Here is a 57,127-nt window from a genome sequence, read left to right on the forward strand (position 1 = left end):
GCAAGAGAACAACGGCAGAGGGTCTCAAGGGAATAATGGGAATCAGCAAGAAAACAACGGCAGAGGGTCTCAGGGGAATAGTGGCCATCAGCAAGAAAACAACGGCAGAGGGTCTCAACAAGAAAATAGCGGTAATAATGGGCTGAAAAATGAGGAGAAAAACGTTCCTGCCGAACAACATCAAGGGAATGAAAAGAAGAATTCATAGAAAATTTAAGATGGGAATTCGTTTCATGTTAGGGTTGAAATCATTTCGTGTAGCATGTAGCAACCTCACTAAAGGGTGAAATCTGTCCAAAGTGGGATTGCATGCATTCGTAAGTTATTTGGAGTAGTCATTTGATCTCAAAGCTAACATGAAATTCCTATTAATATAGTTTGCACTTGTACTTAAAATAAGGAAAAAGGAGTATGTGAAAAATATAATGGAGAAAAACATTCAACAAGAGAAAGATAAATCAAAACCTGTTTTTTATGATCCTAAAGGGAGGAGAAACATAGCTTTTAGCTGGTTTCTATGTATCTCAATAGTTAGCGTAAGTATTGTATTTTATTTTTTCTTTCAAAGTATTTTTTCAACACCAGAAATTCCAAATATGAATCCTACTGTAAAACAAGATACTAAACTTGTACCAATTAATCAAAAGCTTAGTGACCAGCAGTTAAAGAAGGAAGAATTCAAACTAAATACCGAAATGAAGGATAATAAAAATTTGGTGAATTCGACGAACGATAGTAAACAAGCTAAAGAAGTGTATGGTTTTTATGTAAATTGGGATGAAAATAGTACAGCGTCTTTAAAGGAAAATATCGATTCATTAACCACGTTAGTACCAGAATGGTATCATTTAAAAGCAGATTTAACGATTAAAAGTGAGATAAAACCTGAGATTGTAAAACTAGCGAAAAAAAATCATGTGAAAATTATGCCGTTACTTACTAACTATACAGAAGAAGCTTCTGGACCTGATAGTGAGCTTATCCATAAGTTACTGAATTCTGCGAATGATGCGAAGACAAAGTTTATTAATGATTTAGTAAACCAAGTTGAAAAGAATCAGTTTTCAGGTATTAATATTGACTTTGAGGCCGTACCTGAAAGTGATAGAGAAAACTTAACAAATTTTATGAAAGAACTTACTACGGTCTTTCATAAACATGATTTGCTCGTTACACAAGATGTTCCAGCTAATGATAAGGCTTTTGATTATAGTGCATTAGCAAAAGTAATAGATCGAATGATTGTAATGATGTACGATGAGCACTATGGAGCGGGGGAACCAGGACCGATTGCTTCAAATAAATGGTTTCAACACACATTGAAAGAACTGAATATTCCGTCTAATAAACTTATAGTTGCTTTCGGTAACTATGGATATGATTGGGAAGTAAATAGTAAAGAACATGCGAAGTCTTTAACTTTTTCAGAAGTTATGACAATGGCTCATGATTCAAATATGAAAATTCAATGGGATAAGATTAGTGGAAATCCTTATTTTAGATATAAAACAGGAGAGAAAGAACATATTGCTTGGTTCTTAGATGGTATCACTCTCTATAATCAAGTGAAAGTCGCAATGGACAACAATGCAAAGGGATTTGCATTATGGAGACTAGGAGCAGAAGATCCTGCAATATGGAAAGTTTTAAAAAATCCTATTGAGATACAAAAAAATCCTAATGTATTACATAAAATTACTAGTTTAGATGAAGTGAATTATTCTGGAGAAGGTGAAATTTTACAGATTGAGAATGAAAGACAAAATGGATTGAGAGATTTTAAGGTGGGGAAAGATGGTTATCTTTCAGATGAAGTATATCAATCCTTATCGTCTGCATACGAAGTGCAACGATATGGAAAACCAAATGGGAAACAAGTAGTGTTAACATTTGATGATGGACCAGATCCGAAATATACGCCGGAAATTTTAGATATATTAAAAGAGAATCAAATAAAAGCTGCTTTTTTTGTACTGGGTGAAAACGCGCAACTAAATTCTAGTATTGTGAAAAGAATATACGATGAAGGGCATGAAATTGGTAATCATACTTTCAAGCATCCTAACGTCGCTGATACGTCTTTACTACGAACAAAAGTAGAGCTTAATACGACGCAACGTTTGATTCAAGAAATAACTGGACATTCTACGGTTTTATTTAGGCCACCATATGAAGCGGATGCTAACCCGGATTCATCAAATGAAATATTGCCTATTTTACGTGCACAAAATATGAACTATACAATGGTAGCAGAAAAAGTTGATCCTGAGGACTGGGCAACACCATCAACAAATGAATTAGTAAAGCGTGCTCTTAATCCCGTTTATAAGGGAGAGGGAAATATTATTCTTCTCCATGATGCGGGAGGGAATCGTACCCATACAGTAGAGGCGCTGCCAATCATTATTAAAGAACTTAAAAAGCATGGATATAGTTTTGTAACAATTTCTGATTTAATGAATAAAGAACGAGATGAAATTATGCCTCCTGTTTCTTCTGAGGGGAAGCAATATGTACTTTACAATAAAGCTGTATTTTCAGGAGCGGGATACTTTAAACATATATTAACAATTATTTTTTATATTGCTATTGGATTAGGTATTTTTCGATTCTTATTCTTAATTTATTTTGCATGGAAGCAGAAAAGAAAAACGCTATCTCGCTCTATTAATTCGTCCTATCAACCTTTTGTTAGTGTTGTCATAGCAGCATATAATGAAGAAAAGGTTATAGCCAAGACAATTCGCTCAATTTTGGATAGCAATTATAGAGAGTTTGAAGTTATTGTTGTGGATGACGGATCGACAGATGATACGTCAAAAGTAATGCAAGAAACATTTTATAAACACCCTAAAGTTCGTTTAATTCAGAAAGAAAACGGCGGGAAATCATCGGCAATGAACTTAGGGTTTCAACAATCTCGAGGAGAGATCATTGTCACTTTAGATGCGGATACTATTATTGCGCAAGACGCTATTTCTCTAATGGTTAGACACTTTGAAGATCAGAATGTAGCAGCAGTTTCAGGTAATGTCAAAGTGGGGAATAGGCGAAACTTTTTAACTACTTGGCAACATGTTGAGTATATTACAGGGTTTAATTTAGAACGTAGAGCTTTTGATGAGTTAAATTGTATTACAGTAGTTCCAGGAGCTATTGGGGCATGGCGTAAAAAGAATGTAGTTGAATGTGGCTATTTAAGCGAAGATACATTAGCAGAAGATACGGATCTTACTATTACATTTTTACGTCAAGGACATAGAATTGTATATGAAGAAAAGGCTTATGCTTTTACGGAATCACCTGAAGATGTGAAAAGTCTCATTAAACAGCGATATCGTTGGTCATATGGTACACTCCAATGTCTTTGGAAACATCGAAAAGCATTGTTTCATGCGAAACATAAAACGTTAGGATTTATTGCATTGCCTAATATGTGGTTATTCCAATATGTTCTACAATTCATTGCTCCTTTAGCAGATATATTAATGATTATGGGGCTATTTGGTAGCAATCCGCTAAAAGTTTTAGGATTTTATTTTGTATTCTTTTTATTGGATCTTCTGGCGTCTCTGTTTGCATTTAAATTAGAGAAAGAGGACCCTAAACCGTTAGTGTGGTTAATTTTACAACGCTTTATTTATCGTCAATTTATGACTTATGTTGTCATTAAATCTATATTCTCATCTATTCGAGGAGTAGCGGTAGGATGGAATAAATTAAAGAGAATGGGGAGTGTTAAGCATTCCTCGGAACATAAGGAGGCATCATAAGAGGGCAGGTTACCTGCTCTCTTTTTCATTGGTTTTATTAAGTTGAATCTAGAGTAGATGTAATATAAAACATTCTGTTTCCATAACGAAATTTCTATTCATTACTGATAGTGAGATATTATGTTAAGACACTCCTTTAGTTTCGGACTAAAGTTTTTAAAAATATTTTTTTTATGACGGACACAAAATCTTATATCCTTTCGAATTATATATATGAATATCATTAATATTTATATAAAAGGGGAGAAAACATATGAAAGAAATGTATGAAGAAATCACTGAGGTATTAAAGGTATTGGCGCATCCTGTCCGTTTATCTTTAGTAAAAATAATGATTACAAAAGGACCAATTAACGTAACAACAATGTATGAAACATTAGGAATGCCTCAAAGTACAATTAGTCAACATTTATCCAAACTAAAAGCTACGAAAGTTGTTACAGGTACTCGAAAAGGATTAGAAATTTATTATGAAGTAACGGATAGTCGCACAAAAGCGATATTATTAAGTTTGGGTTAAAGGGTGACTGTTTAGAATTTAAAATTAAGAAGAGGGTACGAAAGCAATTCAGCGCCTATAATTTTCTTATTAACAGTAGTCGTATGCGTTGTTGTTTTTAATTTGTTTAATATATTTCTTTATTTGGGTCTTGCCGTATCACTATCAAGCTAAAGTTTAAATGGACTATAAAAATGACAGTTTTCTTATTAGGGTCTTTTTGTTAGCTTGATAGTGATGTGCCGTTCCCACTAGTATGTAAAGAAGTTGGTAGTTTTTTTAGTCATGTAATCTTTTGATTTGATGATCTTTTCCCCATGCAAATAATTCATCCATAATTTGTATTAAAGATTTTCCATGTTCACTTATTGTGTATTCAACCTTTGGTGGTACTTCTTGATATACAGTACGATGGATAATCCCATCAGCTTCAAGTTGCCGAAGTTGTTGTGTGAGAACTTTTTGGGTAATGTTTGGAATTTCTCGCTTGATTTCATTTGTTCGCATTTTTCCATCTGCCAAAACACATAAAACATGAACTTTCCATTTTCCACCAATTACTTCGAGTGTCGTTGCAATTGGGCAATCATCATTTTGATTCATATAACACCTCCACAGGTACTTCAAGGTTCCTAAAGCACTTGAAAGTACGTACTTTTCAATTATATGTAACTCATACATACTCATACGTAAAGGATTGAATAATTTACAAAGGGGATGGAAAATGATGAGAACACTTGTAATTGTAGCACACCCTGAAATTGAAAAATCAAAAATTAATAAAAGATGGATAGAAGAACTTGAGAAATATTCGGATGAAATTGCGGTGCATGAATTATATAAAGCGGCACCAAATTGGGAGTTTAATATTGAAGAAGAGCAAAAGCTGTTAGTAGAACATGACAGATATATATTCCAATTTCCGCTTTACTGGTATAGCTCACCACCATTATTAAAAAAATGGTTCGATGATGTATTAACATATGGATTTGCTTACGGATCAAAAGGGGATAAAGTGAAGGGGAAAGAATTTGGTGTAGCTATTTCGATAGGTGGATTAGAAAAAGACTATGAAAATAGCGGAATCACAATGGATGAATTAACGAAACCATTTCAAGCTACGTGCTTATATACAGATATGAAATTTATACCTTCATTTTATTTATACGGTGCAGAATATAAACTGAGCGATGAAGAGATTGATAAAAGCGCACCTGAGTATGTGCGCTATGTGATGAATAAGGAGTATTCGAATATATAAAGAGAAGTATCCCTGAGAAGGGATACTTTTTTTATGTATTAAAATTACATTTTTTTCATTTAGTATACCAGATGATAACTTTGGAGGAATACTTGTTAATAATGGAAAGGTTAATGTTTTACTATATAATTTATATTGTGTAAGATGATATAGAATATTCAATTAACTAATAAGGGAAGAGATGTAAATGAAGCTGCCGTTATTAGAAATAGAGACAAAAAGACTCATGATTCGTCCGTTTCAAAAAGAGGATTATGAAAGTTGGTTAGATGGTTTTAATAAGAGGCTTACATCTCAGTATAAATATGATGATGGCTATCAAGCTATGCCGTCTTCAACAAAAGAATGGTTTACGGAATGGATAAGAGGTTTTGATGAAGCGGCACATCGAGATGAGATGTATGTATTAGGCATTTTCAGAAAAGAAGATGGGGCCAATATTGGAAAGTTAGAGCTTATAAAAATTTTGCGTATGGATTATCAATGGGCGATGATGGGATATTCAATTCATAATCAATATTGGAAAAATGGATACGGGATTGAAAGTGTAAAATCGGCGTTACCGTTGTTTTTTAATAGTCTTCAATTTCATAGAATCGAATTACATATACATGTTGATAATGAGCCATCCGTTCGTTTGGCAGAGAGATCGGGGTTTTCTTTTGAAGGTAAGAGAGAGGCGTTTTCTTTAGAAAATGGTAAGTGGGTGGATTTTCTTATTTATTACCAGAATAAGGAGATGAATGTATGAGAGTGTTTATTACAGGAGGAAACCGAGGGTTAGGACTGCAGTTAGTAAAAATATTTCATGAAAATGGGCATATCGTTTATCCGTTAGTTAGAACTGGGGTTGCGGTAACGCAATTACAGCAAACGTTTAGTTGTAGATGTTTTCCTATATTAGCAGATTTATCGTCTGATGAGAGTACCACGCAAATTAAGGATCAGCTCGCGGAACATACAGAGTATATTGACTTAGTTATAAATAACGCTGGGATACCTGGAAAGGAAACTGAGATTTTACATACGAATTCAGAAGAGTTAGCGGACTTATTTAATATTCATTGCTTAGGTGTAATTCGAGCTGTAAAAGGTACATATGTAGCTTTAGCTAAATCGGATCATCCGAGAATAATAAATGTGTCCTCTCGATTAGGTTCATTGCATAAGATGGCGAACAAAGAGTTTCCGCAAGGGCAGTTTTCATATTCTTATAGAATTGCTAAGGCTGCACAAAATATGTTGACACTCTGCTTACAGCAAGAGCTTGAGAATAAAGGAATTGGTGTAACTGCAATTCACCCTGGAAAACTAAAGACTGAAATTGGTGCTTTTGATGCGAATTTGACTCCGGCTGAAGGTGCCCAAAATATATATGAGTGGGTAATAGAGTTAAATGAGGGAAATTCAGGAAGGTTTATTGAGCCGGGTGTAGGGGAGCTGAAGTGGTGAGAAGTTTGAAATTTCAATATAAAAGAATAAAGCCCAGCACATAGCAGGGCCTTCATTATCTGTTCAATACTTCAATATACGAAGCATCTCCCGTTGTTCGTAAAGCGGAGCGGAAATTATGATTTTCTAACGTTTCAGCAACGTGTTTTAATTGCTGTGCATCATCATGGTGAATAAGTAAACTATCTGAACCGCTTTCTTCTATATGAATGTGTTCGACATTTCCAATGGCATCATGTATAGCTTTTAAAAATTCAGGCTTCATATTGTCCTCCTATATGTATGTAACGTCGTTATTAGTATTTCCTTATTTTTGAAATATAAAAGTGAAAGAAGGGAGAAATAAAAATGAATATAAAGCAGTTTAAAGAGCATATTACATCACTTTTTGAAGAGCATCTTCATAAATACGGTGATGACGAATATGGTTTTACTCATATTAGTAAAGAAGAATTTCACAAAATAGGTTACACAACAAATGTAACGTTAGAAACGATTGAAGAAGCGTATCGAAATGGAGTCGATATGATCGTTACACATCATGCACCTTGGAGTTTTTTATTTGGTATGGAAGAGGCTTGTATTGAGAAATTAAAACAATACGAAATGAATCATTTTTGGATTCATTTGCCGTTAGATTTTGTGGAATTTGGAACGTGTACGTCGCTATTTCATGAAATTGGGATAGATACAATTTTAGAATACTCTACGTATGAGGAAGAGGAATTACCTGGAATAGGTGAGTTTGAAGAAGCGATTCCCTTTTCAAACTTAGTTGGAAAACTGGAAGAAAGAATGGAAGAGAAAGTGAAGAGCTGGAGGAATCATGATAAACCAGTAAAACGAATTGCGATTTTAACTGGTGCAGGAAACAATACAAATTTGATTGAGCGAGCGTTAGAAAAAGGTTGTGATACGTACATAACAGGAGAAAAAACATTATATACGGTGCAACATGCGAAATTTAAAGGCATTAACTTAATTGTAGGTAGTCATACGTTTACAGAGGTGTTTGGTGTGGAGAGCTTGGCTCGTAAGTTAAAGGGAATAGATAAATCAATAGAAATTACTAGATTAAATGAAGATCATTTGGAGTGAGGGAAATGGTAACTATATACGCAAATTATGGGGAATCAAAAGTGAAGTTAACATGGAAAAAAGATTGTATATTGCCAGAATACGAAAGGATCACGAGTGTTCACGGTTTTTGTTTTCATAAAAATAAGGTTTTACTAATAAACCATGAACAGCGTGGTTGGGACTTTCCTGGTGGGCATATAGAAGAAGGAGAACTACCAGAAGAATGTTTTAAAAGAGAAGCATGGGAAGAAGGGTATGTAAAAGGAGAATGTGCTTTATTTGGATATATTATCGTTGATCATAGTGATAATCCTAATTGGAATGAAAATAGTCCGTATCCGAAAGTGGGATATCAGCCATTCTACCGGATGGAGATTAATGAAATACATGAGTTTGATGGGGAGTATGAATCTGATAACAGGATGTTTGTTAACGTAGAAGAAATTGCGTCGCATTATCATAAATGGAATGAATTCTATGAAGAAATATTGAAGGAAGCCGCTGCAATAAAATAATATTGTTTTTTGTTACATTAAGATGTCCCGAGAGGATTCTCCTTATTTTTATCAAATAGTAAAGTTGTCTTTTGAATTGAAGGAATATTCGGAATCGGGAGTGGAGAAATGGAAATTTCAATAATAGCTGAACAACTAGTTAATGAGAAAGTTATTTCACATTATCCAAATAGTATAAAAGCGTTGAATGGAGGAACGACAAGTACAGTATATTTGTTGGACGAAAAATATGTAGTAAAGCTGAATGAATCGGAAGTGATGCGTGAAGAAGCTAATTTTTTCTCATTTTATGAGGGGAATACTTTGTTTTCAAAGCTTTTGTATAAGGACCCTTTACATACATATATTGTGTATTCTTTCCTTGAAGGGAGTACGTCTTGCGAACGAGGACATAAACGAAGTGCACTACGTACACTTGTAAAAGAAGTTATCAATAAGTACAAAATTGTTCCAGGGGCAGAGGGGTGGGGGTGGAAAGAAAGTCCGGTTCAATGTTGGAATGAATTTTTAACGAAAAATGTGATGGAGGCTTATGGAAATGTAAGACGGTATATAAGTGATGAAGAGTATGAAACGGTTCTTAAACTAGCAAATAGTCCGAATAGGGGAACTGGAATAAATCAGCCATTTTTATTGCATGGTGATTTTGGATTTCATAACTTTATATTCAGGGAGAATAAGCTATATGGTGTAATTGACCCGTTACCAGTCCTGGGAGATCCTATATACGATTTAATTTATGCGTTCTGTTCAACCCCGGAAGATTTGACAAAAGAAACAATTAATTATGCGATGAAACAGTGTGTATTTCATAAAAAAGACTGTAATTTACATGAAGAAATAGTCATAGGATTATATTTGCGTATAGATACATGTGTAAGACACCATCCGAAAGATTTAGAAGATTATTTAGTAGCTTGGCGTTATTGGATGGCCGAAATTGAGCCGACTTTGGGGGGATAGTGAGATGAATGTTGCAGAAGCGAAAAAGGATTTAGCAATAAAAACGAAGAGAGGCTTACCAATTATATTAGCTGGCGTTTTATTTTGGATAGTTATGAGTATAACGGGCTTTGTTCTTCCAGAAAAACAAGTGGTGTGGGTATATTTAATCGGTATGGGATGTGTGTTTCCTTTCGGCTTAATGATAGCTGCTATATTGAAAATTGACATGTTTGCGAAAGGAAATCCGTTAGGGATTTTAGCAGGATTAATTGGTGGGATAAATGTATTAAATATTCCGCTTGTATTACTTGCCTATTTTCAATTTCCAGAATGGTTACCTTTTGTAGTAGCAATGTTAATAGGTGTTCATTTTATCCCGTACGTATGGATTTATGAAAGTAAAAGTTATGGTTTATTGTCAGTAGGGACTGTATTCGTAACGTCAGTTTGCGGGATTCTTTTTGCGGAAAAAGGATTTACTGTAATTCCATTATCGGTTACAGCTGTTTATTTACTTACTTTTATAAGTTTATTAATTGAAAATAAAAAAGCAGATCATTATCAACAAAAATCAGCTTAATAAAAATATAGGGATAGGGGAAATGATTATGAAAAATTACGTTTGTACAACGTGTGGCGTACAGTATGCGGCGAGTGTAGAAGAACCGGTGAGTTGTCATATTTGTGATGAAGAAAGGCAATATGTTAATCCAAAAGGACAATCTTGGACGACACTAGAAAGCTTACAAACGAGTGATACATACAAAAATGAAATAATCGAAGAGGAAAACGGGCTTTATAGTATTACGACAAAACCAGGGTTTGCGATCGGTCAAACGGCATTTGTAGTGAAAACAGAGTCATATCGTTTATTATGGGACTGTATTACTTATTTAGATGAAATGACAATTGAGAAGATAAAAGAGGGGGGCGGGTTAGATGCGATTGCACTATCTCATCCTCATTATTATTCAACGCAAGTAGAGTGGGCAGAAACGTTTGATGTACCAATTTATATACATGAAGACGATAAAGAGTGGGTGATGCGCCCGAGTAGTCGCATAATTTATTGGTCTGGGGAGAGTTTACAATTGGCCGATGGCTTAGTTATTCATCGTTTAGGAGGACATTTTAAAGGGGGATCTGTGTTACATTGGGAAGAAGGAAATGATGGAAAAGGAATTTTATTAACTGGTGATATTATTCAAGTTGTAGCGGATGAGCAGTGGGTAAGCTTTATGTACAGCTATCCGAACTTAATTCCATTACCAGCGAGAAAAGTGGAGGAAATGGCGAATCGAGTGAAGCCGTTACAGTTTAATCGTTTATACAACGCTTTTCATCGGGTAGTAAAAGAAAATGCAAATGAGGCAGTGGAACGGTCTGCTGAAAGATATATGAAGGCGGTAGAAGGAAAGTTGTTTCATACGTAAAAGGAGAGTTAGCTTCATGAAAACGTTAGTATGTTTTGGAGATAGTATTACAGCTGATGAAACGTTTTTTGATGGAACGCCGAGGTTAACACCGCGTTTGCAAGAGATGTTTCCGAAATGGAAAGTAGTGAATGCAGGTGTTCCAGGTGATAATACATTCGATGCGCTAAATAGGATTGAAGAGGATGTATTGTCATATGAACCGGAATTTGTAATAGTTTTTCTTGGTACGAACGATGCCGTTTCTTTTGCTCAAGTACCATTACAAATTTATAAAGAAAACTTAGAGAAAATTGTGAACCAGATTTCATCACATAAAGTATTGATTATTAGTCCTGCACCAGTTGATGAAGAAAGGCAGCATTATAGAACGAATAAAGTGCTCGGTCAGTATGCAGACGTGGTAGAGGAAGTGGCGAAAGAAACAGGAAGTCATTTTCTAAATTTGTATGCTGAAATGATTCAAGAAAAGGATTATAAGAGGTTTGTAGAAGATGAAGAGAAGGATGGATTACACTTTGGGCAAGTGGGTTATGAGTATTTAGCGGGGCTAATGGGTGAAAAGTTAAAAGGGATTCTGTAAAAAGCAAAGCGTGGGCGCTTTGCTTTTTTGTTCCATGTAGCTTTGGCAAGTAATTGTCTCAAGCTATTTATTTATGTCCACGAGGGAATCCATCCAGCATTTACCGGTTGATTAATAGAACTGTAAAGTTTAAATTTACAGTATGATTTTTGGAAGTGAATTTTCATCGTTTGGAAAATGAAGTGCCGATAATTTTATAGAAGTAGCATTTTTAAAAGAAACGAATAGTCTAAGATAACTTAAATATTCTCGAATAAATAACATTACGTGTATTTGATTCTAAACTGTAATTTTTTTTAATACATTTCAATAACACATATGTAAATGAATTGTACATTTGATGAAAAACAGTAAAGGAGTGTGTAAAATATGGTGATTCTATATACGACAGCAAGCTGTAGTTCATGCCGAAAAGCAAAAGCATGGCTTGAAGAGCATCAAATTGATTATACCGAAAAAAATATCGTAGCCAATTCTCTTACAGTCGATGAACTTAAATCCATTCTTCGTTTAACTGAAGAGGGGGCTACTGAAATTATTTCAACTAGATCTAAAACTTTTCAAGAGTTAAATATAAATATCGAGGCGCTTTCGCTTAATGAATTTTATAAGTTAATAATTGAGTATCCTCAAATGTTGCGTCGTCCAATTATGTTGGACGAAAAAAGATTACAAATTGGTTTTAATGAGGAAGAAATTCGTAAATTTTTACCGCGTAGCGTTCGAACAGTTTTGAATATTGAATTGCAAAAAATGGCTAATTAATAAGTAATATTTTTTAAGGGGAATTTTTTTGAAAGGAGGAAACAGGAGATGATTGAAGTATTAGTTACAGTCAATTATAACAATAGAAATTATCAAACAAATGTTATTGTGAGTAAAGATACGATCTGGACAAAAATTAAACAGTTGGCAGAAGAACAAGTTAAGAAACAGTGGAGTGTTTAAATGTATTTTTAACTTAAAAAGCTAAATGAAGTGATGAGATATAGGGGAGTTCGGATAGAATATAAAGGGATTTATTTTTATAGCAAGAATTATTTATATATATTTTAACGTTCGACTAACCTATCTGTAATATTTATGGCTACAGTATGTGAAGTAGCGAGAAATCATATTTTTTTATCGTAGGAGGAAAACAATGAACAGCGACTTTACCTTGGCCATTCACAGTTTAACTTATTTAGCTTTACAATCAGACCGGATGTCAACAAGTACTGCTATTTCAGAGAGTGCGGGTGTTCATCCAGTACGTATTCGCAAAGTGCTAAGTTTGTTGAAAAAACATAAGTTTATACAATCAAAAGAGGGGACTGGCGGAGGATTTATTTTTGCTCGCAATTTAAGTGAAGTTAATCTTTGGCATATTTATCAAATAACTTCAGAAGGTGCTTTGCAGCCTAAGTGTCCTGAATCAAATGGTCAGTGTATTGTAGGTTCGAATATGAGAAAAGTTCTTTTCACTATTTTCTTAGGTGCTGAAGAACATCTAGGTGAATATTTAAAGAATTATACAATGAAAGAAGTTGTTGATCTTATCAATCCAGAACGTTAAGTGGCTGAATTGTTATATAGCCGTGAGCTCTTAACATTTAAATGTAATGAAAAATAATACAGTTTAGTTTTTATATTTTGTTTATCGTCACGAAAAAATAAATTGTAAGAAGGTGAAAAGTATGATGTCAAATAATAACCATGTTTTAAAAGTTGGAGATTGGGTTCGTGGAATATCAAATGAAGGTGAATTCATACTTGGTTACATTGCATCACTTGATGACGTAGAAGGTGTAGTTACAGTTATTATTGTGAAACGTGACAACAAGTACACAAAAAATGAAGCAATTTTACTTCTTAGTAAACACGTTACGAAACTCCCTGAATCAAAAGCAATCAATAAGGAGCAAATCCTTTATCTTATAGACCTCGCATTATTAACAGGAGATGAAGAGTGGTTTATCGAGCTTTCTTCAAAATTAAACTCGATAAAAGAGCTAGTTAGTGGGGGATTTTAAAAAATTTATAATAAATATAATTTCTTTCAGAATCTTTAGCTGTAATACAATCAATTCTTTAATTTTAAAAGGCCCATTACATTAGGGAATCGGGAAGAAGCGTAATAATATGATTTATAAGTTTAAGTTAAGAGCATGCAGGATTTTATACAGATCTAGTAACAAACGAGAACACCAAAATGTATAAAATCTTGCATCTTTTTTATATCAAAAAATGAGATAATTCCCTCGGTATAGAATGATTACTGATGATATCCAACTGTTTATAATGAGGTGATATGTTAACTTTACATGAATAAGATATGTATATTTCTTTATTTATGGTAATTGTCGTACAATCAAGACAGTAGTATGAATTGTATGAAGGAGGGAGAAATGAAAAAATTTATAGTTAGTTATTTAGTATGTCTCCTGTTTTTTTCTATATTTACATCTAGCTTGCAATTTATAATAAATGACCCAGAAGGGATGGAAGGATGGGGTTCTCCCTGGTCGATGGCTCTGCTTTACATTATGTACGGCAGTATACCTGTACTTATAGGTAGTCTATTAGGAGAATTCTTTTATAGGAAAGTAAAAAGAAGTTACAAATTAAATATTGGAATTCCGCTGTTTATAGTATTAGGTTTTTCTTATGCATATTTAATGGGTATCGGGTTATTAGGAGGATATGTATCTTACTCTATAATGGATTTTATTAAATTTAGTCTTCCAATTACTTTGTCTTCCATAGTTTTCTATTTTATAAGACGTATCTAATTAATTGTCGATAACAAAGATATGTAAGTTGAAAATCTATACCTTCGATAAATGTATAGATGATAAAATAGATTAATTAGGGAAATTAGGAGGTCTTACACATGACCGTTATATATTTAGTAAGACACGGTGAAACGGATTGGAATTCTGTGGGGAGACTGCAAGGAAGAGAAGATATACCATTAAATGAAAAAGGCAAAAAGCAGGCTAATGATTGCGGTCTACATTTAAGTAAAAAAGATTGGGATGTTATTATTAGCAGTCCTTTAAAAAGGGCAAAAGAAACAGCAAGGATTATAAATGTATATACTAAAACATCGATTGAGATCGAAATGAAAGAGTTTGTGGAAAGAGATTTCGGTAAAGCTTCAGGATTAACTGTGGAAGAACGTACAAAACTTTATCCTAATCGAAAGTATGAAGACCAAGAAGAGAAAGAAATCTTTACTCAACGTATAATAAATGGGCTAGAAAAAATTCAACGATGTCATAAAGATAGAAATATAATTGTTGTAGCACATGGAGCTGTTATAAATGCCATCCTTGCTTACTTGTCAAAAGGGGAAATTGGCTCTGGAAAAACTGTACTAAGAAATGCCTGTATAAGTCATATTTATTACGAAGAAAATCAATGGAACATACATACATATAATCAAATTACTCACTTGTCTTAATGATTTATATAATGTTCACTCTCCATAATTATGCAAATAAGCTGTCCATATGGGCAGCTTATTATATTTTTTTGAAAAGTGTATATGAATTCAATATCAATAATATATATCCTAAAATTTGGTTTGTGTACGTTTGAATATATTTCTTTTTAGTCATATTAATTGTTTATTAGAATATCTTTTGTGTCTAAAAAAGATTTTATAATAAAAGAGGGATATAAATATCTTTATAATGAGTAACCTTGATAGGTAATGTGTTATTGTATTTTTTTACTAACTAATCCAACTTTAAACACTTGAAATAATTGCTACATACTAACTGTAAAATATTATCCATGTAAAATTATGGCCGTTAAATATTTCTGAAAATATAAAAATATTAATTTTATAAATATACACGTTATAATGAGGGCGTCGAGAGAAAAATTTATTATCTCTGGAGAAAATACAAAAAATGCAATTACTAGTAAGAAAGGTGTGTGATTAGAGGCGAAAGGTATTTAAAATGCTTTAGTGGCTTGTGTAAGCAATAGCATTTATGCTGACGAAGTTATTAAAGTAATGCACAGAGTCGAGAGACAAATGCCTCACAAATTAAGAGAGGCCGGTTTATCTGAAATTACTGTTAAAAGTAAAAAGAGAGAAACCATTAAGGTAATAAACAGTTAGTAGAAACGTTGTAACGCATTTAGGAAATCTATTCTATATTGTTCTCTTAGCGGGTCTTTATATAAAAGGTCAGTATTATGAGTAAACTATTTTGTGAACGCTAACAATTATATAATGAGGCCGACTAGCGAATGTTTCAATTTGGATTCATTTTGATGAAGGACATACATGTGGGGCAACTTGTAAGTCATTCATTTTTTCAAAAGGAAAATATTCGTTAGCGATAAAGAGAGACGTAAGAATAGGAGATAAGGGGGATTTATTATATGAACGGGAATACTGCAAAAAAAATAGAAGTTCAAGCTGAAAATACCGCAATCAAAAATGAGAACTATCTAGATCCAAAAAAGTGGCATAAGCAGGATACTACTTGGGCACTCAGTCTATTTGGAACTGCAATTGGAGCAGGGGTGCTCTTCTTACCAATTAATGCAGGTTCAGGTGGTTTATTATCATTATTACTCATTACATTACTTGCATACCCAGTTATGTATTATTCACATAGGGCGCTTGCTAAAATGATATATGCTTCTAATTCTGCTGATGAGGGGATCACAGGTACAATTAGAGAGTATTTCGGAAATAAAGCAGGTATCATTTTTAACATCGTATATTTCGTTTCAATTTATACAATCGTATTAATGTATTCGGTTGCGCTTACAAATACTGCAAGTAGTTTTATCGTGCATCAATTGCACATGCCGGAACCTCCAAGAGCCATTTTATCTCTTGTATTAGTGCTTGGTCTTATCGCTATACTAAATTTCGGTCAAGATATTACCGTGAAAATAATGAGTATGCTAGTGTATCCTTTCATAGCTTCTCTACTGTTTATTGCAATATCTTTAATTCCACAGTGGAATACGTCAATGCTTAGCTTTTCAGCTGTTTCTACTGCTTCAACAGGAACAGGATATTTTGGAACGATATTGATGATTCTACCAATCATCGTATTCTCATTTAATCATTCACCTATGATTTCATCATTTGTTGTGAAGCAGAGAGCTACGTATGGAATCGAAGCCACTGATGCGAAATGTGCGCAAATACAAAAAGTTTGTTATATCATGACATTCGTTGTTGTTATGTTCTTTGTTTGGAGTAGCACACTAAGTTTGACTCCAGAGGATCTAAAAATAGCGAAAGAACAGAACTTATCAATCCTTTCATATCTTGCTAATGAGCTTAATTCGCCTGTAATCACAATTGCAGCTCCTATCATTGCTTTTGTGGCTATAACAAAATCGTTCCTTGGCCATTATATAGGAGCATATGAGGTAATGCGTGACGTAATTATTAAATTCGGTAAAACACGCGGAAAAGATATCGAAGAAAAAACAGTTAAGACAATGGTTCTTACTTTTGTCGTATTAACATGCTGGTACGTTGCTTATGCAAATCCAAGTATTCTTGGAATTATTGATGCTCTTAGCGGTCCGTTAGTTGCTGCCATCTTATGTCTATTACCAATGTATGCGATTCGTAAAGTACCAGTACTGGCTAAATACAGAGGGAAAATGAGCAATGTATTTGTCGTTATTATAGGTATCCTTACGGTCTTAGCGAGTATTAAGTCATTATTCTAATCACTATTGTTAATTTTAATGTGATCTGAAAAAAGAAGAAGATTATAGATAAGATATAACGATTTTGGGACAAACTTCTCCGGTTGGAGAGTTTGTCCCTTTTTTTATGTTTTCTCTATGATATTCACTTAAAAGAAGTTCTTAATAAACCAATTAATAAAAGTACACAAAATGTTTAGTGTCGATAGCACTTTACAGTACATACATTTTTGTTGCGTTAAATATAATTCATAATAGCACCAGTAAGAAGAGAGCAAGCTTTACGCTAGTAGATCCAGAAGTATTGAAAGGTCGCACGATAGAGTCACATAATTTCAAAAATATCAATGTGGTAGAAAGCGATTAGGGAGGTTAAATGTATGAGTACTTCAAATTTGAATGAAATAAGTAAACAAATTTTAATAGAAGAGGAGACACTTCAGTTTTCTTCTTTTACAAATGAAGATGCGTTGCAATTAGGCTTATTTATCGTTGAAACAGCGAAGCAAGAGGGGAAAGTGATTGCTGTTGATATAGCCAAAAACGGTGTGCAATTATTTCATTTCAAGATGACAGGGACAACTGAGGAAAATACGAAATGGATTGAACGTAAAAAACGGGTCGTTTCCCTGCATAATCATAGCTCGTATTATATGCAGATACAAAGTGAAATAACTGGCGTCTCATATAATGAAAAATATCTTTTAGATACTTCGGAATATGCTGCGTTTGGTGGATGTTTTCCTGTTCAAATAAAAAACGTAGGGGTAATCGGAATGATAACAGTCTCCGGATTACCACCAGAAGAAGATCATGAATTGGTTATAAGGGCAGTTAAAAATCATTTACAGCAATAATAAAAAGGCAAAAATGAACATGTTTCTGTTCGTTTTTGCCTTTTTATTATTTGGCTACCAGCATTTAATAAACAGACAAAAGTGGAAAATCTTTAATTCGAGATATTTTATATTAATTTCAATAAGTAGGTAGGGTGTAGTAATGCTTTGAATTGCCACTATTAATGTTGGGGACAATTAGAAAGCGACAAATATAAAAAAATAGAAGCTAATAGCTTTTTGCATTGTATAAAACTGTGAATTAGCCTTCTGTACAGTTCATTTTTACCATATTGACAATGACTATACACCACGAGGGGGACTGAAATTGGAATCGATAACCTTTGTTTTATTTGGAGCAACAGGGGACTTAGCTAAAAGAAAAATTTACCCCGCATTATATAACTTATATATAGATCAAAAACTTCCAAAGCAAATATCCGTTATTGGGCTTGGAAGACGTGAAGTATCTCATGAAGATTTTCAAGGAAAAATAAAAGACTCAATAGAAACTTTTTCTCGGAGCAGAGAGGAAGGTGCTCCAAAAATAGAGGATTTTTTAGAGTATTTTCGTTATTGTCCGTTAGATGTGAATAAACCAGAAGATTATAAGAGGTTGTTGCAAGTCGTTCATGAAAGGGAAGAGGAACAAAATATAACAGGGAATAGAATGTTCTATCTTTCAGTTGCTCCTGACTTTTTCGAGACAATAGCATTAAATATTAAGGAAAGCGGACTTGCTAAAACAGATGGATGGAAACGCTTGATGATTGAGAAACCGTTTGGGCACGATCTGAAGTCTGCTCGTGAGCTTAATGATAAGCTTAGTCGAACGTTTGAAGAAGATGAAATATACCGTATTGATCATTATTTAGGTAAACCGATGATTCAAAACATTGAAGCGCTTGAATTTGCAAATCCAGTTCTCCAATCGATTTGGAATAAAGAACATATAGCGAATGTACAAATAACAGCTAGTGAAACGGTTGGGGTTGAAGAAAGAGCAGGATATTATGATCAGGTAGGAGCCATTCGTGATATGGTTCAAAATCATATGTTACAAATATTAATGATGACTGCTATGAACCTTCCGGAAAAGATTAACGCCTCTGAAATTCGAGAGGAAAAACGAAAGGTAATGGAGACTCTTCGTAGAGTGAAAAAAGAAGACGTTCAGAACCATATCGTTCGTGGTCAATACGCTTCAGGTGAGATAAAAGGCGGGCAAGTTGTTGCGTATAGAGAGGAACCAGGAGTAGATCCTTCTTCTAAAACAGATACGTTTGTTGCTGCTCGCTTATGGATCGATAATCCATTTTGGACTGGCGTTCCATTTTATATACGAACAGGCAAAAGAATGAAAGAAAAATCTACTCGTATTGTAATTGAATTTAAAAATACGTTAAAACAACAATATCAAGATACGAATCCAAAGGCAGAGCCTAATTTGTTAATGATTGAAATTAGCCCAAATGAAAATGTTTCACTGCAATTAAATAGTAAAAATCCGTTGAAAAATGGAGAGCTTGAACCGATACGTATTCATTTTACTTGTGAGCAAACAGGAGTGGGCATACCAGAAGCATATGAAAGACTCATTTATGATGCTGTATGTGGAGATTCTACATTCTTTGCCCATTGGAAAGAAGTTGAATTATCATGGGAATGGGTACAGCCAATTCTTGAAGCATTCGAGGAAAACGTATTGCCTCTTTACGAATATGAGTCTGGTTCATATGGACCAGATGAGGCGAATGCCTTATTGCAAGAAAGTGAATTTAAATGGTGGTTAGATGGGGAATTGAAAAAATAAGTACGTTCTTAAATGAAGGTATTTAGAGTGAAGTTTACTATTGAAACATGTGCAGGAGCTGAAGCTAAGGTCATGCATTTACGACAGAAAATGTTGTCTAATACGTAAAAGTTATATAAAAAAAGGTATTCATGATTTTAGTGATATGTATTTATGATAAAGGGTAATTTAAGTGGGAATTATATTATGAAAGTAGGATTAATTGGCTTAGGTAAAATGGGATTGAATTTAGGGAGATATTTAATTAATCATAAACATGAAGTAGCAGTTCTGCGCAATGAATTCGGCGGACATGCAGTCGAGAAGTAATAAAAACCCTAAAATTATAACTCGTTAACGTTTAAAAACTGGAGGGAATTGATCATGAAATTTTTTATTGATACTGCAAATCTTGAGGACATAAAAAAAGCATATAAACTAGGAGTTTTAGCTGGTGTTACAACGAATCCTTCTTTAGTAGCAAAAGAGGGCATTAAGTTTGAAGACCGTATTGCAGAAATTTGTCAGGCAGTACCTAAAGTTGAATCTGTTTCGGCAGAAGTAACGCCAGATGCTGTTACAGCTGAAGAAATGATTGCTCAAGCAGAAGAGCTTATTAAAATAAACGGTGGCGATAAAAACGTCACGATAAAACTTCCGATGACGCTAGCAGGGCTAGAGGCTTGCCGCTACCTTACTGAAAAAGGTGTTAAAACGAACGTTACACTTATTTTCACTGTGAACCAAGCACTTTTAGCTGCTCGAGCAGGTGCAACGTATGTTTCTCCATTTTTAGGTCGCTTAGATGATATTTCTGAAGATGGCGTACTATTAGTTGCTAAAATTGCTGAATTATTCGATATTCATCAATTAGATGCACAAATTATTGCTGCTTCTGTTAGGCACCCAGATCATGTAACTCGTGTAGCGATGGCAGGTGCTCACATTGCAACAATTCCTTATAAAGTAATTGAGCAACTTGCGATGCATCCATTAACAGACCAAGGTATTGAAAAGTTTGCTGCGGATTGGGCAAAAGCGCCTAAGTTATAATGAAGTGAGGCTGCCATTCTTCAAAAAAACACTATAGTTATGAAAAGGACCTCCTTATGAGAGTGAAGTTTGTTAAAACATATCCCTCATAAGAGAGAGTCTTTTTTCGTATATAGTAGGATAATATGGTAAGTTATAAAGAGGGACTCCGACTTTTTAGGATATTTTTTTAATATAAAATAGTTTAAAGCTTTAGTTACGAAGTAGGATGAACAAAAACGATAGGGAGAGAGTTATGAAAATGACTGATAACAAAAAATTTATTGGATATGTTGGAACGTACACGAAAGAAAAAAGCGAAGGAATATATACTTTTACTTTAGACACGGAAGCAAAAAAAATTAGTAATGTAGCACTTGCGGCCAAACTGGATAACCCTACATATGTAACCATTAACCGAAATAATCAATATCTCTATTCTGTTGTAAAAGAAGGAGAAACTGGCGGGATAGCTGCTTATTCGATTGATAGTCATACTGGAGAGCTTAAGGAGAAGAACAGACAAGTAGTAGAAGGTGCGTCTCCTTGTCATATTAGTGTTGATAGTGGAAATCACGTGGTAGTTACAGCAAATTATCATAAAGGAACGATTGAGTCTTTTGAAGTAAATGAAGAAAATGGAACGGTAAGTCCTGCTGCATCTATTATGGCACATGAAGGTTCAGGTCCGAATAAAGAAAGACAAGAAAAACCACATGCACATTACGCGGGATATACTCCTGACGAAAAATATGTGGTGGGTGTCGATTTAGGAATAGATAAATTAATTACATATGAAATGAAAGATAGTACATTAATAGAAGTGAATAGCTTGTCTGTGAATCCAGGAAGTGGTCCAAGACATATTACTTTTCACCCGAATGGAAAGTACGCGTATGTGATGACGGAACTTAGTTCAGAAGTCATTGTGTTAACGTATAATCCTGAAGGAGGATCCTTTACCGAATTGCAGTATATTTCTACCATTCCAGAACAATTCGATGAAAATAGTCAAGGAAGTGCGATTCATATTTCTTCTGACGGTCGCTTTGTATATGCAGCTAATCGAGGTCATAACAGTATTGCTGTATTCAGTGTAGATCAACATTCAGGTCAGCTTACATTTGTTGAACATACATATACAGAAGGAAATTGGCCGAGGGACTTCGTGTTAGATCCTACTGAAAAGTTTCTTGTTGCGACAAATGAAAAGTCGCATAATCTTGTACTATTTTCAAGAGATGAATCTACAGGGAAGTTAACGCTCATCCAATCTGATGTTGTTGTGCCGGAGCCTGTTTGTGTTAAGTTTTTAAATGTTTAAGTTGTGTTGAAGCTGAATGCGTATAGAGATGTCGTTATTTGTTGGTAAGTCGATATATTAAAAAAATCGTTGATATAATTTCATATACCTAGAAAACAATAAAAGCAAAGCGATATCGCTTTGCTTTTATTGTTTCTTTTTCGGTCTACGTACCAATTCGCCCCCGCAGTTTGGACAAACGTTTTTTCTTTCTTCTGTACATGGTGCACAAAATGTACATTCATACACGCAAATGTATGCTTCAGAATCTTGCCCCAGTGATTGATCGCAAATTTGACAGTTTGTTTTCATTTCTAGTGCCATTATAGTTCTCCTTTTAATTTGAATATTTACAATTTAATTATAATTCATCGAATAGAAGCTGTCTTTTTCAATTGAAAGGAAAATGACTGATAAAGTTATGAATTGAGATAAAAAATGCCTGTTTCTATTAAAATTGATTATTTATTGCAGTTAGAATATTATGAAATAGTCAAAAGACAACAGGGGGTATAGATTTTGACTATTCATAACGATCATTTAAAAGCGAACTGCGAAACATGTTTCGGTCTATGTTGTGTGGCGTTACCGTTCGCAGCATCGGTAGATTTTGCAGTGAATAAAGATGGGGGTAAACCGTGTTCCAACTTACAATCAGATTTTAAATGTAGCATACATAAAAATCTGAGAGGGAATGGTTATAAAGGTTGTACAGTATTTGAATGTTTTGGCGCTGGACAGAAAATTTCTCAAGTTACGTTTAAAGGGATTGATTGGCGGAAAGATGCTGAGCATGCAAGGAAAATGTATGATGCTTTTCCGGTTATGCATCAGCTCCATGAAATGCTTTGGTATTTGAATGAGGCTATTCTTTTAAAGGCGACGCAGTCAATTCATAAAAAACTAAGTAGAGCGATGGAAGAGACGGAGCGTCTTTCAAATTTAAATGCGGACGAGTTAATGAAAGTAAATATTCCATTACACCGTGCAGAAGTAAATGTTTTACTTTTAGAAACGAGTGAGCTAGTTTGGAAGGAAATGAATGCCGCGCGTAAGAAGCGAATTAGTCACCGCGGAGCAGACCTTATGGGAGCGAATCTGAAGAAGAAAGATTTGCAAGGAGCGAATTTAAGAGGCGCATATTTAATTGCGGCTAACTTAAATGGTGCAGACTTACGAGGAGCAGATCTCATCGGAGCAGATTTGCGGGATGCAGATATTCGCGGGGCGGACTTTACAAATAGTATTTTTCTTACGCAAGTTCAAATTAATGCAGCGAGAGGGGATACACATACGAAATTACCGAAATTGTTGTCCCGTCCCGCGCATTGGAGTGCGTAAAGAGTATGGAGTGAGCTAGTTTGGATATGTTTCAGTATTTAGAAGAGATGCAAGAGGATATCTTTTCGTTATCAGTAAAGCAAGTGGAAGTGAAGTATTATGGTATTTGCAGCACGTTAGCATCAGGTGCGCACGCCGAGCGAATTAAAATGATTCGATTAGATTCATACGAAAAGAGTGTGGGAAAAGGCTTGAGGGAAACATTAGAAATTGCTGAAAGTGAAGAAGTAAAGGCAATTTATTTTGAGTATGATCTCGATAATGAATGGAATAGTCAGTTTTATATTTGTGAGGAGTATGTTCCGCTTGAAGAAGAGGATGATGATTGGGCTTCTGAATGGACATATGATATTGAGGGACCGAAGGCTATAGAATTAGCGAATCTGTATGATGAGAACGGTTTTGATACAAGCGAAAAGGCAATGGGTATTACTTTATATTTAATTGCAAGAACGGTATGTAGTTTTATAAGTGCATGTAGTGAAGTGCGAAGTAATATACAAATTTGCATTGGTTTTCACGATCAAGACCCAATTATGCGAACAGGCAGAGATTAAAAATCTCTGCCTGTTTTTTTATTTCTTTTCAAGAGTGGTAATTAAAACGCTACATATAATAAGAATACCACCAATGAAAAAGTTGCTATTTAATGTCTCGTTTAAGAGAAACCAACCAAGTAACGATCCAACGATAGGTTGGAAGAAGAAAAATAATGAGCTGATGCTTGCGTCCATTAATTGTAATCCTTTATTCCAAAGGAAAAATGCACCTGCCGTTGAGATGATTCCTAAATAAAGCACACCTAATAATACGTACATGTTCATATGGCTAATAGGATTGGATTGGAATTCCAAAATCATAAAAGGTGTGATGAAAAAGAGTGAAAAGAATATTGCGTACGTTGTAATAACTAGTGATGAAAAGCGGACTGAAGCAATTTTTACATAAATGGATAGTAAAGCCCATGTGATAGCGGCTCCAACTAATATAATTGTACCGATAAAATAGGAGCCAATTTCAATATCCCATCCAATTACGATAATGACACCGATTGTCGCTATGATAGTAGATAGCATTCTACGGGCAGTTAGTTTTTCTTTTAAAATGAGCGCTGCAAATATAACCATAAATGCAGGTGTAGCTGATGTTACTAAAGAGCCTGTATGAGCGTCGGATAGTTTTGTTCCGATGAATTGACATGTGATCGAAATGAAATATCCGATAAATCCAATCCAAGCGAATAGGAGCCAGTCTTTTTTGCGAATGGTTGTTTTTTTCTTTTGTTTTTTCTCAGCTATTTTCAAAATTGCATATAAAACAACAAAAGCGATAATAAAGCGTAGCCAAACGAGTGTAAGCGGTGGGATAAAGTCGAGTACATATTTGCTAACAACATACATACCGCCCCATATACTTGCTGCTAGTGATAAACAGATAGCTCCTAAAATTGTTTGTTTCATTTTCATTACCTCCGTCTATGTTTAGGGTTAGGATACATTCCCTAAGACGAGGCATAGCGCACTTGTTATATGAATGCCCGTCTTAGATTATAGACGGCCTACAGGTTGATCGTTTTCGAATGAAGTGTTGTAGTACATGTATATATCCCCCTTTTAATTTTTATAATGATATTATAACTTAATTTTCAGTTTATTGGGGTATGTATTGTGTGGATCTGATTTTTGAAAATGGAGTAGTACGTTCTAAAAGTAAGGGGGGGTGAGAAGGGAAAAGGTTTCATTAATATATTTCGTTAATTTGATAATCTAATTATTTAGTTGAAATCATAGTTTATAAATGTAAGAGAAAATGTGGGAATTTGTATAAAATGTGAATGATAAACCATCACGTTTGACTGTACAGTTTGTGTGTTGTATGATGATAGTAATATAAACAAGGGGGGAAGATCGTTGGGAAGGTGTATCGAATCGGACAGTTGGCTCTCATGGCTCACGTGTCGAAACGAACGATTGATTATTATACGAATCTAGGTATCTTAAAAGCGGAGCGATCTCAATCTAATTATCGCTATTACGACGAAACAGCATTTGAGACATTACAATTTATTGAGAAGTGCAAAGAAATGCATATGCCGCTTTGTGAGATTAAAGAGAAAATCGAGGAGAAGAAGAAGCTGCTCGGTATCAATGAACACGTTTCGAAACAAGTGAATGAAGTGACAGACCATATTCATCGATTAGAAGCAGAGTTAACGGAGTTAAAGCCGCTTTTAGATGAGTTGACTGATTCACAACGTGAAAAAATATCGAAATCTTTATCTGGTCAAACGACAGCTTTAATACAGACACTTGCTCTATTATTATAGAAAAAGTGAAATCCGACCTCTTTAATTTTTGTATCGGGCTATGTTTTCTCATGAGCACATAAGAAAACATTATAGTATACAGGAGGTGGACACCTTAGTTTTTTAACTAAGGGGATTCATTGGGAATATTTAATTTAGTCATGGTTGCGATTTTAATCGCATTTACTGGATTTTTCGTAGCAGCAGAGTTTGCGATTGTAAAGGTGCGTTCAAGTCGCATTGATCAGCTTGTTGCGGAAGGGAAACGCGGTGCTTTAGCAGCGAAAAAAGTAACATCAAATTTAGATGAATATTTATCAGCTTGTCAATTAGGTATTACGGTTACAGCGATGGGACTAGGTTGGTTAGGTGAACCGACGATAGAAAAATTATTACATCCGTTATTTGAGAAATTGAATTTAAATCCTTCTATTTCATCAGTATTAACGTTTGGTCTTGCATTTATGACGATGACGTACTTGCACGTTGTAGTCGGGGAATTAGCTCCGAAAACGATGGCAATTCAAAAAGCTGAAAAAGTGACATTGTTATTTGCGGGTCCGTTAATGATGTTCTATAAAGTTATGTATCCGTTTATTTGGGTGTTGAATAATTCTGCTCGTGTAGTAACTGGTTTATTCGGTTTGAAGCCAGCTTCTGAACATGAAGTAGCTCATTCAGAAGAAGAGTTACGTCTTATTCTTTCAGAGAGTTACGAAAGTGGAGAAATTAATCAAGCTGAATACAAGTATGTAAATAACATCTTTGAATTTGATAATCGTATTGCGAAAGAAATCATGGTACCGCGTACGGAAATCGTTGGTTTCTATCTTGAAGATTCAGTAGAAGAGCACATGAAAGTAATCCAAAATGAACGATACACACGTTATCCGATTTTTGGAGAAGATAAAGATGATATTATCGGTATGGTCAATGTAAAAGATTTCTTTATTCGATATATGAACAATGATAAAGAAGATTTATCATCGATTCGCACGTATATGCGTCCGATTATTGAAGTGATGGAAACGACTCCGATTCATGATTTATTACTGCAAATGCAGAAGAAGCGAATTCCGATGGCTGTTTTATATGATGAGTACGGAGGAACAGCTGGAATTGTAACGCTTGAAGACATATTGGAGGAAATCGTCGGCGAAATTCGTGACGAATATGATGAAGATGAAGCACCACCAATTCAACATGTGAACGAGCAACATATCATTGTTGATGGGAAAGTACTTATTTCAGAAGTGACAGATTTATTTGGATTACACATTGAAGAAGATGATGTGGATACAATCGGTGGCTGGATTATGATGCAAAATCATGAAATTGAAGAAGGACAACACGTTGAGGCGGAAGGTTATGAATTTAAAGTGTTAGAAAAAGACGCTTACCAAATTAAACGTGTTGAAATTCGTAAAATGGAACAAGAACAAGAAGAAGAGAAAGCAGCAACTGTGTAAGTTGCTGCTTTTCTTCTGAAATATAAAAAATGTGAGATTAGGAGCGGATATTTTGATTCAAGCAGCCTTACGTGTATATCGATTACAATTGTATGTGATCTTTAGTGGTTTACTACTTATGTGGACGATTACTCCGTTTGGAAAACAAGTAACAGGATTTGGTATCGGATTAGCTGTAAGCGCATATTGCCTTTGGTTATTAGCTCGCAGAGTGGAGAAACTTGGGAAAAGTATCGTAATGAAAGAAAAGGCTCCTGGATTAGGAGTTTTAAACCGGTTTGCAGCTGCTATATTAGGGGCTATCATTATGTATGAAATTGAGCATGAAATGGAAATGTGGGCATTTGGTACAGGTATTTTAGGTGGTCACTTTTTAATGATTGTGAATTTAGCTTATGCAAATATGCAGTTAGTGAAAGAAGAAGAGAAGCGAAGAGAGAAGGCTTCGAAAAACATAGAGCTATGATAAAGGGGCCTAATGGAGGTTCCTTTTTTGATTTTAAGAAAGTAATCATAACTAAACGACAAATATAATACGCTTCTTTTTTTCGTTTTTCAATAGTATGAAAAATAATAAAAAAAAATTTAAAAACCCATCGATTTCTAAAGCTTATGTATGTTATTATGACAAAAGACTTTTGGAAAGAGGTGGATACCAATGTTACAAGCTCTACTTATTTTTGTGCTTCAAATTATTTATGTTCCTATATTAACAATCCGTACGATTTTGCTTGTAAAGAATCAAACAAGATCCGCTGCTGGTGTAGGATTGTTAGAAGGTGCTATTTACATTGTCAGTTTAGGTATTGTGTTTCAGGATTTATCAAATTGGATGAACATTGTCGCCTATGTCATCGGCTTTAGTGCGGGACTATTATTAGGCGGTTATATAGAGAATAAATTAGCGATTGGATATATTACGTATCAAGTTAGTTTACTAGACCGTTGTAATGAATTAGTAGATGAATTACGACATTCTGGATTTGGCGTTACAGTATTTGAAGGTGAAGGTATTAATTCTATTCGTTATCGTTTAGATATCGTCGCAAAACGCTCTAGAGAGAAAGAACTTTTAGAAATTATTAATGAAATTGCACCGAAAGCGTTTATGTCTTCGTATGAAATTCGTTCATTTAAAGGTGGATATTTAACGAAAGCGATGAAGAAGAGAGCGTTGTTGAAGAAGAAAGATCATCATGCATCGTAAGAAAAGGGAATGGTGCAGCTTTAAAATTCAGTTTAATCAAGGCGCACTATGATCTTATATTTAAATGTAAAAGAGAGGAATCTATTTTGAAAAAGATTCCTCTCTTTTTTATAAGAAGATCTCTCAGATAATCTGAGAAATCTTTAAAATATGTATAATTATTTTTTACTGGCAACATAAATAAAGGTTACTTTATTTTCATTAATGCCCTCGGTCTTCATTTCAAATTGATTAACTTTTGTTGTAATCGTTAGTGTTAATAATTTAATATTGCCGTTTCCAGTTTCTAAAGAATCTCCTGTGAAAAAAGTTGTAGTTCGTCAGATACAGAAATAGACATACAAAAAACGCCATCCTTTCCTATGATTCTACAGAAAGAATAACGTATTTTTTCATTTTGAGGATATTTCTTTTTATTAGTTTGATAGCGATGGGGTTCGTCCTCACAAGGCAAGCTAGCATTCTAGCTAAAATGCTAGCTCTAAATCAAAAAATAAGAATAAGACTAATAAATATTTAATTTATATTTTTTTAATCTCATTTTCATAATCATCAAGTTCCATATCTGTCATTACATATGAGGAGGAATCCTCTTTTATAAACCGTACCGCATTTAGTCCGATCATCTGAGCAGCGGCTGACGGCTGACCGTCCGGTAAAAGAGGCGAAATAGACAGGTCGGCAACCTTAAGATTTTGTGTACCAAACACATTAAGGAATCCATCGACAACCCCTTCTTGAATCGTCTGTCCCATCCGACACTGCCCGCCTATAGAGAAGTTCGTGTAAGCGGCTTTGACATAATTCTCAAGCTGACGTTGTTTGTTAGGATCGTTGTCAGGTAGCTGGAATATACTCTCGGGAGGATAAACAACTTTCCCGATGCCGTTATTTGGGTATTTCAGTGGATCTCTAGCTTCTACAATAATATTATAAATTCTCTTATATTGATCGACCATATACGTTAGGTCATTGGGATTTTCTAACGGATGAAAGTCAAGGGATGGATAAGCCTCTGGATCGCTATGCTCCACTAGCACTGTCCCTCTGCTTTTTGTATTCACGTCTATAATACCGAAACTCATGATACTTGGAGTGGTTTGGAAAGTTAAATCAAAACTCCAACCATTGCTGATTACATCTGAAGCAGGGAGAAAAAATGGGATAGGAGCCCCTATCAATTGGAGACGACGACTTTCTAGTAGATTCAGTGGATTCTCTGCTTGGAAAGCACCTAGGATTAGTGGATAGTTTGGATCAGCAAAAAATATCGGAAGAAGTTGAGGGGTATCTATCTCGACTCCCAATCCAACATAACCTTGAATTTGAAGATTGTGACCAACATGTGGACTCTCTATCAATGTTGATATACCTGCTTTAGCCAAATCATCCGATTTACCGATTCCTGAACGTTGTAGAATGAGTGAAGAAAAGAATCCTGCAGAGACGATAATGCCTTTTCTTGCAAACTTTCTATGTGAAACGCCATCCTTGACAAATTCAACACCAACCGCAATGTTCAATCCATCTTTTTTCTTAAATAAGATTTTGTTAACGGTTGTTTTAGTTAAAATAACCAACTTTCTTCCATCAACTCCAAATTCATCTGAATTGGACTGGTTTCCTTGGCTGACAACATGGTCATTTAAATACCCTGTTGCGGTTGAGGATCGGACAAATTCACCGGGGCTAACCTCTTTTTGAATAATTTGCGTTTGATGAAATGTACAATCCCTTATGCCGGTATTATAGTCCGTAGCAATCGGTGTTCCCAATACAGTGTTTGTTGCTTGAACTAGCGTATTGATCAATCCATTAGGGGGGATACTCTGTTGCCTAATAAAAATCGGCCCTTGTGTTCCCCGTTCACTAGGGTCTTGTGTTGATCCTGTATAGGTTTCATTTTTTATGAACAAGGAGCTAATATTATCATAACTCCATTGATTACCAATAAGGCTTGCCCAATGGTTATACAACTCTTTACTCCCACGTACGGCGTACATGTCACTAATTTCTGAGCTTCCCCCTATGGTGCGACCATTTGTTGCAATAAGTGTACGTGAAATAGTTGGCTCTAGTTCAGAAGTAACATTAAAACTAAACCTGTTACCACGGGTTGTATTAATGGCGGCAATAACGCTAGGGTTACTTAGCTCATTCGTCATATTTGTTCCTGCTTCAAGCACTAGTACAGAAGTACTTTTGTCATCCGTTAATTCTTTGGCAATTACCCCTCCAGCAGTTCCAGCACCAATCACGATATAATCAAATTTGGTAGGGTCAGGGGTTATCGGCTCTGGAATGGCGCAAGGAAATGCACAAGGAAATAATGAATAAGGAAATGCACAGGGATTGAAACAATCTCTATTTTTTGATGGCATAAATAATCAAGCTCCTTTTTTGGCATTTAGTATATTAAATGTAAAAAAGAAGTTGTCTCTTGTACCAGTGTCATTACTTTTAAAAATAATGTATGTTCTATACATGTAAGGTTATAGGGGGATTTTGATTCTTTAGGTTGGTGAGCATGGGATATCGCCAGCATTGCGAACAACCTAACAATAGAAACTATCCCATCACCATTAAGTTAACGGTGCTAAAAGGGGATATGTGAGAGTTGTTTTTTAAAACTTCTACGATTGTACTAAAGATGGGCATAACAAATAAACCTTAACGTAGGTTGTATATTAGTGAGTTAGCTACACTCCGTTAATTAATAAATAAAAATATGTAATTTTATTTATTAATTATAAACAAAGTGTTATTATTTTATTCTGAATATTAATCCTAATAAGAACTGTTATAAACACAAAAATAATTAAATCCACAAAAGGATAGTCTTAACATCGGAGGGATATTAAGTTGGTTTTTGAATTGTTTATCAAGGGAATAATCATTGGCATTAGTATAGCTGCTCCTGTCGGACCTATTGGAGTTTTATGCATAAGACGTACACTTGAGTACGGAAAATTTATTGGTTTTATTTCGGGTTTAGGCGCAGCAACAGCTGATGGTCTGTATGGAATGATTGCTGGACTCGGTTTAACAGTTGTAACTAATTTTTTAGTTGAACAACAAGGTTGGATTCATTTTATTGGTGGTGTGTTTTTACTATATCTAGGACTGAAAATTTTCATTTCAAAACCGTCAAAAACATCAGCTAAAGCCAATGGTAATACTGTTTTTGGAGCATATGCTTCTACCTTTTTTTTAACCATTACAAATCCGGTAACCATTTTATCTTTCTTAGCCATTTTTTCTGGGTTAGGAATTTCTAATCCAAATGATGATACTATGACTGAATTGTCTGTAGTATTAGGAGTTTTTTTAGGTTCTACATTATGGTGGTTAACTCTCAGTAGTGTAACTGGAATATTGAAGAATCGAATAAAAAACTTTCCTTTCAATATTGTAAATCGTGTTTCTGGATTAATTATATTAATGTTTGGTTTATGGTCTATGTACAATTTATCGAAAGGATTTTTTAGTTAAAATAGAGTAGATAAGCTAGAATGGTGCCAACGACGTTTATTAAGGTGAGAAAGTAATGTACTAAGAAGAAGCCAATTGCAAAAGCTGCGTAGTCAATCCATCTTATTTGATGAGTTGTTATTTTAGGGTATATTATAATAAAAGATGATTAATAGTTAGATAGGAAGTGTTTATTTGATAGTATACACAGTAAAACCTCTTCATATATATAGGAAAATGCGAGACGACGGTTTTTATAAGGGTAATGAAAAATATGTTTGGCCAGAATTTAAATCTTCGTATGCTTGGATGATGGGACAGATGAAGGAAAGGCTTCCTAATTATGATGGTTCAACTTATCCTGTATGGCTTTGGCATAAAAGACCAGATCAGAACCGACCAGGGATGCTACCTAAAGGTCAAAAAGGTGTTATCATTGCATTAGACATACCGGAAGAGGATATTCTTTGGTCATGTTTTGATTCTTGGCATTATGTTTTAAACAAATGGCTATTAACTCAAACAGAAGAAGAGTATAACCAATTAGAAGAAGTTTATTCTGAAGAAGAAATGATATCTTCATGGTCCAATATTTTTGATTTTGATTGGTTAAAAAACTCAGAAGAAGATTGGCTTAGATTTGATCCAGATTGGATTCAGGGCGTAACACCACGTATTGAAATGAAAAACGTAATTAAAGTAAATCGGTTTATTGCTAAATAGAGGAGAGGGTTGACACTACAGTGACCTCTTTAAAAGGGGCAACTAAGCAACCTGAGTTCTATATTCATATGGGCTCAGGTGATTTGCTTTCTTTTGAAACCTTTGATGATTATAAAAATGTCTATATTTGTGTACGGCAAGTTTAAATGTAGTGAGGATATTATAAAAGAATAGGAAACAAAAAAGACAAGGAAACAAAAAAGACAAGGAACGTCTTTATAGACACACCTTGCCTTTTTTGTTTTAAATAAATAGTGTTTTATCTTTTCGGTTGAAAAATATGCTGAAAGAAGTATTTGTGATGTAAGTTATCTACAACTTTATTTGCTTGATATGTGCGGTGTTGTTCGAGTCGAAGTCTTTGTTCCATCATTTTTATTGCGTGATCAGATAAACGTAACATAATGCATATCTCCTTTTCTATAAATATAGTCGTCTATTCGGTATCGATTCCATATTTATAATTAAGGAGGCAAAATGTGTAACATAGGCAAAGAGCACCTTCCTCTCCCATTACGCTTACGAGGTTAGCTGTCGGACTCGGGAAGTGAGAGTTTCCCTACTTAAAAAAGATTCGCCCCAAGTAGCATAGCTACAAAAATGGTTCCCCCGCTCCAAATTTTGGATTCAGCAAAAGGTTATATAAGGTAAAAAATAACATAAATAAACGAATGAGTCAAACTATTTTATTTTTTCTGTCTTTTTTTAAGTTGTGTAAGTACTAGACCATCAGGGAGTTCTGTATTTGTTACTTCAATGAAGCCGTGTTTTTTATATAATGCGATAGCGGGAGTATTTGCTTTTCCTGTTTGTACAATATATGTCATGGAAGAAGGGAACATGTTAAAAATATAAAGTAGTAGTTTCGTTGCGATTCCTTTTTGAAAAAAATCGGGCGATACAACGAGTCGGTGAATATCAATTAGATTTTCTTCGTGTATAAAAGAAATAAAGCCGACAAGTTTATTTTCAGAAAAATATCCATAGAATGTTTCACCGCAACTTTGAATATCGTTTACAGTATCATATAAACGAGGGATTGCGGTACTGTTTATATAGTCCGCTTCAATTGTATAAGCTGGTATTTGAACTTGTAAAATAGATGTTGCTACTTCATAAGAATGGGAAAGTAATTTATGAATCATAAAATATGAATCCTCCTTCAGAATAGTTATATCGATATAATTGATTGTTGGATAAGTTTGACAATGTTTTTCTGTTTTGCATATAATATATGTATCTCCATACGTAAAATAGTAGTAGGTATATTTCTATAGTGAAATATGATTAGTATTGATAAATACATATTTTTGTATTGAATCATACAACTATAATAGAAATGGAGGGCTAAAAATGGGATGGATTATCACATTAATAGTTGGTGCTATTATAGGTGCAATTGCTAGTTCTATAACGGGTAAAAATTTCCCAGGTGGTATGTTCGGCAATATTATCGCAGGCTTATTAGGTGCTTCGGTAGGCAGTAGATTATTTGGATCTTTTGGGCCATCATTTGGTGGGATTCATGTCGTGCCAGCATTATTAGGAGCAATCGTTTTAATTCTTATTGTATCATTTGTAGTGAAAGCTGCAAGGAAATAGAGATATAGATTATGATGAAAAGCCCTGATTAAGGGCTTTTCATCATTCAAAGAGGTGGTTTCATTGGATAAAGAAAATGTAAGAAAAAGAGATAAGTTGAAAAAGTTTTTTAGAGAACAAAATTATTTAGCGGTGTTACTTGGATTTGCATTATTGTTCATTAACATATTATTGCTAACAAAAATCTCCTTTGTATTTACCCCGTTTATTGTCTTTTTAAAAACAATTTTCTTCCCAGTATTATTGGCGGGCGTACTATTTTATATTTTACATCCATTCGTTTCACTTTTAGAAAAGAAAGGTGTTTCAAGAATCGTATCAATAGCTTCTATATATATAATAGTACTAGGATTATTTGTATTTTTAGTAGTAACAGTAATCCCGATTATTAAAGATCAAATTGATGCGTTAATACGTAACTTACCATATTTCGGTCATGAAATTGAACGTGCGGCACGTAGATTTGGGGAAAGTAATGTACTCGGTAAAATTCAAGAGAATTTAAATATAGATGTGGCAAACATGGTAAAAGACTACACAGTTGATTTTACAAAGTCATTATCATCAGTAACTGGGAATGTAACGGGATTTTTGAGTACTGTTACAGAGGTTGTGTTAACATTTGTAATGGTTCCGTTTATATTGTTCTATCTTTTAAAAGATGGTGAGCAATTACCGAATCACTTTTTGAAGTTTATTTCAGAACAAAGACGACCAGCAGCGAAGAACATACTAGATGATATGCATTATGCGATTAGCTCGTATATTAGAGGCCAAATTATCGTTAGCTTATTTATCGGTATTATGCTATTAATCGGTTACCTTATTATCGGTATTAAATATGCAGTACTACTTGCTATTTTAGCGATGATTGTAAATATCGTTCCGTACGTAGGGCCAGTTATTGCAATTACACCAGCTTTAATTATCGCATTTATTGACTCGCCAGCAATGGTTTTAAAAGTAATTATCGTTATGATGGTTGTACAATTAGCAGAAGGGAAATTTATTTCTCCGCAAGTTATGGGGAAAAAGCTAGATATTCACCCAATTACTATCATTTTTATTATTTTAACTGCCGGCAATTTATTTGGAATTATGGGGGTTATTTTAGCAATTCCAGGGTATGCGATATTAAAAGTTTTAGTTACGCATGGTTATAGATTTGTTAAGTTGAATACGTGAAAAAAAGAGCTAAAACAGTGGGAACTGTTTTAGCTCTTTTTTATTAACAATTCATTTGCATATTGGCGCGCCCATTGGTCCGCTTCTAATATAGCATCTAGTGAAGGATCTTTTACGTTATGATGAGCTTCAACTGTTTTGTAAATTGTTTTTTCAATATCGAAAAAGGCAATTTTATTTTTTAAGAATAGTGCATTCGCAATTTCATTTGCTGCATTTAATACAGCGGGAGTAGTACCACCGATTTTGCCACATTCATATGCGTATTGTAGACAAGGGAACTTCTCTAAATCTGGTTTTTCAAAATGTAAACTACCGATTTCTAATAAATTTAATTTTTCATAGGAAGAAGGTAGCCGAGTAGGATAGTGAAACGCATATTGAATCGGCATTCTCATATCAGGAGCACCGAGCTGTGCCATAACTGATCCATCAATAAATTCTACTAAAGAATGAATGATACTTTCTTTATGAATCATTACATCAATTTTTTCATATGGAATATCAAATAGCCATCTCGCTTCCATTACTTCAAAGCCTTTATTCATTAATGTGGCAGAATCAATCGTTAGTTTTGCACCCATTAACCAGTTTGGATGTTTTAAAGCGTCCTTAGCTTGTAATGTTTGCATTTCTTCACGTGTTTTATCACGAAAAGCACCACCGGAAGCTGTTACAATTAACTTCTCAATCTCTTTATTATTTTCGCCGTTTAAACATTGGAAAATAGCTGAATGCTCACTATCTACTGGAATTAAGCGACATCTGTTTTGTTTCGCTAGTTCAGTTACGATATGTCCAGCTGCAACCAAAGTTTCTTTATTAGCGATAGCGATATCTTTCTTCGCTTTTAATGCTTCAATTGTTGGGAGTAATCCTGAAACACCGACAACAGAGCTTAATACAAGATTTGAATCAGGGTGAGTAGCTACTGCAATTAAGCCATCAGTCCCGTGTATGATTTTTGTATTTGCTGAAATACGCGTACGAAGCTTGTCTGCTAAGTCTTTTGTCGCAACGCTTACAATACGAGGTTGAAACGTTTTGATTTGTTGCTCAAGAAGATCGATATTATAATTTGCGGTTAAACCGACGATTTTAAAATGTTCAGGATGAGCTGAAACGACATCTAATGCAGATGTGCCGATGGATCCTGTTGAACCTAAAATTGATATATATTTTACCATGAAAAAACCTCCAAAGTTGTTTCGAATATTTCTGCAAACCTATATAACATTAGACAATTGAAGTGGAAATTCCTGCTATATAAAATAGAAAATTAGGGTTTGTTTGGAAGTGAAATGTGATAAACTGTAAAAAATAACGAAAAAGCAATGAAAGAGAAGAGTACATATTCGGAACTTTTTAGAGAGCTGATGTGTGGTGGAAATCAGTAAGGGATGAATATGGAATGGGCTCCGGAGCTTCTAACTGAAATGAGTAGGTAAAGACGGTTACTTCACGTTAAGAAGTTGAAGTGAGCTATAATGATAGCTAATTAAGGTGGTACCGCGGGAGTTTCTCGTCCTTTTTAAGGATGAGAGGCTCTTTTTATTTTGAGAAAGGAGGAGTTAGTGTGAGTGAAAAAATAATGTTAACAGGAATTAAGCCGACAGGTTATCCACATTTAGGCAATTATATTGGTGCGATTAAACCTGCATTGCAAATGTCAAAGAATAATGAAGGAAAAGCATTGTATTTTATAGCGGATTATCATGCGTTAAATGCTGTGCATGATTCAGAAAAGTTCAGTAGTTATACGAAAGAGGTAGCAGCTACTTGGCTATCACTCGGGCTTGGAGAAGATGTTATTTTTTACCGCCAAACAGAAGTGCCGGAGATTCTAGAATTAGCTTGGATATTAGCTTGTCTAACTCCGAAAGGTCTTATGAATCGTGCTCATGCGTATAAAGCGAAGGTAGAGCAAAATAAAGAAGCGGGATTAGAGAACGATGCAGGAGTGAATATGGGGTTATATACGTACCCGATTTTAATGGCAGCTGACATTTTATTATTTCAAGCTACTCATGTACCGGTTGGAAAAGATCAAATTCAGCATATTGAAATTGCTCGTGATATTGCGACGTATTTTAATCATACGTTCGGCACGACATTTACGCTTCCAGAGTATGTCATACAAGAAGAAGGAGCAATATTACCAGGGCTTGATGGAAGAAAGATGAGTAAAAGTTACGGGAATGTGATCCCATTATTTGCTGAGCAAGAAAAACTGCGAAAATTGATATTTAAAATCAAAACAGATTCTTCACTTCCAAATGAACCGAAAGAACTAGAAACGTTATTTACAATATATAAAGAATTCGCGACAGAGGATGAAATACAGTCCATGCGTGAAAAATATGAGACTGGAATCGGATGGGGAGATGTGAAGAAAGAGTTATTCCGCGTTGTAGATCGTGAATTAGCAGGACCCCGTGAGAAATACGTTATGTATATGAATGAGCCAAATTTATTATATGAAGCGTTAGAAAAAGGTGCAGAGAGAGCGCGTACTATTGCGAAGGCAAATTTAGCAGAAATTAAAAAGCGGATTGGATTTGAGAGGGGACGCTGAGCGTTCCCTCATTTTTTCTATATAAATTATTCGTCATATCGATACGTAAAGTAAGGGGTTCACATTTCCTTTCGAAACTTATAAGTTGCATATATGAAAAAGTATGCTAATATAGGGGTACTTATTAAATGTATTTAATAAGTATAATCAAAGTCACTTATTAAAGTTGTTTAATAAGTGTAATTCATTCTATAACGAAGGAGATGATTGTATGAAAACAGAGAAAGGAAAGATGGTGGCAGGGGAAATGTATATGCCAGATGATGAAGGATTAGTAGCTGATAGGATTGAAGCAAAACGGTTAACGCGTCTTTATAACGAGGCTATGGAAACAGGAGATGAGTTGCGTTTTACTTTATTAAATCAGCTTTTAGGTTCTTCAGCTGACGGAATATCACATATTAAGCCTACTTTTCGTTGTGATTATGGTTACAATATCCATATTGGAAAGAACTTTTTCTCCAATTTCAATTGTGTGATTTTGGACGTTTGTGAAGTTCGAATTGGTGATAATTGTATGTTTGCACCTGGTGTTCACATTTATACTGCTACTCATCCGTTACAGGCAGCGGAACGGAACTCTGGCAAAGAATATGGAAAACCTGTAAAGATAGGTAACAACGTTTGGGTTGGCGGGGGAGCGATTATTAACCCTGGTATTTCAATTGGAGATAATGCTGTAATTGCTTCTGGAGCAGTTGTGACAAAAGATGTACCTAATAATGTAGTAGTTGGAGGTAACCCAGCTAAAGTGATTAAAACGATAGAAGAATAAAAAGTGTTTTCATTAGAGTGTAAATTATCGTATAGACAATTTGAAAGGTGTTTCATATGAAGAAATATTGTACCGATAATCATACAAAGACATTATTTGCCGCTAGAAATGCTCTATTTCTTTTATTTGCTTTGCCAGGTGTCGCGTTTGCTACATGGATTTCAAGAACAGCAGCGACGCGGGATATTTTAGCAGTGTTAAATGCAGAAATGGGCTGGATTTTGTTCGGACTATCTGTCGGCTCAATAATTGGTCTACTAAGTGCAAGTCATTTCATTGACTATAAGGGAGCTAGAGACGTTATTATAGGCAGTATGTTTTTGATGATTGTTGGATTACTATGTTTAGGTATTACTATTTATTTTGTTTCCAGCATGGGGGCTTTTAGTAGCTTACTAGTATTTGGAGTAGGATATGGATTGGCGGAAGTTTCATTGAATGTAGAAGGTTCTTCCATTGAGCAGAAACTAGGAACGACACTTCTTCCGAAATTCCACGGTTTTTTAGTATAGGAACTTTAGTAGGTGCGCTTAGCGGTTCTGTTGCTGCCTCGCTCCATATCCCTATTATATATCAATTTTTTGCAGTTTCTCTTGTGTCTTTATTACTTGTATGTATGTTGTATCGTTTTCTTCCGCATGGAATAGGAAAGAAGGAGATATCGCCGAACAAAAAGCGAGCGAAGCATACGTCCTTACGTATGGAAAAAAAGGTGCTTTTAATTGGTCTTTTTGTGCTTGGAATGGCATTTGTAGAAGGAAGTGCAAATGATTGGCTACCTATTATAATGGTAGACGGACATGGACAAAGTGTAGTGACAGGTTCTATTATGTACACTATTTTTGTATCGGCAATGACGTTAGCTCGTATGTGTAGCAGTTATTTCCTTGATCGGTTCGGTCGTGTGGCTGTCGTACGTGCTACGATTATGATGGCGATTATAGGAATTTCAATCGTCATATTTGGGAGTAACTCGTATTTTCTAGCATTTGGTGTCGTGCTGTGGGGGACTGGTGCGGCGCTAGGTTTCCCGATTGGTCTTTCAGCCGCTGGAGATGATAGTGAAAACGCGACTTCTAATGTTGCTGCAGTTTCTATAATCGGTTTTACAGCCTTTTTAGTCGGACCACCATTTTTAGGTATACTGGGGGAAGCATTCGGAATACGCAATGCCTTGCTAGCTGTTTTATTATTTGTTCTCTTGTCCGGAATCGTATCGTCTGTTACGAGAGAGAATACATCGAGCTAAATAAGGAGTACATGCTAGCGGAAATATAGCATCTCTATTGCTTTAGAAAATGATGTATGATATATTGTCAACGCAACTTATTAAAAGTGTTTAATAAGTATGTTGATTAAGGTGGTGAGCGATTTGAGTGAACAATTTGTTACTCAAAAATCGATTAAAGAGACGATCCTTCGCGGCATTCGTACAGCTCTTCTAGAGCGAGGTAGTGCAACGAAAGTTGAACTTAGTAATACATTAGAAATTAGTTTTCCAACGATAAGCAAATTTATAGAAAAAATGAAACAAGACGGTGAAGTCACTTTAGTCGGTTTAGATGATTCAAGTGGCGGAAGAAGAGCAAAACGATATGCATATAATCCGGAATATATGTTAGGAGTAGCGATATTTTTAGAAAAAAATGAGACGAACTATACAATTTTTAACTGTTTAGGGGAAGTGAAAGAACAAGGCAGTACGTCAAGTGTATTAATGGATACGGGCCTAAGTCTATTAACAGAACATATAGAAAGTCTAATAGCTACATTTCCGAAAATAAGTTCAATATCAATTGGTGTGCCTGGTGCAGTCGATAATGGGCGTATTTTCTACATTCCTGGATATGAAAAGTTTCAAAATTTTAATTTGAAAAATCACTTGGAAGAACGGTTTTCTATACCTGTAGTAATAGAAAACGATATGAATGCTGCAGTGCTCGGCTATCATAAAAACTCAGGAAGTAATGACAATTCATCTCTTGTATATTTGTATGCAGGTCAAAACGGTCCAGGTGCCGGGATTATGGTAAATGGAGATGTCGTACGAGGAAGTACCTTTTTCTCAGGAGAGATATCTTTCGTTCCGCAGTATGATAATAAAAATTTCTTGCAAGCTTTGAGAAGTGGGGACGAAGTGAAAAAATCCGATAATCCAGAGGAATATAATATAGATGCTATGACCCGTTTAATAGCTACATTTATAGCTATTATTAACCCTCATGCTTTTATTTTCTGCGATGATGAAGTGAACCAATTTGTAATAGATCAAATTATAAAAAATTGTCCGCAGTACATTCCAGCAGAGCATATTCCGAAAATAACAGTGAGTGATTGGAAAGAAGATTATTTATATGGATTAAAAAGCCTTGGACTTGATCTCATGATTACGAAAACAAACAAAGAAAGTTAAATGTACTGGCAATGAAGCATCCAATTGCCAGTTGAATAACATAAAAGAAAAGGTGTCGATTATGAAAATTGAACATGTAGCAATTTGGGTGAATGATTTAGAAAGAATGCGTGATTTTTATAAACAATACTTCGATGGTGAAGAAAATAGCTTATATCACAATCCGAAAAAGAAGTTTGAATCTTATTTCATAACTTTTGAAGGTGGTGCGCGTCTAGAACTTATGAAGCAGGTAGGGATAGATGATGCAATACAAACACAAACAATAGGATATGCACATATTGCTTTTTCTGTAGGTAGTAAAGAAAAGGTGAACGAATTAACGAATATATTAAGAGAAGCAGGATACCCTGTGTTAAATGGTCCACGCACTACAGGAGATGGTTACTATGAAAGTGTAGTAAGTGACCCTGAAGGAAATCAAATTGAGATAACAATCTAACATTTTATTACTAATTGATAAAAGTATAAAACTTTGTTGTTCCCCAAAATGTGTATGAGAAATCTATTATTTCTTTAGAAAGGGGGACATAACGGTGAGTGAGTCAATTTTGATTTTCTGTATATATCCATTGCTTATTTGTATTTTTTCAATAGCTGTGACATATAGAATAGGTACACTTTACGTGATGCCAATGGTCACATTTTTTATTTTTCTTACGTTAAATGTTACATTGCATGATCCATCATTTTTCTTTTGGGTTGGCATGTATACTATTTTTGCATTTCTTGTTTCCTATATAACTATACTTTTTGTAAAGGGATATAAAGTTGTAGAAAGAGAACGTTAATATCGTTTTGGGGGAAATAGGGATTTATGGTGAACGGTAACAACCTCATTTCGCGTTATCATGACGGGAAATGAGGTTGTTTTATTTCTATATAAAATTATGTAACGTTTGTTAATTGGAGTGCTGAAACTCCTTAATAATACGCTTAATAACTGGATGAAGAGTACTAGGCAATTCATCAAGTGGGAAAAAGCGTAATTCTTTTGACTCAGTTTGATCACATACAAGCTCACCTTGGAACTCTCGGCAAATATAAACAGCGAGTACACCGTGTACTTGATCGCCATTTGGATAGATTTGAAAGAAATCTGGTCCTGAGTATGTGCGGAACAGTTCTGGCTTTTCAATGATAAGCCCAGTTTCTTCAAATACTTCTCGTTTTAAAGCATCTTCTAACGTTTCGTTATATTCTAAGGCACCGCCAATAATGCCCCAGCGGTTAAAATCTGTCCGGAGCTGCAGTAATACTTCATCGTTTTCATTTAATATAATGGCGTGTGATCCTATTAGAATAAGTGGATGATTTCCTACTAGATTTCTCATATCTTCAATATAACCCATGTCATTGCTCCTTGTATTTAATAATAGTTAGGAAGTTCTTTTAACATTCTTTCTGTTTTACGTGCTGTAAAGGCTAAGTTATGATCATCTTTTGTTCTAAAAAATAATGTGCGTAAAAAGATTTTAATGTTCGCACATAAAATACAATACTCATTAAGTGAAAGGCGTTTTCTAATTTGAGGAAGCCTTTTTATTTTTTTATGAATAATTGAAATTAAAGTATCTTGCGGGAAGTCATGATACAGCATTGCTAGTAATGGAGTAACGATACGTTCATCTTCGTTATTATGAAAAAGATCAGACGGAATGAAAATTTTATTTAATAAACAATGAATTAATTCTTCATACCACTGAAAGGTCGTATAAGAATTGTGAACAATTTCAGTAATGGCATCAGATACGTGGGCGATACAATGAGCCCATCCTTTATTTTCAATATAGCCTCGAAAATCCATTTCCAAGTTTGTATATGTAATGAGTTTGTTTTTTATTTCCTCGATATCCTCCTCTGTAAAAAAGTAGTGCGAGTTAGCGAATTGGAGTATTAATGCAATTAACGAAACAGTGTAAGAACGTGTGAAAACCCCATCTGTTTGTGGGGAGTGAATGTCACAATATAAATACTCATCACTTAAACAAGTATGTAAAAGTAATTTCAGCTGATCGTCCATAAGGAATTCATGATGAATAAAATGAGCAAAACATTTATATATAAGTTGGTAACGAACATAACTGTCAGTCGTTCCGATATATTGAAGCATGTTTAAAGTTAACTCATTTATATCTATATGTTGCAGTTGCGTATAGTCATTTTGTTGTATAAGCTCTAACTGTTGTTGCAGCGCTGTAATATCCAATGGAGAACCTCCTTCGCACTTTAAAGATGCGATCTTTTCTAGTATTCTATATATTCAAGGACAATCCTGCACATGCAAAGAGAACGAGTAGAAATTCGAGTATGACATAGATGAGGGATGAATATGACGACTATAGAACTGTTAGAAAAACATTTTAAAATAAGAAGAAGTGCTTCTTTAATAATGATAAAAGAAAATAATGCAGAGGTTTTTACAGAAGAGCAATTGGAAGAGATGCTGCAGTATTGCGTTGCTGAGGCGGAGAAAGATGGAATAGAAATACATATTGAGATTTCTTCAAAAAGTCCAAATTATGATGTGTATAAGAAATGTTTCGAAACGTATTCAATTGAATATGTTACGGAAAACATCATTGTATATAAGGATATATACGAAGTAGAAGATGTGGAAAGTGAAATTGATTTTAAGCTTATTGAAGAAGTAGGAGAAGACGCTTTTTATTCTCTTTGGAAGGAAGTGACGGGAGAACAAGTCGCTTCGGATCAATTTGTAATTATGATGGAACAAGAAATTGGTGAGCAATGGAAAGAACATTGTTTAACAGCGGTTGTAGGTGAAAAGCAAATAGGAATTGTAATCCCGCACATTGAAAGAGGTACGTTAGAAGAAGGGAAACTTATGTATTTCGCAGTCACTCCAAATATGCGAAATAAAGGGTACGAAGCAGCATTCTTTACAGGGGCGATGTTCGTTTTAAAAGAAATAGGCGCATCTTATTATATTGGTGAAGCAAATGTGCAAAATGAGTGGATGAAGGATGTTTTTGAAAAGAACGGATGTCAGCTGCTGAGTTCAACTGAGAGATATGTGAGAAAGTTTTAGGAGGATGAATGATGTATACTCTCGAACTCGTATAGCGGGAGGGGACTATATATGTTAAAGCAATCCATGCATTCATTTGTTTTATTGTATCCAGAGGTATTGTTAGAAGGCTGGAAAGTTGAAAAAGTTTCAGAACGTTATGAAGGTGAAAAGTGGGAAACTTTTTGGTTTCAAGTTGTTACGCCAACTAGTATGTTTCGGGTAAAAGAGTTTTTTCTCGATATTATGGAACCAGTATTTCCGGATAGCTGTATTTCTCAAGCAAAAGGAGATTGTTTTCAATATAAAAGGCTTGTGTATTGGAAAGGTGTAAATTATAAGGGAAAAGAAAGTTATGTTACATCTAGATGGAAAACACAAATTGAAATTTCTATTGACCATGGATATGTAAACCAAGATGAAATGGAAAGATTTCTATTTGGGTTACAACCGGTAAATATGGAGTTTGTGAAAACGATACTACATACACCATTTCACTTATTAAGCTTTCAAGCGAAAAAAGGTGGAAGTGGTGAGATAGGAAGATGCAGAGAGTGGAATTCTCCAGATGACGTATCATATTCGAAATTACCACTTCATGAAAAGTTAAGCTGGAAACTTGAATCGGTCGGTTTCGGAAATGACGAAATGCAGTATGTATATTGGGACGAAGATAATAAACTATATGCGCTTTGGGTTTGTCGGCATAAAAACAAAGCGTATTATCCTGTTTCTTCATGGACAATGAATTATGGCGTGAAACAGATTATAAACGGGTTAGAGTTTTATTCGCACCCTAATCGCGGAACAGTTGTATATGAAAGCCTAGGTAATGAACAAATCGCATACGTATTTCGAGGGAATCCGTGTACAAGTTATGAACAAGTAAAAGAACTTTTCACATGTTTGTAAGATAAATAGAAGAATCGAAACGACAAAGTATGCTTTTCTATAATACAATAAAGAAGGATTAAACTATACTATACGAGGAAAGCGTTGGTGAAAGAATGGAGCAGCAAAGACATTGGCTACAAGCAACTGTAGAACGAAATGCAGATGATACGTTACATATAAAGTGGGAAAATAATATAGAAGAAGTTCGCATTTATTGGAGTACTTCACCAGATCATATTGAAGAGAATGGCGAATTACTTGCAACGGTAAATGGAGAATCATCATATACAATTGAAAACATAAGTGAAAATGAGCGTCCATATTTTAGATTAGTAGGAAGTAATGGACAAGCAGTTACAGTAGCGGAGCGCAGATTACCATTACAAGGAGCTTTTAACTTCCGTGATATGGGAGGATATGAAACACTTGAAGGCCGTAAAGTAAAATGGGGCAAATTGTACCGCTCTGAAGAACTAGCAGGACTAACAGAATGGGATATCGAGTATTTACAAAAGTCTGGACTAAAGTTAATTTGTGACTATCGCACAGACTTTGAAGTAAAGCATAAGCCAAACCCAAGTATTACAGGCGCTCGTCAAGTGTGCTTACCAGTTATGCAAGAGTTGGCGAAAGACTTAAATATAAATGAGTTTTTCCAAGTGGGTGACTTATCTATGTTAGGGAAACCAGGCGAATATCTTGTGAACATGAATCAAGATTTCGTCGATGGCAACGAGGCTTTCGTTAGCTTTTTAAAACTCGCGCAAAATCCGGAAAACTTACCGTTAGTAAACCACTGTACAGCTGGAAAAGATCGTACTGGATTTGGCTCAGCGTTATTATTACTGTTACTAGGTGTACCGGAAAAAACAGTAATGGAAGACTACTTACTAAGTAACGGCTTCCGTGAAAAATTAAACGAAAAAATGATGGCCTTTTTAGGTGCAAAATTACAAAACGATGAAAGTAGAGCAATATTAGGTGCAATGTTTGAAGCACGCGCCGAGTATTTACAAGCTGCGATTGATGAAATCCAAAAGCAATACGGATCAGTTGAAGAGTATGCTGAAAAGGCTCTTGGCTTTACGGAAGAGTCGTTAGAGGAAATGAAAGTGTTATTGCTCGAGGAGAAATAATGGGGAGGGAGGCTGATTGGATTAGCCTCCTTTTCTTATTGTTGCTATAATTTTGTTCCATAAAGTAATTGATAACCGGATTACGTTGTCCATATTATGAAATTTTTCGTTGCCTTATTATTCCTATGACAATTGGAATAGCTGTTCCGATTAATAATATCGGTAAAAATAATTTTCCAAAACCGCCGCTCCACTCTAAAGCTATTGAAATTGTTTCAAATTGGATAAAAGCAAAAATAAGTAAACAGATATTTTTTAATTGATTAAGCATTTTTCTACTATTTAAATAAAACTGCTCAGCATTCGATTCATTAAGTCTTTGTGGATAGTTATGAACTTCTGGAAACTTTTCTAAAGTCTGTATTAATAGGAGTATGAATGCTCCTACTCCTGGTAGCTGCAGAAGTTCCCACTTTGATCCCCAGCGATCTACAACCCCATATGCGTTATAATGTGCAGGTACTTCCTCGGGTAATTCTCCCCAAATGATGATCAAAAAAATGATTGACCCAAAGAACAATGAATATCCAATAATATTTCCAATCCATTCACTTTTTGTTTTTGGGATATTTATTTTTGGTCTTTTCCATGAATTTACTATATTTTCCCGCCCCTTTCTATAGTATCCATTATCCAAATTATCTCAAATTTATAGTATTTTCACAATTAATTATTTTTGAATAACATGACTCGTGTGTCTTAAGCAAGTGTAAAATTTCTGTACAGTAAAAACAAAAAGTTCGACTTAAGAGACAATTAATGAGAAACTACAAGTTGTAAATAACGTAATAATTGAGGAGAGAAAAATGAAATACAAAGTTATATTATTCGACGTAGATGACACATTATTAGATTTTCCTGAAACGGAGAGAAACGCATTACATAATGCGTTTGTACAGTTCGGTATGCCTACAGGCTATAATGATTATCTTGCAAGTTATAAAAAGATTAGTAATGGATTGTGGAGAGATTTAGAAAATAAAATGGTTACGTTAAGTGAATTAGCGGTAGATCGATTTAGACAATTATTTGCCCTTCATAATATAGAAGTAGATGCGCAGCAATTTAGTGATGCATATCTTGAAAACTTAGGAAAAGAAGTACATCTTATAGAAGGTGCAGTGCGATTATGTGAGAATCTTCAAGATTGCAAGTTAGGTATTATTACGAATGGATATACGAAGGTGCAACAATCTAGAATTGGAAATTCGCCTTTATGTAATTTCTTTGATCATATTATTATTTCAGAAGAAGTCGGCCATCAAAAGCCGGCACGTGAGATTTTTGATTATGCATTTGAGAAGTTTGGTATTACTGATAAATCAAGCGTACTAATGGTTGGAGATTCGCTAACTTCTGATATGAAGGGCGGAGAAGATTACGGCATTGATACGTGTTGGTATAATCCGAGTTTGAAAGAGAACACGACTGGTGTTAAGCCGACTTATGAAGTGGAGAGTTTGCTACAAATGTTAGAAATTGTGGAAGTGGCGGAAGAAAAGGTAGCCTCATTTTAATCATGGTGATATTTGACGAATCGTCAATATAATTTCATATACTAAGATATGGAACAAAAAAGATGGCACCAAGTCAAAACAATTTTACTGAAAGAAAACAGAAATAACGCTAAATAATAAGCTGTTTGTAATTTGTCATTACAAACAGCTTAAAAATAAAAAAAGATTGCCTCTTAGGATATGAGCAATCTTTTTTTATTTTTTTAGGAGATGAAATGTATATTTTTCTACCCTATCTCCATCAAGTAAAAAAATGTATTTAATTCTCATAAATAACTGTAAAGTGGTAAAAATTTCGTTTTGGGGGTAATTCAAAATCTTAAGTTAATGGGTATGGGGTGGAACCCTTTCTTTGTTTAGAACGGATATCCACCTGTTGGCGGTGGCCAAGCACTAAATAATCTGCGAATCAGCACAATTTCTCCTAAATGGTAGGAGTTGTGAGATGCAATATTGCGTAGAACACCGCCAGTGGTTTCACCAGGCCATTCCTCCAATGTTTTGTCCAATTGAACAGTTTGGGCAATCGTACATGCCTGTTCAATCCCTTGAAGAAAATACTGAATAATCTGTTGCCACTCTTCCTCACCGGCAGGCCCTTCTTCTTCAGGCCAGCTCTCTTTTACATGGGCAGGTAATGCAGGCTTCTTCCCCTGGGCGGATAATAAGAGAAAATCTTGCCAGTAGGTCATGTGTTTTACTAATTGATAAATAGAATAAGGCAGTTCCTCTCTGCGTTTTCCCGCAAGCGCCATGTCTATATCCGACAAAGCATTTTTGATGGGAAGATGTCCTCGTTCTCCTCTTAACGATTTTACTAATGCTTGGCTAAATGCTTTATTTGATTGATCCATAATAATTGACTCCCATCCTGTTTTATTTTCTAATTTGCTGATTTTAAGGTTCCGTCTCTTTTATCCCGCATTAACGGGCAGTAAGACCCCCACCTCAAAATTCACCGAAAGCGAAGAAGTTAGGTGGGGGTCTTACTGCCCCTAAAAGCCCGATTGGTTCAACTAATAATCAGTGGGGGATGGACAAAACCCCCACTGATTAAAGTTTCACTTTATATGTACTAAATAAATTATAGAAGATTTACGACTATTAAGAGAAAGTAAAATAAGGCAAAAATAATAAGAATCACTGACTTCTTAACGCACAGGAAATCGTTGGTTTTTATTTAAATAGTACCTTAATGTACAATTGTAGTAATAGATAAATCAAAGGTTAGAATGACAATATCCAGGTCTGCAATAATGTCAGCCACTTTTGATTTTAGCTTTTCCGATTCCTCCTGAATTTTATCCAATTGATTTTACTGTGAATGAACTATGAGTTGATTATAATGATTAGAGTGAACTCTAAGTCAAGAAAAAAATAATAAGAGGATAGTTATTCTATTATGAGGGAGTTCGCAAAGCAAAAATAGTATTTCTATACTAAGGTCATTTACGTGTTATAATACATGAATTAAATGTGTATATATACATAGTTTCTCAGAGTGATGCAATGTTAGGTATGAGCTGTGTAACAACTAGAGGTGAGTAAAGGATGTTAACGTTTTTATTTGAGTTAGACAAAAGTATTCCAGATAAGGATGACCCACGATATGCTGCTTATGCAAAAGGCTTTATTGAAGGTGATGTAACGATTTGCGCGAGTGACAAAGTATTTTTTCAGAAGTCATGCATGAAAGTTGCAGAGCTTGGCATTTATTTAGGACAGTGGATGGAGCAAGTGCAACACGGGCAGAACGAACAGATGAATTATGAAACGCCTGAACGTGATGAAGTCATTCTCAGATTCTTCTATGAAGAGGACGATCAGTGGAAGATTTATTCCAGTTGGCAACAATTTGAAATTCAGGAAAGTATCTCTACTACAACATTAGTAGAGAGCGTTCAACGCTATTTATATGAGCTAAATAAAGAACTGCGCGCGATAGAATATCCTGTGACGTTTGATCAGTATTTAAGAGGAGAGCGAATGATGCAGCTTTCTTACAAACGATTGTGTGATAGTAAAGCGGATACTACGCCTATCGAGGTTTACAATGAAAGCAAACAAGTAGGCGTAGTACGGGGCTATTATAAAAATACGTTGATGAAAGTACTAGATTTCATTCCAAAAGTTGGTAGTAATATCATTTATGAAATAAAGGATAGTAAGGACAATATTCGCGTCATTGCAAAGGATGTAAGTAGGCAGCGACAAAGAAAGATTTTAGTAACGTACATCGATAATTATGATGCAGAGCATGAAATACTTGTATGTGATGGAAAGTTATTAGATGCAAATTTCTTATTTACTTTTACATATAAGAGAGAAGAATATGTTGTTCAAAAAACTTCAATTGGGCTTGGAAAGTTATTACGAAAAGGCTATGTGACTGCAGATTGGAATATTCGTCTTGAGGAAGATATGTATTATATCGAGATGAATGTGTTTGATGATGATTATATAGAGGATCAATACTTACTGTTAGGTGTATTTCATGCGGTTTTGTATGGGTGATAAATGAGAAATACCTGTATTCTTCATAGGAAGGATACAGGTATTTTTTATGTCGTTCTGGTGACTTGGTGCCCTTTGTTAATCCTCAAAAATAAAAATCTCATCAATCGTACTATGAAGTGCCTTCGCTATATCATGAGCAAGCTGCAAGGAAGGATTATATTTTCCTTTTTCGAGATGGCTAATTGTTTCACGGCGTACACCAACTTGCTTCGCTAAATCTTCCTGTGTCATGTTCAATTTGGCGCGGTATTCTTTTATTTTCGTTACGAACGCCATGGTGCATCTTCCATTTCATCAACTGGTTTATCGTAAAAGAACATGGAGAATCCGAATGTAAGAATGAGTGTGCCGAAAATAAGAGCGATATCGATTTCTTGTAGCACCGGGTTTGGAAATAGCATTTCAATAAACATAATGATAGCGGTTGTTAATAATGTAACGATAAATGCATTGCGGCACGATTTATTGACGATTTGTTCAAAAAGCTCATCGTGTTGAACCGTTCTATACGAAGTGAAAAAGGAGAAGAAACAGAACATAGTAAACAATCCTTTTTCGTAAAAAAAGCCGAGGAAACCGAAGAAACCGAGAAATCCTAAATATTTGATCCAAGTTGTTTTCATGATAGGTCCTCCTTATAATGTTATAAATATATCACATTTGGAAATGTATAGTAATAATAGTTTTCCAATTCTTTTCATAATAATAGTAAAAAGAGGAAATATGCTGCGAAATAAAGAGGATAATATTGTAAAATGGTTGTAAGGAGGGGGAGGAAGAAATGTTAACTGGGATCATGATCGTCGTATTACTTGTAGTGATTACTGTAATTGCGACAGTGTTAATTGGGCGGAATGGTGATGCGAATTATAGTAAAGCGACAAAAGGGAATATTAAACGTCTTACGATGATTTATATTATACTAGCTGTCGTTTTAATCGTTGGATTAGGAGTTTACATTTATTTTAAAGGTTAAATAAACTGAAAAATACAAAAATCTAAAAATGAAAACATGCTATAATATCAATATAGTTATTTGGTAATTAAGGAAAGGATTGGATGTAATGATTGAAATTACGAATGTGTCAAAAAGTTATAATGGATCTACTTATGCAGTAAAAGATTTAAGTTTATCGGTACCTAGTGGAGAAATTTTTGGGTTTTTAGGACCGAATGGTGCGGGTAAATCAACGACAATTAAGATGATTACTGGTATTCACGGAGTGGACAAAGGGACGATTACGATCAACGGCAAAGATATTATGAAAAATCCAATGGAAGCGAAAAAGACGTTTGGTTATGTGCCAGATAGCCCAGATATGTTTTTGCGACTAAAAGGAATCGAATATTTAAATTTTATGGCAGATATGTATGAAGTGCCGAAAGAAGTACGACAAGAACGAATAGAGTCTTTAGCGAAGAAGTTTGATCTTTATAATGCGTTATCTGATCAAATTCAAAGTTACTCACACGGTATGAGACAAAAGATTGTCATTATCGGCGTGCTCGTACATGAACCAGATGTGTGGATTTTAGATGAACCATTAACAGGGCTTGATCCGAAATCTGCATATATTTTAAAAGAAATGATGAGAGAGCATGCAGATAAAGGAAAGATTGTATTTTTCTCGACGCACGTATTAGAAGTAGCGGAAAAAATATGTGACCGCGTTGCGATTATTAATAAGGGGAATTTGCAGTTTAAAGGGAATTTAAATGAAATGAGAGATCATTTTAAATCCAATGAATCACTTGAAAAAATGTTCTTGGAGATGACGGGCAATGAGTAAAATTTGGACGTTAACGAAAGTATTGTTGAAATTAAATTATGCAGATTTTATAGCAGATAAGAAGAAACGATGGGCGTATTTATTTTCATTTGCTGCAATATTATTTGTTGGCTTTTTAATGTTCGGTTCTTTAACGCACGCAATGTATGAGGGAATGATACATTTAGGGCAAGATCCAGGAATGATTATCGCAATGGGACTTGCGATTGCGAGTATATGGGTATTTTTAATGAGTATAACGAACATTTTAACTGTATTTTACTACAGCAATGATATTGAAATGTTACTGCCATTACCATTAAAACCAGCGCAAATTATTTCGGCAAAATTTTTAACGGTATTAATTACACAATACGTAATGAGTTCATTCATTTTACTACCTATCTTCATTACGTACGGTTTAAAAAGTGGCGCATTTATTACATATTACATATACATGATTTTTATTTACTTACTCTTCCCGATCGTGCCGCTAGTATTAGCTTCGTTACTGATGACAATTATTATGAGGTATACAAATATAGCGAAAAATAAAGATCGAGGAAATATATTTATTGGAATCGTAAGTATACTATTTATTGTAGGAATTAACGTATTTATGCAGTGGAGAAATAAAAGTTCGTTTTCTGAAGATGCAATTGCGGATTATCTTGCGAATAACCAATCCTCTCTTTTAGTACAAATGACAAATTATTTTCCAACTACATATTTTGGAGCGGTGGCATTAGTAGAAAATGCAAACTGGAAGGGTCCTTTATATGTAATGATCTTTGCCGTTATTTCATTTGTATTTTTTGTGTTGTTTTATTACATTGCAGAGCGTACATATTTAAAAGGGGTTATTGGACTTTCAACGAGTACTGCAAAAAAAGAGGTCATTTCAGCAGAAGGGTTACAGAAATCAACGGTACAAAGCTCACATTTGAAAGCGTATGTGAAAAAAGAATTTAAAACGTTATTCCGTACACCGCAATTTTTCTTAAATTGCATTGTACAAACTGTCGTTATGCCGATTATGCTGTTCTTTGTTTTATTTGCACAGGACGGAAATTTAAAATGGATTACAGGGTATATTGATAATCCAGAATCGGCAGGTCTTGCAATTGGCGTTGGTCTTTGTGCATCACTATTTTTAATGGGAAGTAACGTTATTGCAACAACGTCATTTTCACGAGATGGAAGCTCATGGTTTGTGAATCGATATTTACCAGTAAAAGCTTCGGATATCTTTTTTGCGAAAGCGATAACGGCTTGGTTAATTAATGTGACTATTTTAGCGATATTCGGTATCACGATGGCAGTTGTAGCGGGAGTTTCTCCAGTCTTCATGATACTTTGGTTCTTGCTAAGTGCGAACGGTTTATTGTTAATCAATTTAATCGGTACACGCTGGGATGCACAAACTGCAGATATTCATTGGGATACAGAGCAAAAATTATTTAAAAGCCGATATACAACTTTGTGGAATTTTTTAGCTAATATTTTAATAGCTTTAGTTATTGTGGCCGGAGTAAGTGTACTATACTTCTTCCTTCAAGTAGGACTGTGGATTATGTTTATTGTTTTATTTGTATTGTTTACCCTTGTTAATTATATTTTAATTAAAATATTAAAATTAGGCGCAGAACGTATATTGTCAAATATTCAATAAAAAGATAGATCCTCTGTATTTGTGCAGAGGATCTACGTATAGATGGAGGAGAAAAGGTGAAGAAAATAGCAATTGTAACAGGGGCCACTCGTCTGAATGGAATTGGTGCAGCTGTATGCAAGGTGCTTGCTCAAAAAGGGATAGACATTTTTTTCACGTACTGGTCTCAGTATGATAAAGCGATGCCGTGGGGAATGCATGACCAAGAACCCTTTTTGTTGAAAAAGGAAATTGAAAGTTACGGTGTCCGATGTGAAATGGCAGAAATTAATTTATCGCAGTCATATTCGCCAAATCGTTTGTTTTATATAGTGTCAGAGCGTTTAGGCGATCCATCTATATTAATTAATAATGCAGCGTATTCTACTCATACGAGAATTGAGGAATTAAATATAGAACAGTTAGATAAACATTATACCGTGAATGTCCGGGCTACTATGTTGTTAAGTTCATTGTTCATAAAACATTATGCACGGAAAACGAGTGGGAGTATTATTAACCTTACTTCAGGACAGTCGCTAGGGCCAATGCCTGATGAACTAGCATACGCAGCAACGAAAGGAGCAATTGAAGCATTTACAAAATCAGTAGCACCAGTTGCGATGGAGAAAGGGATTACAGTGAATGCTGTTGATCCAGGACCGACGAATACAGGATGGATTACAGAGGAGTTACAGCATCATTTAGTGTGGAAGTTCCCGCAAGGTAGAGTTGGAGAATCCATGGATGCTGCACGTTTAATAGCTTTTTTAGTAAGTGAAGAAGCGAAGTGGGTTACTGGGCAAGTCATACATTCGAATGGTGGTTATTCATAAAAATATTATGTTAACAGGTGTTGAGAAACAAAAAAAATTAGGAATTATTTTGTTTTTTTGTATAAATAAAATGTCAAGAAAGATAAAAATTTGATAGGGGAGTATATCGTCACATGAAGATAGTAATTCTTGATGTGACAATATACTCTTTTTCTTTTGCTACAGAGCAGGAAAATGAAGTAGAAGAAACTCGAATATTAAAATGAGTTTATCAGTTTTTGTACGTATTATTATGAAGATTACTGTCGGAAAGATGGTGATTCGTGTGAAAAGGGATTTTTTAAGGGGAAATCGAATCGTAAAGGGGAGGATAAATTAAAGTAAACATAGGGGGATTTATATGAAAATGAAAAAGGTCGCTATCGCATCGATAACAATTGGTACAATGCTTACTATGGCAGCTTGTAGTCCTTCAGCAGATAAAGAGACAGAAAAGAAGGAGCAAGTAACAGCGCAAAATGAAGGCGAAGCAAAAACGACAAGTACAGATGAAGCGTCAAAAACAACGAAAGATACTGAAAAAGAAACAAATACTTCTTCAAACGAAAAAACAGATAAAGATGCAAAAAATACGAAAGAATCATCAGGAACAGAAAGTAATGGCAAAACATCAACTCAAAACGAGAACGTGAAAACAAAAGAAAAAGAAACGACAGGTAAAACGAATGAGCAAACGACTAGCGGAAAAACAACAGATCAAAGTACAAGTACAAACTCAAATGGAAAAACAACGAAAGATCCGAAGAAAAGTGTAGCTGTGAAAACGAGTGTTAAAGAAGTTGCTGCATTAGTTGAGAGCTTAGACAAGCAATTAGCTGCGAATCCGAAATTAGAAACAGTAAATAAACTTGGAAAACAAATTAATGAAAAGTGGGATGTAATAGAGAAAGACTTAGAAGCATCGTACCCAACTGAATATAAAACAATCGGACAAAGTATGTATCCGTTAATTGTAGGGGCAGAGAAAGAAAAGATTGATATTGCTAAAATGAAGTCATTAACGACGAAAACGAAAAAAGATTTAAATCAGTTATTGACGAAGTTATCGTAGTGTGAAAAGAGCCTGCTCGTGGGAGTAGGCTTCTTTTCATTGGAGAGTTTATTTTAAAGGTAATGGGAAACCTACTTAAAAAGGATGGTGATAAAAATGACAATTGATCGAATTTGTACAATTGGGCCAGCAAGCAATAATAAAGAAACGTTAGCGCAGTTAATAAAGAACGGTATGAAAATCGTTCGGCTAAATTTATCACATGGCACGCATGAAAGTCATAAAGACATCATTCGTTTAGTGAAATCGTTAGATGATTCTATTAAATTTTTAGGTGATGTACAAGGTCCTAAAATAAGGTTAGGTGAAATAAAAGGAGAACAAATTACACTTCAGGCGGGAGATTCTTTTATTTTACATACGCAACCAGTTACAGGGAGTAGTACTAAAGCAAGTGTTGATTATGAAGGAATCTCGAATGATGTGAAAGTTGGAAGTAGAATTTTAATTAATGATGGGGAAGTTGAGTTAATCGTTGAGAAGGTAAGTACGGACAAAATAGATACAAAGATCAAAACAGGTGGTAATATCTCATCTCATAAAGGAGTGAACTTACCAGGGGCAATTGTTAGCTTACCCGCTATTACAGAGAAAGATAAAAACGACATTCAGTTTCTTTTAGAAGAGGATGTTGATTTTATCGCGTGTTCTTTCGTGCGAAAACCTAGTCACATAAAGGAAATACGGGATTTTATAAAGCGGCATAAAGAAACTTCTCCAAGTTTAATCGCTAAAATAGAAACGATGGAAGCGATCGAGAACTTTCAAGAGATATGTAAAGAAGCGGATGGAATTATGATTGCGAGGGGTGATTTAGGAGTAGAGTTACCGTTCCAATTTATTCCGCTCTTGCAGAAAATGATGATTCGGGAATGTAATCGAACGAATACATATGTTATTACAGCAACACAAATGCTTCAATCTATGGTAGAGCATTCTATACCTACAAGAGCTGAGGTGACTGATGTATTTCAAGCTGTACTGGACGGGACGAATGCAGTGATGCTTTCTGCTGAAAGCGCATCAGGTGAACATCCAATCGAAAGTGTAAGGACATTACGTCTCGTTTCTGAATTTGCCGAGCATGTAAAAAAAGATGGTTCTTTTGCGATGAAAGATGTACTGGAATTACTGCATAGATCGTTCGGTGAGTGATGAATAAAAAAGAGGGCGGATATGCATCCCCCTCGTGTTTTTAACTCATATTATTCTTGCTCTTGCTCGTCCAAAATCTTATCAAAGGCAGCAGATACTTTGTCAAACTCTTCGTCATTTTCAATGTAGGAAAACTCATTATCTTCTTCTACTTTTAAAAAGAAGATATCAATGTCTTCCTCAGTTTCTGTTTGAATGTCTTCTACGAAGGCAACTGCAATATATTCTGCACCTTCGACATCCATCGCTCCAAGCACTTCTACTTCCTGATCCTCATTATTCTCATCACTAAGTGTAAACACTTCGCCAACTTCAATATCA

The 57,127-nt window shown here is 34.8% G+C and carries 65 protein-coding genes, 2 pseudogenes, 1 riboswitch and 1 other annotated feature (1 of these 69 only partly in view); of the genes and pseudogenes, 51 read left to right on the plus strand and 16 right to left on the minus strand.

What is annotated here, in order from left to right; translation table 11 throughout:
* The 3 genes and pseudogenes from ACQKNI_RS00625 to ACQKNI_RS00635 form a co-directional block, all read left to right on the plus strand.
* A pseudogene (locus ACQKNI_RS00625) lies at positions 1–208 on the plus strand (hypothetical protein); the annotation flags it as partial.
* A 217-nt stretch (positions 209–425) separates the two neighbouring features.
* On the plus strand, positions 426–3,773 hold the full coding sequence (locus ACQKNI_RS00630) for a glycosyltransferase (protein ID WP_088229779.1): 3,348 nt from the start codon (positions 426–428) through the stop codon (positions 3,771–3,773).
* 253 nt (positions 3,774–4,026) lie between these two features.
* Positions 4,027–4,293 (plus strand): ArsR/SmtB family transcription factor, encoded by a 267-nt coding sequence (locus ACQKNI_RS00635; protein WP_088229778.1) that lies wholly within the window; start codon positions 4,027–4,029, stop codon positions 4,291–4,293.
* 258 nt (positions 4,294–4,551) lie between these two features.
* Here the strand turns inward: ACQKNI_RS00635 and ACQKNI_RS00640 are convergent, their stop codons facing one another.
* Positions 4,552–4,875, minus strand: coding sequence for a winged helix-turn-helix transcriptional regulator (locus tag ACQKNI_RS00640; protein WP_088229777.1), 324 nt, complete (start codon positions 4,873–4,875; stop codon positions 4,552–4,554).
* Positions 4,876–4,999: 124 nt separating this feature from the next.
* Here ACQKNI_RS00640 and ACQKNI_RS00645 point away from each other — a divergent pair, with 124 nt between their 5' ends.
* From ACQKNI_RS00645 to ACQKNI_RS00655, 3 genes are all read left to right on the plus strand, one after another.
* A complete protein-coding gene (locus ACQKNI_RS00645; RefSeq protein ID WP_140417302.1) occupies positions 5,000–5,533 on the plus strand; it encodes an NAD(P)H-dependent oxidoreductase in 534 nt (177 codons plus the stop codon).
* Between the two features lie 187 nt (positions 5,534–5,720).
* A complete protein-coding gene (locus tag ACQKNI_RS00650) occupies positions 5,721–6,284 on the plus strand; it encodes a GNAT family N-acetyltransferase (RefSeq protein WP_098253171.1) in 564 nt (187 codons plus the stop codon).
* Positions 6,281–6,985, plus strand: coding sequence for an SDR family NAD(P)-dependent oxidoreductase (locus tag ACQKNI_RS00655; protein ID WP_098883074.1), 705 nt, complete (start codon positions 6,281–6,283; stop codon positions 6,983–6,985). The genes ACQKNI_RS00650 and ACQKNI_RS00655 overlap by 4 nt, the downstream gene beginning before the upstream one ends.
* A 55-nt stretch (positions 6,986–7,040) precedes the next feature.
* Here the strand turns inward: ACQKNI_RS00655 and ACQKNI_RS00660 are convergent, their stop codons facing one another.
* Entirely contained in the window at positions 7,041–7,250 is a 210-nt protein-coding gene (locus tag ACQKNI_RS00660) for a hypothetical protein (RefSeq protein WP_088229773.1), read from the minus strand.
* 83 nt (positions 7,251–7,333) lie between these two features.
* Between ACQKNI_RS00660 and ACQKNI_RS00665 the strand changes: the two genes are divergently transcribed.
* From ACQKNI_RS00665 to ACQKNI_RS00750, 18 genes are all read left to right on the plus strand, one after another.
* Entirely contained in the window at positions 7,334–8,083 is a 750-nt protein-coding gene (locus tag ACQKNI_RS00665; RefSeq protein ID WP_098945793.1) for a Nif3-like dinuclear metal center hexameric protein, read from the plus strand.
* 5 nt (positions 8,084–8,088) lie between these two features.
* Positions 8,089–8,580, plus strand: a complete 492-nt coding sequence (locus ACQKNI_RS00670; protein ID WP_098356791.1) for an NUDIX hydrolase — start codon at positions 8,089–8,091, stop codon at positions 8,578–8,580.
* A gap of 108 nt (positions 8,581–8,688) precedes the next feature.
* Positions 8,689–9,543, plus strand: coding sequence for an aminoglycoside phosphotransferase (locus tag ACQKNI_RS00675; RefSeq protein WP_098883073.1), 855 nt, complete (start codon positions 8,689–8,691; stop codon positions 9,541–9,543).
* A gap of 4 nt (positions 9,544–9,547) precedes the next feature.
* Positions 9,548–10,105, plus strand: coding sequence for a DUF7010 family protein (locus tag ACQKNI_RS00680; RefSeq protein ID WP_088229769.1), 558 nt, complete (start codon positions 9,548–9,550; stop codon positions 10,103–10,105).
* Positions 10,106–10,133: 28 nt separating this feature from the next.
* Positions 10,134–10,958, plus strand: coding sequence for an MBL fold metallo-hydrolase (locus ACQKNI_RS00685; RefSeq protein WP_088229768.1), 825 nt, complete (start codon positions 10,134–10,136; stop codon positions 10,956–10,958).
* Between the two features lie 16 nt (positions 10,959–10,974).
* Positions 10,975–11,541, plus strand: a complete 567-nt coding sequence (locus ACQKNI_RS00690) for an SGNH/GDSL hydrolase family protein (protein WP_088229767.1) — start codon at positions 10,975–10,977, stop codon at positions 11,539–11,541.
* Between the two features lie 369 nt (positions 11,542–11,910).
* Positions 11,911–12,306, plus strand: coding sequence for a transcriptional regulator SpxA (gene spxA / locus ACQKNI_RS00695; protein ID WP_088229766.1), 396 nt, complete (start codon positions 11,911–11,913; stop codon positions 12,304–12,306).
* 48 nt (positions 12,307–12,354) lie between these two features.
* Positions 12,355–12,489 carry a BA3454 family stress response protein gene (locus tag ACQKNI_RS00700; protein ID WP_088229765.1) on the plus strand — a complete coding sequence of 45 codons (135 nt, stop codon included), beginning with the start codon at positions 12,355–12,357 and terminating at the stop codon, positions 12,487–12,489.
* Between the two features lie 193 nt (positions 12,490–12,682).
* Positions 12,683–13,096: an Rrf2-family transcriptional regulator SaiR gene (saiR, locus tag ACQKNI_RS00705; protein WP_088229764.1), complete on the plus strand. Its 414-nt coding sequence runs from the start codon at positions 12,683–12,685 to the stop codon at positions 13,094–13,096.
* 121 nt (positions 13,097–13,217) lie between these two features.
* The gene (locus ACQKNI_RS00710) at positions 13,218–13,553 is read left to right on the plus strand and encodes an IDEAL domain-containing protein (protein ID WP_088229763.1); all 336 of its coding nucleotides are present in this window, start codon (positions 13,218–13,220) and stop codon (positions 13,551–13,553) included.
* A 375-nt stretch (positions 13,554–13,928) separates the two neighbouring features.
* On the plus strand, positions 13,929–14,312 hold the full coding sequence (locus ACQKNI_RS00715; RefSeq protein ID WP_088229762.1) for a hypothetical protein: 384 nt from the start codon (positions 13,929–13,931) through the stop codon (positions 14,310–14,312).
* A gap of 101 nt (positions 14,313–14,413) precedes the next feature.
* Complete coding sequence (locus ACQKNI_RS00720; RefSeq protein ID WP_088229761.1) at positions 14,414–14,986, plus strand: histidine phosphatase family protein; 573 nt, start codon at positions 14,414–14,416, stop codon at positions 14,984–14,986.
* Positions 14,987–15,921: 935 nt separating this feature from the next.
* Positions 15,922–17,241, plus strand: a complete 1,320-nt coding sequence (locus tag ACQKNI_RS00725) for an aromatic amino acid transport family protein (RefSeq protein ID WP_098253163.1) — start codon at positions 15,922–15,924, stop codon at positions 17,239–17,241.
* Between the two features lie 359 nt (positions 17,242–17,600).
* Positions 17,601–18,077, plus strand: coding sequence for a heme-degrading domain-containing protein (locus ACQKNI_RS00730; protein ID WP_088229759.1), 477 nt, complete (start codon positions 17,601–17,603; stop codon positions 18,075–18,077).
* A gap of 307 nt (positions 18,078–18,384) precedes the next feature.
* Positions 18,385–19,869 carry a glucose-6-phosphate dehydrogenase gene (zwf, locus tag ACQKNI_RS00735; protein WP_088229758.1) on the plus strand — a complete coding sequence of 495 codons (1,485 nt, stop codon included), beginning with the start codon at positions 18,385–18,387 and terminating at the stop codon, positions 19,867–19,869.
* A 186-nt stretch (positions 19,870–20,055) separates the two neighbouring features.
* A complete protein-coding gene (locus ACQKNI_RS00740; RefSeq protein ID WP_260985581.1) occupies positions 20,056–20,178 on the plus strand; it encodes an NAD(P)-binding domain-containing protein in 123 nt (40 codons plus the stop codon).
* Between the two features lie 54 nt (positions 20,179–20,232).
* On the plus strand, positions 20,233–20,901 hold the full coding sequence (gene fsa / locus ACQKNI_RS00745; protein WP_088229757.1) for a fructose-6-phosphate aldolase: 669 nt from the start codon (positions 20,233–20,235) through the stop codon (positions 20,899–20,901).
* 241 nt (positions 20,902–21,142) lie between these two features.
* Positions 21,143–22,204, plus strand: coding sequence for a lactonase family protein (locus ACQKNI_RS00750; RefSeq protein WP_141552195.1), 1,062 nt, complete (start codon positions 21,143–21,145; stop codon positions 22,202–22,204).
* A gap of 126 nt (positions 22,205–22,330) precedes the next feature.
* Here ACQKNI_RS00750 and ACQKNI_RS00755 read toward each other — a convergent pair whose 3' ends face one another.
* On the minus strand, positions 22,331–22,507 hold the full coding sequence (locus ACQKNI_RS00755; protein WP_088229755.1) for a DUF1272 domain-containing protein: 177 nt from the start codon (positions 22,505–22,507) through the stop codon (positions 22,331–22,333).
* A gap of 195 nt (positions 22,508–22,702) precedes the next feature.
* Here ACQKNI_RS00755 and ACQKNI_RS00760 point away from each other — a divergent pair, with 195 nt between their 5' ends.
* Positions 22,703–23,524, plus strand: coding sequence for a pentapeptide repeat-containing protein (locus ACQKNI_RS00760; RefSeq protein ID WP_088229754.1), 822 nt, complete (start codon positions 22,703–22,705; stop codon positions 23,522–23,524).
* Between the two features lie 20 nt (positions 23,525–23,544).
* The gene (locus ACQKNI_RS00765; RefSeq protein ID WP_427282103.1) at positions 23,545–24,081 is read left to right on the plus strand and encodes a hypothetical protein; all 537 of its coding nucleotides are present in this window, start codon (positions 23,545–23,547) and stop codon (positions 24,079–24,081) included.
* Between the two features lie 18 nt (positions 24,082–24,099).
* Here the strand turns inward: ACQKNI_RS00765 and ACQKNI_RS00770 are convergent, their stop codons facing one another.
* Positions 24,100–24,984 carry a DMT family transporter gene (locus ACQKNI_RS00770; RefSeq protein WP_098253161.1) on the minus strand — a complete coding sequence of 295 codons (885 nt, stop codon included), beginning with the start codon at positions 24,982–24,984 and terminating at the stop codon, positions 24,100–24,102.
* A gap of 458 nt (positions 24,985–25,442) precedes the next feature.
* On the opposite strand from ACQKNI_RS00770, the gene ACQKNI_RS00775 reads away from it, so the two are divergent.
* The 4 genes from ACQKNI_RS00775 (at position 25,443) to ACQKNI_RS00790 (ending at position 28,505) form a co-directional block, all read left to right on the plus strand.
* Positions 25,443–25,850 carry a MerR family transcriptional regulator gene (locus ACQKNI_RS00775; RefSeq protein ID WP_025149265.1) on the plus strand — a complete coding sequence of 136 codons (408 nt, stop codon included), beginning with the start codon at positions 25,443–25,445 and terminating at the stop codon, positions 25,848–25,850.
* A gap of 119 nt (positions 25,851–25,969) precedes the next feature.
* Positions 25,970–27,298 carry a hemolysin family protein gene (locus ACQKNI_RS00780; protein WP_088229751.1) on the plus strand — a complete coding sequence of 443 codons (1,329 nt, stop codon included), beginning with the start codon at positions 25,970–25,972 and terminating at the stop codon, positions 27,296–27,298.
* Positions 27,299–27,350: 52 nt separating this feature from the next.
* Entirely contained in the window at positions 27,351–27,764 is a 414-nt protein-coding gene (locus ACQKNI_RS00785) for an ATP synthase subunit I (protein WP_088229750.1), read from the plus strand.
* A 192-nt stretch (positions 27,765–27,956) separates the two neighbouring features.
* Positions 27,957–28,505, plus strand: coding sequence for a DUF2179 domain-containing protein (locus tag ACQKNI_RS00790; protein ID WP_088229749.1), 549 nt, complete (start codon positions 27,957–27,959; stop codon positions 28,503–28,505).
* A 521-nt stretch (positions 28,506–29,026) separates the two neighbouring features.
* Here the strand turns inward: ACQKNI_RS00790 and ACQKNI_RS00795 are convergent.
* Complete coding sequence (locus ACQKNI_RS00795) at positions 29,027–30,886, minus strand: GMC family oxidoreductase (RefSeq protein ID WP_098883071.1); 1,860 nt, start codon at positions 30,884–30,886, stop codon at positions 29,027–29,029.
* 481 nt (positions 30,887–31,367) lie between these two features.
* On the opposite strand from ACQKNI_RS00795, the gene ACQKNI_RS00800 reads away from it, so the two are divergent.
* Together ACQKNI_RS00800 and ACQKNI_RS00805 are read left to right on the plus strand one after the other, a co-directional pair.
* Positions 31,368–31,997: a LysE family translocator gene (locus ACQKNI_RS00800; protein WP_088229747.1), complete on the plus strand. Its 630-nt coding sequence runs from the start codon at positions 31,368–31,370 to the stop codon at positions 31,995–31,997.
* 174 nt (positions 31,998–32,171) lie between these two features.
* The gene (locus ACQKNI_RS00805) at positions 32,172–32,699 is read left to right on the plus strand and encodes a DUF3841 domain-containing protein (protein ID WP_098356795.1); all 528 of its coding nucleotides are present in this window, start codon (positions 32,172–32,174) and stop codon (positions 32,697–32,699) included.
* A gap of 42 nt (positions 32,700–32,741) precedes the next feature.
* On the opposite strand, the gene ACQKNI_RS00810 is transcribed toward ACQKNI_RS00805, so the two are convergent.
* The 3 genes from ACQKNI_RS00810 to ACQKNI_RS00820 all read right to left on the minus strand — a co-directional run bounded on the left by ACQKNI_RS00810 (position 32,742) and on the right by ACQKNI_RS00820 (position 33,844).
* Entirely contained in the window at positions 32,742–32,906 is a 165-nt protein-coding gene (locus tag ACQKNI_RS00810) for an IS3 family transposase (RefSeq protein WP_088229745.1), read from the minus strand.
* Between the two features lie 52 nt (positions 32,907–32,958).
* Positions 32,959–33,102, minus strand: a complete 144-nt coding sequence (locus tag ACQKNI_RS00815) for a hypothetical protein (RefSeq protein WP_000945246.1) — start codon at positions 33,100–33,102, stop codon at positions 32,959–32,961.
* 97 nt (positions 33,103–33,199) lie between these two features.
* Positions 33,200–33,342: riboswitch (cyclic di-AMP (ydaO/yuaA leader) on the minus strand.
* A 43-nt stretch (positions 33,343–33,385) separates the two neighbouring features.
* The gene (locus ACQKNI_RS00820; protein ID WP_088229744.1) at positions 33,386–33,844 is read right to left on the minus strand and encodes a GNAT family N-acetyltransferase; all 459 of its coding nucleotides are present in this window, start codon (positions 33,842–33,844) and stop codon (positions 33,386–33,388) included.
* A gap of 208 nt (positions 33,845–34,052) precedes the next feature.
* On the opposite strand from ACQKNI_RS00820, the gene ACQKNI_RS00825 reads away from it, so the two are divergent.
* Positions 34,053–34,301 carry a GlsB/YeaQ/YmgE family stress response membrane protein gene (locus ACQKNI_RS00825; RefSeq protein WP_088229743.1) on the plus strand — a complete coding sequence of 83 codons (249 nt, stop codon included), beginning with the start codon at positions 34,053–34,055 and terminating at the stop codon, positions 34,299–34,301.
* Between the two features lie 63 nt (positions 34,302–34,364).
* The gene (locus ACQKNI_RS00830; RefSeq protein WP_140417287.1) at positions 34,365–35,486 is read left to right on the plus strand and encodes an AI-2E family transporter; all 1,122 of its coding nucleotides are present in this window, start codon (positions 34,365–34,367) and stop codon (positions 35,484–35,486) included.
* A 29-nt stretch (positions 35,487–35,515) separates the two neighbouring features.
* Here the strand turns inward: ACQKNI_RS00830 and ACQKNI_RS00835 are convergent, their stop codons facing one another.
* Entirely contained in the window at positions 35,516–36,673 is a 1,158-nt protein-coding gene (locus ACQKNI_RS00835) for a 1-deoxy-D-xylulose-5-phosphate reductoisomerase (RefSeq protein ID WP_088229741.1), read from the minus strand.
* A 138-nt stretch (positions 36,674–36,811) separates the two neighbouring features.
* Positions 36,812–37,019, plus strand: a binding site (T-box leader).
* A gap of 43 nt (positions 37,020–37,062) precedes the next feature.
* On the opposite strand from ACQKNI_RS00835, the gene ACQKNI_RS00840 reads away from it, so the two are divergent.
* The 6 genes and pseudogenes from ACQKNI_RS00840 to ACQKNI_RS00865 all read left to right on the plus strand — a co-directional run bounded on the left by ACQKNI_RS00840 (position 37,063) and on the right by ACQKNI_RS00865 (position 42,040).
* Complete coding sequence (locus ACQKNI_RS00840; RefSeq protein WP_088229740.1) at positions 37,063–38,061, plus strand: tryptophan--tRNA ligase; 999 nt, start codon at positions 37,063–37,065, stop codon at positions 38,059–38,061.
* Positions 38,062–38,272: 211 nt separating this feature from the next.
* Positions 38,273–38,836: a maltose acetyltransferase domain-containing protein gene (locus tag ACQKNI_RS00845; protein WP_280147252.1), complete on the plus strand. Its 564-nt coding sequence runs from the start codon at positions 38,273–38,275 to the stop codon at positions 38,834–38,836.
* Between the two features lie 56 nt (positions 38,837–38,892).
* Positions 38,893–40,085, plus strand: a pseudogene (locus ACQKNI_RS00850) (MFS transporter).
* Between the two features lie 123 nt (positions 40,086–40,208).
* A complete protein-coding gene (locus ACQKNI_RS00855; protein WP_140417286.1) occupies positions 40,209–41,249 on the plus strand; it encodes an ROK family transcriptional regulator in 1,041 nt (346 codons plus the stop codon).
* A 61-nt stretch (positions 41,250–41,310) separates the two neighbouring features.
* Entirely contained in the window at positions 41,311–41,691 is a 381-nt protein-coding gene (locus tag ACQKNI_RS00860; protein ID WP_088229737.1) for a VOC family protein, read from the plus strand.
* A 94-nt stretch (positions 41,692–41,785) separates the two neighbouring features.
* Positions 41,786–42,040, plus strand: a complete 255-nt coding sequence (locus tag ACQKNI_RS00865) for a YbeF family protein (RefSeq protein ID WP_088229736.1) — start codon at positions 41,786–41,788, stop codon at positions 42,038–42,040.
* A 111-nt stretch (positions 42,041–42,151) separates the two neighbouring features.
* Here the strand turns inward: ACQKNI_RS00865 and ACQKNI_RS00870 are convergent, their stop codons facing one another.
* Together ACQKNI_RS00870 and ACQKNI_RS00875 are read right to left on the minus strand one after the other, a co-directional pair.
* Complete coding sequence (locus ACQKNI_RS00870; RefSeq protein WP_088229735.1) at positions 42,152–42,601, minus strand: NUDIX hydrolase; 450 nt, start codon at positions 42,599–42,601, stop codon at positions 42,152–42,154.
* A gap of 17 nt (positions 42,602–42,618) precedes the next feature.
* Complete coding sequence (locus ACQKNI_RS00875; protein WP_088229734.1) at positions 42,619–43,458, minus strand: DUF2785 domain-containing protein; 840 nt, start codon at positions 43,456–43,458, stop codon at positions 42,619–42,621.
* A 123-nt stretch (positions 43,459–43,581) separates the two neighbouring features.
* Here ACQKNI_RS00875 and ACQKNI_RS00880 point away from each other — a divergent pair, with 123 nt between their 5' ends.
* The 3 genes from ACQKNI_RS00880 to ACQKNI_RS00890 all read left to right on the plus strand — a co-directional run bounded on the left by ACQKNI_RS00880 (position 43,582) and on the right by ACQKNI_RS00890 (position 46,310).
* The gene (locus ACQKNI_RS00880; protein ID WP_088229733.1) at positions 43,582–44,301 is read left to right on the plus strand and encodes an N-acetyltransferase; all 720 of its coding nucleotides are present in this window, start codon (positions 43,582–43,584) and stop codon (positions 44,299–44,301) included.
* Positions 44,302–44,352: 51 nt separating this feature from the next.
* Positions 44,353–45,192: a hypothetical protein gene (locus tag ACQKNI_RS00885; RefSeq protein WP_088229732.1), complete on the plus strand. Its 840-nt coding sequence runs from the start codon at positions 44,353–44,355 to the stop codon at positions 45,190–45,192.
* A gap of 95 nt (positions 45,193–45,287) precedes the next feature.
* On the plus strand, positions 45,288–46,310 hold the full coding sequence (locus tag ACQKNI_RS00890; protein WP_088229731.1) for a tyrosine-protein phosphatase: 1,023 nt from the start codon (positions 45,288–45,290) through the stop codon (positions 46,308–46,310).
* Between the two features lie 94 nt (positions 46,311–46,404).
* On the opposite strand, the gene ACQKNI_RS00895 is transcribed toward ACQKNI_RS00890, so the two are convergent.
* Positions 46,405–46,830, minus strand: coding sequence for a DUF1648 domain-containing protein (locus ACQKNI_RS00895; RefSeq protein WP_088229937.1), 426 nt, complete (start codon positions 46,828–46,830; stop codon positions 46,405–46,407).
* 286 nt (positions 46,831–47,116) lie between these two features.
* Between ACQKNI_RS00895 and ACQKNI_RS00900 the strand changes: the two genes are divergently transcribed.
* A complete protein-coding gene (locus tag ACQKNI_RS00900) occupies positions 47,117–47,827 on the plus strand; it encodes a YjjG family noncanonical pyrimidine nucleotidase (RefSeq protein ID WP_088229730.1) in 711 nt (236 codons plus the stop codon).
* Positions 47,828–48,183: 356 nt separating this feature from the next.
* Here the strand turns inward: ACQKNI_RS00900 and ACQKNI_RS00905 are convergent, their stop codons facing one another.
* Positions 48,184–48,681 (minus strand): DinB family protein, encoded by a 498-nt coding sequence (locus tag ACQKNI_RS00905; RefSeq protein WP_088229729.1) that lies wholly within the window; start codon positions 48,679–48,681, stop codon positions 48,184–48,186.
* A 697-nt stretch (positions 48,682–49,378) separates the two neighbouring features.
* Here ACQKNI_RS00905 and ACQKNI_RS00910 point away from each other — a divergent pair.
* On the plus strand, positions 49,379–50,341 hold the full coding sequence (locus ACQKNI_RS00910) for a tubby C-terminal domain-like protein (protein ID WP_088229728.1): 963 nt from the start codon (positions 49,379–49,381) through the stop codon (positions 50,339–50,341).
* A 78-nt stretch (positions 50,342–50,419) separates the two neighbouring features.
* Here the strand turns inward: ACQKNI_RS00910 and ACQKNI_RS00915 are convergent, their stop codons facing one another.
* Positions 50,420–50,620: a helix-turn-helix transcriptional regulator gene (locus tag ACQKNI_RS00915; RefSeq protein WP_063675548.1), complete on the minus strand. Its 201-nt coding sequence runs from the start codon at positions 50,618–50,620 to the stop codon at positions 50,420–50,422.
* The gene (locus ACQKNI_RS00920; protein ID WP_000859221.1) at positions 50,608–50,967 is read right to left on the minus strand and encodes a DUF3796 domain-containing protein; all 360 of its coding nucleotides are present in this window, start codon (positions 50,965–50,967) and stop codon (positions 50,608–50,610) included. The genes ACQKNI_RS00915 and ACQKNI_RS00920 overlap by 13 nt, the downstream gene beginning before the upstream one ends.
* Before the next feature lie 158 nt (positions 50,968–51,125).
* Here ACQKNI_RS00920 and ACQKNI_RS00925 point away from each other — a divergent pair, with 158 nt between their 5' ends.
* The 6 genes from ACQKNI_RS00925 to ACQKNI_RS00950 all read left to right on the plus strand — a co-directional run bounded on the left by ACQKNI_RS00925 (position 51,126) and on the right by ACQKNI_RS00950 (position 56,806).
* Entirely contained in the window at positions 51,126–51,320 is a 195-nt protein-coding gene (locus ACQKNI_RS00925) for a hypothetical protein (protein ID WP_088229727.1), read from the plus strand.
* 88 nt (positions 51,321–51,408) lie between these two features.
* A complete protein-coding gene (locus ACQKNI_RS00930) occupies positions 51,409–52,134 on the plus strand; it encodes an ABC transporter ATP-binding protein (protein WP_000570200.1) in 726 nt (241 codons plus the stop codon).
* The gene (locus ACQKNI_RS00935) at positions 52,127–53,785 is read left to right on the plus strand and encodes a putative ABC transporter permease subunit (RefSeq protein WP_098253148.1); all 1,659 of its coding nucleotides are present in this window, start codon (positions 52,127–52,129) and stop codon (positions 53,783–53,785) included. Before ACQKNI_RS00930 ends, ACQKNI_RS00935 begins: the two co-directional genes overlap by 8 nt.
* A gap of 56 nt (positions 53,786–53,841) precedes the next feature.
* Entirely contained in the window at positions 53,842–54,600 is a 759-nt protein-coding gene (locus ACQKNI_RS00940) for an SDR family oxidoreductase (protein ID WP_098253147.1), read from the plus strand.
* Between the two features lie 340 nt (positions 54,601–54,940).
* On the plus strand, positions 54,941–55,651 hold the full coding sequence (locus ACQKNI_RS00945; protein WP_098883065.1) for a hypothetical protein: 711 nt from the start codon (positions 54,941–54,943) through the stop codon (positions 55,649–55,651).
* Positions 55,652–55,735: 84 nt separating this feature from the next.
* The gene (locus ACQKNI_RS00950) at positions 55,736–56,806 is read left to right on the plus strand and encodes a pyruvate kinase (RefSeq protein WP_280147255.1); all 1,071 of its coding nucleotides are present in this window, start codon (positions 55,736–55,738) and stop codon (positions 56,804–56,806) included.
* A gap of 50 nt (positions 56,807–56,856) precedes the next feature.
* Here ACQKNI_RS00950 and ACQKNI_RS00955 read toward each other — a convergent pair whose 3' ends face one another.
* Positions 56,857–57,127: the 3' portion of a DUF1292 domain-containing protein gene (locus ACQKNI_RS00955; RefSeq protein WP_003271045.1), read on the minus strand. Its footprint extends 11 nt past the window's final position; the window shows 271 of its 282 coding nt (coding positions 12–282); its start codon lies beyond the right edge, outside the window — the gene reads right to left on this strand; it ends in the stop codon at positions 56,857–56,859.

Source organism: Bacillus sp. NPDC094064 (assembly GCF_050279585.1).
GTDB lineage: Bacteria > Bacillota > Bacilli > Bacillales > Bacillaceae_G > Bacillus_A.

Coding starts and splice junctions, on each gene's coding strand:
- ACQKNI_RS00630 (WP_088229779.1), top strand. CDS start 426: ATGGAGAAAAACATTCAACAAGAGAAAGATAAATCAAAACCTGTTTTT.
- ACQKNI_RS00635 (WP_088229778.1), top strand. CDS start 4,027: ATGAAAGAAATGTATGAAGAAATCACTGAGGTATTAAAGGTATTGGCG.
- ACQKNI_RS00640 (WP_088229777.1), bottom strand. CDS start 4,875: ATGAATCAAAATGATGATTGCCCAATTGCAACGACACTCGAAGTAATT.
- ACQKNI_RS00645 (WP_140417302.1), top strand. CDS start 5,000: ATGAGAACACTTGTAATTGTAGCACACCCTGAAATTGAAAAATCAAAA.
- ACQKNI_RS00650 (WP_098253171.1), top strand. CDS start 5,721: ATGAAGCTGCCGTTATTAGAAATAGAGACAAAAAGACTCATGATTCGT.
- ACQKNI_RS00655 (WP_098883074.1), top strand. CDS start 6,281: ATGAGAGTGTTTATTACAGGAGGAAACCGAGGGTTAGGACTGCAGTTA.
- ACQKNI_RS00660 (WP_088229773.1), bottom strand. CDS start 7,250: ATGAAGCCTGAATTTTTAAAAGCTATACATGATGCCATTGGAAATGTC.
- ACQKNI_RS00665 (WP_098945793.1), top strand. CDS start 7,334: ATGAATATAAAGCAGTTTAAAGAGCATATTACATCACTTTTTGAAGAG.
- ACQKNI_RS00670 (WP_098356791.1), top strand. CDS start 8,089: ATGGTAACTATATACGCAAATTATGGGGAATCAAAAGTGAAGTTAACA.
- ACQKNI_RS00675 (WP_098883073.1), top strand. CDS start 8,689: ATGGAAATTTCAATAATAGCTGAACAACTAGTTAATGAGAAAGTTATT.
- ACQKNI_RS00680 (WP_088229769.1), top strand. CDS start 9,548: ATGAATGTTGCAGAAGCGAAAAAGGATTTAGCAATAAAAACGAAGAGA.
- ACQKNI_RS00685 (WP_088229768.1), top strand. CDS start 10,134: ATGAAAAATTACGTTTGTACAACGTGTGGCGTACAGTATGCGGCGAGT.
- ACQKNI_RS00690 (WP_088229767.1), top strand. CDS start 10,975: ATGAAAACGTTAGTATGTTTTGGAGATAGTATTACAGCTGATGAAACG.
- spxA (WP_088229766.1), top strand. CDS start 11,911: ATGGTGATTCTATATACGACAGCAAGCTGTAGTTCATGCCGAAAAGCA.
- ACQKNI_RS00700 (WP_088229765.1), top strand. CDS start 12,355: ATGATTGAAGTATTAGTTACAGTCAATTATAACAATAGAAATTATCAA.
- saiR (WP_088229764.1), top strand. CDS start 12,683: ATGAACAGCGACTTTACCTTGGCCATTCACAGTTTAACTTATTTAGCT.
- ACQKNI_RS00710 (WP_088229763.1), top strand. CDS start 13,218: ATGATGTCAAATAATAACCATGTTTTAAAAGTTGGAGATTGGGTTCGT.
- ACQKNI_RS00715 (WP_088229762.1), top strand. CDS start 13,929: ATGAAAAAATTTATAGTTAGTTATTTAGTATGTCTCCTGTTTTTTTCT.
- ACQKNI_RS00720 (WP_088229761.1), top strand. CDS start 14,414: ATGACCGTTATATATTTAGTAAGACACGGTGAAACGGATTGGAATTCT.
- ACQKNI_RS00725 (WP_098253163.1), top strand. CDS start 15,922: ATGAACGGGAATACTGCAAAAAAAATAGAAGTTCAAGCTGAAAATACC.
- ACQKNI_RS00730 (WP_088229759.1), top strand. CDS start 17,601: ATGAGTACTTCAAATTTGAATGAAATAAGTAAACAAATTTTAATAGAA.
- ACQKNI_RS00740 (WP_260985581.1), top strand. CDS start 20,056: ATGAAAGTAGGATTAATTGGCTTAGGTAAAATGGGATTGAATTTAGGG.
- fsa (WP_088229757.1), top strand. CDS start 20,233: ATGAAATTTTTTATTGATACTGCAAATCTTGAGGACATAAAAAAAGCA.
- ACQKNI_RS00750 (WP_141552195.1), top strand. CDS start 21,143: ATGACTGATAACAAAAAATTTATTGGATATGTTGGAACGTACACGAAA.
- ACQKNI_RS00755 (WP_088229755.1), bottom strand. CDS start 22,507: ATGGCACTAGAAATGAAAACAAACTGTCAAATTTGCGATCAATCACTG.
- ACQKNI_RS00770 (WP_098253161.1), bottom strand. CDS start 24,984: ATGAAACAAACAATTTTAGGAGCTATCTGTTTATCACTAGCAGCAAGT.
- ACQKNI_RS00790 (WP_088229749.1), top strand. CDS start 27,957: ATGTTACAAGCTCTACTTATTTTTGTGCTTCAAATTATTTATGTTCCT.
- ACQKNI_RS00795 (WP_098883071.1), bottom strand. CDS start 30,886: ATGCCATCAAAAAATAGAGATTGTTTCAATCCCTGTGCATTTCCTTAT.
- ACQKNI_RS00815 (WP_000945246.1), bottom strand. CDS start 33,102: ATGTTACGTTTATCTGATCACGCAATAAAAATGATGGAACAAAGACTT.
- ACQKNI_RS00820 (WP_088229744.1), bottom strand. CDS start 33,844: ATGATTCATAAATTACTTTCCCATTCTTATGAAGTAGCAACATCTATT.
- ACQKNI_RS00825 (WP_088229743.1), top strand. CDS start 34,053: ATGGGATGGATTATCACATTAATAGTTGGTGCTATTATAGGTGCAATT.
- ACQKNI_RS00835 (WP_088229741.1), bottom strand. CDS start 36,673: ATGGTAAAATATATATCAATTTTAGGTTCAACAGGATCCATCGGCACA.
- ACQKNI_RS00845 (WP_280147252.1), top strand. CDS start 38,273: ATGAAAACAGAGAAAGGAAAGATGGTGGCAGGGGAAATGTATATGCCA.
- ACQKNI_RS00860 (WP_088229737.1), top strand. CDS start 41,311: ATGAAAATTGAACATGTAGCAATTTGGGTGAATGATTTAGAAAGAATG.
- ACQKNI_RS00870 (WP_088229735.1), bottom strand. CDS start 42,601: ATGGGTTATATTGAAGATATGAGAAATCTAGTAGGAAATCATCCACTT.
- ACQKNI_RS00880 (WP_088229733.1), top strand. CDS start 43,582: ATGACGACTATAGAACTGTTAGAAAAACATTTTAAAATAAGAAGAAGT.
- ACQKNI_RS00885 (WP_088229732.1), top strand. CDS start 44,353: ATGTTAAAGCAATCCATGCATTCATTTGTTTTATTGTATCCAGAGGTA.
- ACQKNI_RS00890 (WP_088229731.1), top strand. CDS start 45,288: ATGGAGCAGCAAAGACATTGGCTACAAGCAACTGTAGAACGAAATGCA.
- ACQKNI_RS00900 (WP_088229730.1), top strand. CDS start 47,117: ATGAAATACAAAGTTATATTATTCGACGTAGATGACACATTATTAGAT.
- ACQKNI_RS00905 (WP_088229729.1), bottom strand. CDS start 48,681: ATGGATCAATCAAATAAAGCATTTAGCCAAGCATTAGTAAAATCGTTA.
- ACQKNI_RS00910 (WP_088229728.1), top strand. CDS start 49,379: ATGTTAACGTTTTTATTTGAGTTAGACAAAAGTATTCCAGATAAGGAT.
- ACQKNI_RS00915 (WP_063675548.1), bottom strand. CDS start 50,620: ATGGCGTTCGTAACGAAAATAAAAGAATACCGCGCCAAATTGAACATG.
- ACQKNI_RS00920 (WP_000859221.1), bottom strand. CDS start 50,967: ATGAAAACAACTTGGATCAAATATTTAGGATTTCTCGGTTTCTTCGGT.
- ACQKNI_RS00925 (WP_088229727.1), top strand. CDS start 51,126: ATGTTAACTGGGATCATGATCGTCGTATTACTTGTAGTGATTACTGTA.
- ACQKNI_RS00930 (WP_000570200.1), top strand. CDS start 51,409: ATGATTGAAATTACGAATGTGTCAAAAAGTTATAATGGATCTACTTAT.
- ACQKNI_RS00935 (WP_098253148.1), top strand. CDS start 52,127: ATGAGTAAAATTTGGACGTTAACGAAAGTATTGTTGAAATTAAATTAT.
- ACQKNI_RS00945 (WP_098883065.1), top strand. CDS start 54,941: ATGAAAATGAAAAAGGTCGCTATCGCATCGATAACAATTGGTACAATG.
- ACQKNI_RS00950 (WP_280147255.1), top strand. CDS start 55,736: ATGGTGATAAAAATGACAATTGATCGAATTTGTACAATTGGGCCAGCA.